Here is a 54,152-nt window from a genome sequence, read left to right as displayed (position 1 = left end):
CTGCACCGACATCGCCTCCCGCTCACGTTTGGCCCCCACCAGCCCGGTCTCGATCATGGACCGGTAGCGCTCCGCGTCCGGGCGGGCCTTCTGATCGCGCTTTTTCACCTCGCGCTCGGCGCCGGAGGCGATGGCTGCGGCCTCGCCCAGCGTCAACACCCCCTCGGCCAATGCCTGGGCCGTGTCGGGCAGGGACCCGGTGTGCAGGCCGGTGGCCAACAGGGCCAGCCGTTTGGCCTCATCGGAGTGGATGCCCCACGCGTGAGTCAGGTAGGTACCCGCGTTTTTCTGGCCGCCCTCTTCGAGCAATTCACCCGAGGCTTCCATCCGCGCGATCGGGGCGAGCATCGCGACCCTCAGCTCGTCGATCTTGGCGTGCACCGCCTCGATACGCTCCAACACCCCAGCAGCCGCACCGAACGGAATCTCACCACCGAAAGAGGCGATGACCTCATCGGCCGCAGCACCCAGCGCGGCAACGGCCGCGTCGGGGGCCGCTCCTGCGCCGGGTGCTGCGGTGTGGTCCGTCATGCTTCCATTCTAAAAGAAGCATCTCTGGAAACGGCACTATCCCCAAGGGTATAAGACCCTTACTTTGATCTACGAAACCGCTTCGCAGCTCCCCGAAGATATTCCCTGAAAATGGGCTTGTGGATAACTCCACCGGCCTGCTTTCCCGCGATAAAATGAGAGGGGGGCCGAACCGCGCGCACGCCGGCTTGCCCTGGCCTCAATGCCGTCACCGGGAGTGCCGGGGCCGGGCTTGTGCCTTACGCAGGAGCGAGCCACCATGCCCACGCCGCAAGCGGTGGTCGCAATGTGGCCACCACAGGGGGTGTGGGAAGTGCGCGTCCACCATTTCTTTGGCAACCGGGCGCCGGGGGTGGAGGGGTTCGTCGATGAGGGTCGGGAAGCCCGGCGTCAAGGGTCGGAGCGCACACCCCGAGGCGCCCCACACCGACCACGCACGACGCCGCCACCATCCCCACCCAGGGGCAGGAGTGTGGGTGGCGCCGAAGCGGGTTGCGCGTAGACCCGGCCGGGCTAAAATCCCGACCCCGACGAACCACGATCCCCGGCACCACAAGAAACCCCACGCCCCCACCCCCGCACACCCGCAGCCGCCCACCCCCGTCTGCTCGGCCTGCTCCGGAACCTGCCCACGTTCCGGAGCGGTGTGCGGGCGCGCTTCGATGACAAGGCCGAGATCGGTGCGGACGGCCCGGGCCACCTGGTGACGGCGGGCACCCGGCGCGTGGTGTGACCGGCCCCGGGGTGGTGAAACACACGGGGCGGGGACCCTCCCGCGGGTGGAAGCATGGATTCCATGGTTGGGGAACTTCTCGTCGCGGCCGGCATGCTCGTGGTGATCACCGTGGCACCCGGCCCGGACATGGCCGTGGTGACCCGGAAGGTCGTCTCCGGCGGCCGCGGTCACGGCTTGCGTACGGCGGCAGGCATCATCGTCGGCCTGTTCATGTGGGGTCTGTTGACGGCGGCCGGCCTGTCCGCACTCCTGGCGGCCTCTCCCACGGCCTTCACCGTGGTGACCTATGCGGGCGCGGCCTACCTCGTGTACCTGGGGATCCGCGCCCTCCGCGACAGCCGCCGCACGGTCGGCGAGGACGTCGAGGCACCCCCGGCCCGGGGTGGAAACCCGTGGGTGATCGGTTTTGTCACCGACGCCCTCAACCCCAAGATCGCGGTCTTCTACATCACCCTGCTCCCCACGCTGGCCCCGTCCGCGCTGCCGACGCAGTGGGGCATGGCGTTGCTGGTCGCGGCGCACTTGGTGCTCACGGCGCTCTGGCTGGGCGGGTACGTGCTGGTCCTGGACGCCGCGAAGCACTTCTTCGCGCGCCCGACGGTGCGCCGCTGGATGGACCGGATCATGGGCAGCGTGCTGGTCGTCTTCGGCCTGCGCGTCGCGGTGAACAGTCCCTGACCGTCGGCCCGACCGCGACCTTCACCGGCCCGACCAGGGGTCCTCTGCTCATACGGTGAAGTCGTCACCACGGCGCGGGCCTTCCGCGTCCGTGCCCGTACACACGCCCCGCCCCGGCGGGAACGAACCGGATCGGATCACCTTGTACCTGAGCCGCATCAGCCTCGACCCCGAGCGCACCACCGGAATGGAGCAGTGGGCGGTGATGGGGCGGGCCGTGCGTAAGGCGGTCGACCCCGACCCCGATTCCGACGCCCGGGCGCTGTGGGCACGCCTGTCCCCGACCATCCTCGTGATCAGCTCCGACACCGCCCCGGCCTGGGGCAAGATCCCCGGCGCGCTCTCGGTCACCTACCTGCCGATGCCCCGGTACGGGGAAGGCGAGACCATCCGCTGGGAACTGATCACCGCGCCCACCGGACAGAAGCAGGTGGAGCCCACCGACGAGAAGCCGCGGTCGCGCGGCAAACGGGTCCCTCTGCCCGAGTCGGAGTTCGACGACTGGCTGGACCACAAGCTGGAGGGCGCGCTCCAGATCGAGAGCGCCACGTGGAAGCGCCTGGGCGGCAGGCCGGCCCGCTACCACTTCACCGGCACAGCCATCGTCAAGGACAGCGACGAGCTCCAGGACCTCTCCCTGGACGGCATCGGCGCGGGGCTCGCGACCGGCGCCGGTCTGCTGCTGACCAGTCCCCTCGATCCCCGGTAGCCGGCGGTCACCGCTCCCGTTCCTCCCCCTCGTGCGGGTCCTCGGCGAGGGCGTCCTCGCGCGCGTCCTCCTCCGCCAGGGCCTGTTTCGCCGCCCGCTGGGCCCGTATGGTGCCGACGACCAGCACGGCGGTTCCCGCACCCAACAACCCCAGCTGTGTCCAGACCTGCGGCCAGAGGCTGTCGAACAGGAACAGCGGCACGATCGAGAGCGCGAAGAACAGCCCGCTTCCGGTGAAGACCGGGGCCGCACGGTCGTGCACCGCGTACCAGTTGCGTGCGCTGTCCATGGTGAAGGCGGTACGGATTCCGGCGAGCGGGTTCGGGTGGAGTGTGCGCCGGGCGCTGAGCACCCCGCACGCCAACAACGCCACGGCCGACGCGGCGATCACGAATGTCAGCCACACCAGGGAACCGCCCTGGATCGCCTCCTCCCCGGCGGCCACGGCCGTAGTGGCCCATGGGAGACCCGGTGGCTTCATGCGTTCGCCTCTTCCGTCGCTCTGATCCGGTTGTGCGGGGTCAAGCCTAGGAAACCGTGCCGGTGGCGAGCCATCCCACGTTCGTGGGGGCGGTGGCCCATGACACGGGTCCTCCGCCCATGACGGCCGTCATGTTCCGCTCACGTGCCCGCGCACGTGAAAGGCGGCTCGGCGACGTGCACGGCCGACAGCATAAGCTGAGCCGTGCACACCGTCTCCCCCGTCTGCGCTGGTAGCCCCGTGACCGGTACACCTGTGACACGTCGATCGCGTCCCCTGCTCGATCCCGCCCGTTGGGATCCCCGCGGCAGGACGGCTCCCCCGGCCGCGCGGATCCTGTTCTGGACCACCCTCGGGCTCATCGTGCTGCTGCGGGGCTTCTTCTCCCACCTGGAGGGGCAGTTCGTCCCCGCCATTTTCGAGGACATCCCGTTCGTTTACCTCGCGGCGTTGGCCTGCCTGGTACCGACCGTGCTCCTGTGGCCCCTGCTTCCCTGGCACAGGCAGCCCTCGGCGCGCGAGACGGCGGCCACGGCGGGCTTCACGCTCGCGTCGCTGGCGGTCTTCTCCGTCATCGAATTCGGCCACTACTTCCTCCTGGCCACGGTCGTCGCTCAGGCCACGAGCGCGTTCGGGCTGCGGGGAGGTGTGCTGTCGTCCGGCCTGTTCGGTGTGGTCAACTTCGCGGTCCAGTACTCCGTCACCGAGTTCACGGCCATGATGTCGGCCTCCAACAGCGCTGCGGTGGCCGTCTCCGGGCTCATCATCTGCTTCGTCGTCGCCGGGCTCGTGGCCGCGGGCCGCCGGGCCCAGCACACCCGCGAGCTCCTCACCGGCCTGGAACGCGCCCATCGCGACTTGGAGGACACCCACCGCAAGCTCCGCCACTACACCGCCCGCACCCGTGAGCTCGCCGTGGCCGAGGAACGTTCCCGCATGGCCCGCGAGATGCACGACAGCACCGGCCACCACCTCACCGCGATCAACGTGTGTCTGGCCAACGCCGAACGCGGCGGCCCCGTGCCCGACCAGGTACGCGAGGACATCGGCGAGGCCCGGCAGTTGGCCAAACAGGCGCTCGAGGAGACCCGCCGGTGGGTGCGCGCCCTCAAACCCCTCGACCTGGAGGGCCGGACCGGGGCTGAGGCCATCGGCACACTGGTCGAGTCCTTCGCCGACACCGGAGCCCGGACCCGGTTCCGGCTGGAGGGGGCCTGGCCCGAGAGCATGGACGGCGAGGCCGAACTGGCCGTCTACCGCGCCACGCAGGAGGGCCTCACCAATGCGCTCCGCCACTCCGGCGCCGGACACATCGACGTGACCTTGCAGGTCACCGACGATGCCGTGGCCGTGGAGATCGCCGACGACGGGGGCGGTGCGGATGAGACGGCCGCCGGTTCCGGGTTCGGGCTCACGGCCCTGCAGGAGCGCCTGGTCGCTCTGGGCGGCTCCCTGAACTGCCGCAACCGTCCCGAGAACGGGTACGTGCTCACCGCCCGCGTGCCCCGTGAAGTCGACCCGAGCCTGGAGAGCGTCTCGTGAGTACACCGCCCGTCCGTGTCCTGGTGGTCGACGACCAGTCCCTCATGCGCCGCGGCCTGGCCCGACTCCTGGCCGCTGAGGACGGGATCGAGGTCATGGGCGAGGCCGGCCACGGCGAGGAGGCGCTCGCCCTGCTCGCCGGGCTCGCCGAGGAGGAAAGACCGCACGTGGCGCTGGTCGACGTACGGATGCCGGTCATGGACGGGATCACCCTGATCCGACGGCTGGGCGAGGACCACCCCGCGGTGGCGACGGTGATCCTGACGACCTTCCAGGAGGACGAGTACCTGTTCGAGGGGCTGCGTGCGGGGGCGCGCGGTTACCTGCTCAAGGACACCGAACCGGACGAGGTCGCCATCGTGCTGCGCCGGGCCGCACGGGGCGAACGGGTCCTGACAGGAGCGGTCGCGGACCGGCTCGTCGGGGCTCTGGATACCGCCCCGGCGCCGGTTGCGAACCCGCCCTCGCCGTCAGCGGGACCGCTGTCGGAACGCGAGACCGAGGTCGCGCAGCTCATCAGCGAGGGTGCCGCCAACCGGGAGATCGCCGGACGCCTCTTCGTCACCGAGGGCACCGTGCGCAACCACGTCACCAACGCGCTGCGCAAGCTCGACCTGCGCGACCGCACCCAGCTCGCGCTCTGGTACTCGCGCGAACGAGGTTGAGGCGGGTACGGGGAGCGCGGGGCCGTCCTCCCCGTACTCCCCGTACCCGAGTCACAGGGCTCAGGCGATGATGGCCAGTCCGAACACCGACGCCCCGGCCAGAACGAGCGAGAACAGCAGCGACAGTACGAACACGGTGATGTGCAGCCACCGCCACCGGGCCGCCTCCACCGGAACCCGCTTCCAATGCCACACCCCCACCGTGACCGCGGCTGCGATCGCGCCGGCCGCGCCGGCCGCGACCGCGTGCGGGGTGAGGGCCCAGCTGCCGAACTTGACCGCGGCCAGCAGCCACGCCACCGCACCCGAGAGGAAGGAGACCAGACGGAGCCGGTCCAGCGGGCGCTGGGTGATGAGCGTGCGGCGGCGGGCCACGAACGTGAGCAGCAACAGGGCCGGCAGCAGCGCCATGAGCACGGTCTGGGTGATCAGGAAAGCCGGGGGCATGAGCGCCGGGAGCGGCTCCGGGTCGTCGGAGAGCAGCTCGAACGCGAGCGCCGGCGCCTCGACCATGAACGAGTTGGCCATGATGACGACCACCTCGTCCTCACCGAGCGCGACCATGGTGCGGGTCCCGTAGGTTCCGCCGCTGTGCCAGCTCACCTCACCGGCGTCGGGGACGTCGAGGACGTGCCAGCCCAGGCCCATGTCGAGGCTGCCGCCGACGCCCTCGGCCTCCTCGGCGTCCTCGGACAGGCCGTCCGCGTCCACGTCCTCGCGTTGGACCTCCAGGGCGCCCATGCCCGGGGCGGTGCCCTCGGCGACGGCGGTCATGAACCGGGTGAGGTCGGCGGTGGTGCTCCACGTGGTGACGCCGGCGGCGGCGTAGTCGGTGTTGTGCCACTCCTCGGACCGGGCCCCGGGTTCCACGTACGGGGGAGCTCCGCCCTCGGGGATGCCCTCGGAGATCACGGTGTCGTCCATGCCGACGGGGTCGAGGACACGCTCGCGCACGAGCTCCTCGTAGGGGGTTGCGCTCTCCTGCGCGAGGGCCTCGGCCAGGACCGTGTAGCCCACGTTCGAGTACATGTAGCTGTCCTGGTTCACCGCGACCGCGTCCGGCAGGTAGTCCATCGGCGGGAGGGCATTGCGGTAGGCGTCGCCGAAGGTGAGGCTGCGCACGAGCGCGTCCGGGGCGCCCGCCGCGCCCTGGCTGAGCCCGGAGTGGTGGTTGGCGACCTGTTCCAGGGTCGCGTCGGCGATCGCGTCATCGGTGAAATCGACGTCGGAGAAGACCTCGCCCAGGGTGCGGTCGAGGGAGGTCTCGCCGTTCTCCACCATGTCGGCGAGCGTCATCGCCGTGAAGGTCTTGAACACCGACGCCGTCTCGAACGGGGTGTCCTCCTCGACCGGGGCCTCGCCATCGGTGGTGCCTGCGAAGGCCCACTCGACCGCGCCGGTGTCGTCGGCGGGGAAGCGGGCGACGGCCATGCCCTGGACGAGGTCGGGGTCGACGGAGGCCTCGAGGTCGCCGACGAGCTCGCCGTCGCCCTCGAACTCCGCAGGCGGCATGGACTCGTGCGGGAACAGGAGCAGGGCCAGGAGCGCGGCGGCCACGCCGGCACCCAGTGCCGCGAGCCACACACGCCCGGGCGCCCGCGCGGCGCGGGGGATCCGGGGGCGCTTCGGACGTTTCGGGCGCTTGGGCGCGGGTTCCGAGGCCTGGTCCTGGGGGAGGTCGTCCGATGTCATGCGCTCAGTTTCCGCCGCAGCTGCCCTCGCGCACCAGTCACCGTTGTCATGGCCGTTTCCATGACAACGGTCATGCGACCGGCCGCCCCGGCCGTGCGTCCGGGACCCGATCCCGCCCGGGACCGCCGTCTCGGATCACCGACCATCCGGTAGGACGGCCGGTGACTCCGCGTCCGCTTCGGGAACGCTGGGGGCGGCCCGGCGGGCGATCACTGCGCACACCAGCAGCTGGATCAGGTGGAAGACCATCAACGGGAGCACGTACATCCCCACCTGTTCTGCCGGAAACAGCAGGATGGCCATGGGGAGCCCGCTCACCTGGCTCTTCTTCGACCCGCAGAACATCAGGACGACCCGGTCGGCCCGTTCCATCCGCAACAGTCGGCCCAGGCCGGTGAACAGGGTGAGGACCACCGCCAGGAGTACGCACGAGACCAGAACGACCATGAGCAGCTGCGTGGGCGGGACGACCTCCCAGAGCCCCTGCGTCACACCGACGCTGAATGCCGTGTACACCACGAGCAGGACCGACCCCTGGTCGACGACCGACACGATCCGGTGGTGTTCCTTCAACCACGGCCCGACCCACCGGTGCAGCACCTGCCCGACGACGAAGGGCACCACCAGCTGCCCGAAGATCCCGAGCAGCGACTCCGGGGTGATCTCCACGGCCGATCCCAACAGGAGCGCAGCGAGCAGCGGGGTGAACACGACCCCCAGCACGTTGGAGATGGAAGCCGAACTCACGGCCAGGGCCACGTTGCCTCGCGCGATCGAGGTGAACGCGATCGAGGACTGCACGGTCGAGGGCAGGATGCACAGGAACAGGAACCCCGTCGCCATCACCGGGCTCAGCACCGACGACGGCAGCGCGACGATCGCCAGCCCGAACATCGGAAAGAGCACGAACGTGCAGCCCAGCACGAGTAGTTGGAACCGCAACCGGGAGAAGCCCCGTCGAGTCTCGGTGGGCGAGAGTTTGGCCCCGTGGAGGAAGAACAGCAGGCAGATCGCCACGATGGTGGAGTGGTCCAGGGCCTCCGCCGCCATCCCACGGGCCGGTAGCACCGTCGCCAGCACGGGCAGCAACAGCAACATGAGCAGGAACGGGTCCAGGAAGAGACGCAGACGGGAAAGCATCAGTCCACTCTGCCGTCCGCTTGCCCATTCGGAAACAGGCATACCGTACTGTCTGTATTCACATAACGTGATGACCATGCGGAACGAGCTCGACCTGGTCCAGGTGCGCACCTTCGTCACGGTGGCCGGCCAACTCAGTTTCTCCGGAGCGGCGCGACAATTGGGCCTCAGCCAGTCCGCGGTGAGTCAACACGTACAGCGCCTGGAATCCAGGGTCGGCCGGGCCCTGCTGGAACGCGACACCCACACCGTGCGCCTGACCGCAGGCGGTGAGGCCTTCCTGGGGTACGCCCAACGCATGCTTGTTCTGAACGACGAGGCGATCGGCGTCGCCGGTGCGTCCGAACCACGCGGGCGCGTGCGGTTCGGTGTCTCCGAAGACTTCGCGCTGACCCGGCTGCCCGACTTCCTGCGCCGCTTCCGCGCACTCCACCCGCGCATCGACCTCGAATTCACGGTCGAACTCAGCGTGATGCTGCACCGCCGTCTGAGGGCCGGAGAACTCGACGCCGTGCTCGCGATGCGGCTGAACGCCACCACGGGCGTGGACGCGTTCCGGCCCCGGACGTTGTTCCACGACCCCCTGGTATGGGTATCGGCCCCCGACGTCGAGGTCGACGCACACGAACCGGTTCCGCTGGTGCTCTATCCCCGACCGAGCCTGACCCGCGACGCCGCACTGGACGCGCTGGTCTCCGCCGGACGCGCGTACCGCGTGGCCTGCACGTCCGGGAGCCTCAGCGGGCTCCGCGCGGCGGCCCTGGCCGGACTCGGAGTCATGCCGTTCGCCCGCTCGCTCATTCCGGACGGGTTGGTCCATCGCGACCACGGTCTGCCCGGGCTCCCCGGGACGACCTTCGCGTTGGTGACCCGATCCGGCACGTACCCGCCCGCCGTGCGGGCACTCGTCGAGGCGCTCCAGGGGGACCACCACGAGCTGCGCGTCGATCCCTGAGTCAGCCTCGGGGGAACCACTCCGAGGGTGGTTTCACTGGCACCTCGTGGTCGACGAAGGCAGGGGGCACGACAGCACGCCCTCCGGCTCCCCGTTCCCCGACCCTCGCACCCGGTGCCCTGGTCATCAGCGGCGAGCGAGAGGGTGAGGAGGGAACGATGGACGAACTGGTCGGCATCGTCCCCTGACCCTTGGAGGGCGCGGCAAACCCCACTCTTCCTAGTACGGCAGCCGTACCAGGTGGTTATCGTTCGTGTCTGGCCCCTGGAGTGCACCCCCGTGGTTTCCTTCCCCGCTCCGTTGGTGAGGGGCCTTCCCCCAGCCGAGCTCGAGGGCAGGGCGCGGGCGGCCACTGGGGGACTCGGACGTGGCCGCCCGCGCGGTCTACCCGCCGGGGACGATGCGCTCGGCGTGGTCCTCGTTGGGGCGGATCTGCCCGGAGAGGATCTCCTCGGCGTAGTGGCAGGCCACCCGGTGCGTGCTACCGGAGTCGGCGTCGCGCAGCGGCCGCAGCTCGGGACGCTCGGTGTCGCAGCGCTCCTCCTGCCGCCACGGGCAGCGGGTGTGGAAGCGGCACCCGGTCGGAGGGTCCGCGGGTGAGGGCAGGTCGCCCGCGAGGAGGATGCGCTCGCGGGTCTCCTCCACCGACGGGTCCGGCACGGGCACCGCGGACATGAGGGTGCGGGTGTAGGGGTGCAACGGGGTGGAGTAGATGTCGTCGCTGGAGGCCTCCTCCACGAGCGCACCCAGGTACATGACACCGACGACGTCGCTGACGTGGCGCACCACCGCGAGGTCGTGCGCGATCACCAGGTAGGTGAGGTCGAGTTCCTCCTGGAGTTCCTCCAGCAGGTTGAGCACCTGCGCCTGGATCGACACGTCCAGGGCGGAGACGGGTTCGTCACAGATGATGAGGTCGGGGCGCAGCACCAGGGCGCGGGCGATACCGATGCGTTGGCGCTGGCCGCCGGAGAATTCGTGCGGGTAGCGCTTGAGGGCCCGGGCGGAGAGGCCGACGCGTTCGAGGGCGGCCACGACCCTGTTGTGGCGGTCCTGCTGCACCTGGCGGCGGTCGTCCCCGTCGCCGATTCCGTGGGTCTGCAACCCCTCCATGAGGATGGAACCGATGTTCTGGCGCGGGTTGAGGCTGCCGAGGGGATCCTGGAAGACCATCTGCAGGTTCTTGCGTTCGCGGCGCATGGTCTCGGCGTCGAGCCCGGCCAGATCGCGCCCGCCGAACCACACCTCGCCCTCCGTGACGGGGTTGAGGCGAAGCACGGAACGCCCGAGGGTGGTCTTGCCACAGCCGGACTCGCCGACGAGGCCGTAGGTCTGGCCGCGTTCGATGCTCAGGCTCACACCGTCGACGGCGCGCACGTGGCCGACGACCCGGTCCACGAGAATGCCCCGTTCGATGGGGAAATGGACCTTGAGGTCCTTGATCTCCAACAGACTCATCGGTCCTCCTCCTCACCCACGGCTGCGGGGCTCTCCAACGTCGTGCGGTCGGCCGCCCCGGCGTGGTCGACCGGGTTGACGCAGCGGTGCACGTGGTCTCGGTCGCCGCGTTCGACCAGGGGCGGCGGGCCCTGGAGGCACTCCATCGTGTAGTGGTCGCAGCGGGGCGCGAAGGCGCACCCGTCGGTCCAGTCGATGTTGTCGTTGACCGATCCGCGCACGGGGGTGAGTGGTTCACCGCGGGGGGCGTCCAGGCGCGGGATCGAGCCGAGCAGGCCGACGGTGTAGGGGTGGGTGGGTTCGGCGAACAGGGGTGCCCGGGGTGCGCGTTCGACGGCGCGCCCGGCGTAGAGCACGTTGATGTCGTCGCACAAGCCGGCGACGACGCCGAGGTCGTGGGTGATCATCAGCAGCGCGGTCCCTTCTTCGGTGACGAGGTCGCGCAGCAGTTCGAGGATCTGCGCCTGGATGGTCACGTCCAGGGCGGTGGTGGGTTCGTCGGCGATCATCAGCTTGGGGCGGCAGGCGACGGCCATGGCGATGAGGGCGCGTTGGCGCATGCCTCCGGAGAGCTGGTGGGGGTATTCGCGCAGGCGGCGGGTGGGATCGGGGATGCCGACGCGGTGGAGCAGGTCGGCGGCCTCCTTGCGGGCGACCTGCCCGCGCATGCCCCGGTGGCGTGCGAGGATCTCGGTGACCTGGCGGCCGATCGGCACCACGGGGTTGAGGGAGCTCAGCGGGTCCTGGAAGATCATCGCCAACTGCGACCCGCGCAGGTCGCGCATGCGTCGTTGGGGCAGGGCGAGCAGGTCCTCGGGGCCCTTGGGCAGTTGCATGACGGCACGGCCGCCGACCTCGACCCCGTGGTCGGGCAGCAGGCCCATCAGGGCGAGGGAGGTGACGCTCTTGCCGCACCCGGACTCTCCGACCAGGCCGGTGACCTTGCCTTCCTCCAGGGAGAAGGACACCCCGTCCACGGCTCGCACGGGGGTGGATCCGCGCCCGCCGAAGGCGACGGACAACTCCTCCACCGCGAGCAGCGGCGTGTTGGAACTCATGGTCACTTCCTCAGCTTCGGGTCGAGCGCCTCGCGCAGGGACTCACCGAGCAGGGTGAAGCCGAGCGCGGTGATGATGATGCCCAGAGCGGGATAGACGGCGAGGGCGGGCGCGGTGGACAGGAAGCGCTGCGCCTCGGCGAGCATGGTCCCCCACTCGGGTGAGGACGCGTCGGGGTTGCCCAGTCCCAGGTAGGACAGGGCGGCGGCGTCGATGATGGCGGTGGCCAGGGTCAGGGTGGACTGCACGATCACCGGCCCCATGGAGTTGGGGAGGATGTGGGTGAGCGCGATCTTGCGCTTGCGCACGCCCAGGGAGCGGGCGGCGAGCACGTACTCGCGGTTGCCCTGGGCGAGCATGGCTCCGCGCAGCAGCCGGGCGAAGATGGGGATCTGCGCGATACCGACGGCGAGCATGACCGTGGTGAGGCTGGGCCCGACGAGGGCGGCGACGGTGACGGCCAGCAGCAGGGTGGGCAGTGCCAGCATCATGTCGATGACCCGCATGACGACGTTGTCGACGCGGCTTCCCCAGCGGCCGCCGAGTACGGCGCAGGAACCGGCGAGCCCGCCCAACAGGGCCCCGAAGGCGAACCCGACGAGGGTGGCGACGACGCCGACCATGAGGGTCTGTCGTGCCCCGATGATGAACCGGGAGTAGAGGTCGCGGCCCAGGTGGTCCAGGCCGAGCCAGTTCTCGGCGCGGGGGCCGACGAACTCGTTGCGGTTGGGGAAGACCTCGCTGCCCCAGGCCTGTGAGGTGGGGCTGTAGGGCGCGAGGAGCGGCGAGAACAGTGCCACGATCACGAAGACGACGACGATGACCGCGCCGGTGATGGCCATGGGGTTGGTGCGCATGCGGCGGAAGGCGTCGATCCAGATCCCGGAGGCCTGGCCCTCGTCGACGCGTGTCCCCATGAGTTCGGCGAGGCGGTCGGCCTTGGCGGCCTTGCGTCGGTGCAGGGGGACCCGTTCGTCCTCGGTCGCGGTGGCCCCGTTCCCGTCGGGGGTTCCGGACTGGTTCGGTGAACTCGGTGTAGTAGGCATCACTGGGCCCGCACTCTCGGGTCGAGGAGGCTGTAGGAGACGTCGACCAGGAGGTTGATCACCACGTACATGGCCGCGATGAGCAGGATGAACCCGGTCAGGACCGGATAGTCGCGCCCGTGGGTGGCCTCGTAGATGAACGATCCGATCCCGGGGAAGGCGAAGACGCTCTCGGTGAGCACGGCGCCGGCGAACAGAGCGCCGGACAGGAGCCCGACGGCGGTGACGACGGGCAGGAGGGCGTTGCGCAGCACGTGGCGGGTGCGCACGGTGGTTCGGTGCAGGCCCTTCGCGTTGGCAGTGCGCACGTAGTCCTCGCTCATCACCTCCAGGACGCTGGCGCGTGTCATCCGGGTGATGACGGCGAGGGGGATGGAGGCCAGCGCGAGTCCCGGCAGGGCCAGATGCAGGAGGGCGTCCCAGACCACGTCCCATTCACGGGTCATGAGGCCGTCGAGGACGAAGAACCCGGTGATGTCGGTGCGGTTGACGGCGGGGGAGAGCCGGAAGGCGGACGGGAACAGACCGAGCTGTTCGGCGAAGACCACCTTGAGGAGGAAGGCCAGGAAGAAGACCGGGGTGCAGATGCCCAGGAGCGATCCGCCCACGGCCGCGAAATCCAGGGCGCCTCCCCGCCTGCGTGCGGCGAGGTAGCCCAGGGGCAGGCCGAGCGCGACGGCGATGGCGATCGCGGTGACGGCGAGTTCGAAGGTGGCCGGAAAACGGGTGAGGAACTCCTCCAGCACGGGGCGTCCGGTGTGGATGGAGGCGCCCAGGTCGCCTTGGAGGATTCGCCCGAGGAACGAGAAGTACTGGACGGTGAAGGGTTCGTCCAGTCCCAGTGACTCCCGCAGCGCCTCCCGTTGTTCGGGGGGCGCGTTGTCGGGCAGGAGGGCGTTCTCCGGACCGCCCGGAAGCCGTTGCAGCCAGACGAACAGCAGGACCGAGAGCCCGAGGAGGGTGGGAATCAGCTGCAGGAGTCGTCTGACGATGAATCGCAGCACGTGCGCCGCCTTTCGCCAGTGGTGTGAGCGGTGCGAGGGCGCGGGCGGGCCGCGGTCGTCCTCGCGCGTCGACGGTGATGGGTTCTCCCTGGGGGCGCGGCGACGACGNCCGTGGTGTGGCCGGCCGGACCCTGGAACCGCTGCTCCGTCAGGGGCGCGGCCCGTTCGGAGAGGTGTGCGGTCTACTTCCAGGAGGCCTCGGCGAAGATCTCCTGCGTCAGGGGACTGACGTTGGGCGGATCGACCTCCGGGGCGAAGGCGATGGAGGGCGGGGAGCTGGAGAGGGGCAGCCCGGGCAGCTCCTCCATGACCTGCTCGTTGAGGTCCTGGTATCCGGCGACGCGCTCGGCCTCGTCGGGATTGCCGCTGACCTCGCTCATCCGGTCGAACAGGTCCTGGTTGTCCATGCCCCACGCGTCGTTGTGGGAGGAGAACCAGGTGCCGATGAAGTTGTAGGCGTCGTTGTAGTCACCGGTCCAGCCGAGCAGGTAGAGGGAGCAGTTCCCGCTCTCGGTCTGGGAGGTGTACTCGGTCCATTCGTAGGAGGTCTCCTGGACGCTGACGCCGGCCTCCTGCAGGTCGTCGACGATCACGTCGAAGATGTCGCGGGGGGCGGGCATGTAGGGGCGGGTGACCTCGGCCGGGTAGCAGAACTCGAGTTCGAGGTCCTCGTGCCCGGCGTCCGCGAGCATCTCGCGGGCCTTGTCGGGGTCGTGGTCGAAGGTGCGCACGTCCTCGGACCAGCCGTCGAGGGTGTCGGGGTGGAACTGGGTGGCCACCTCGCTGCCCTCGGGCAGGATCGTGTCGACGATGCGCTGGCGGTTCACGGCGTGGGAGAGGGCCTCGCGGACCTCGATGTCGTCGAGTGCCTCGTGGCTCTCCTGCTGGTAGGCGAGGTAGAGCACGTTGAACACGTCACGGGTGGGTACCTGGAAGCCGCTGTCCTCCAGCTGGCCGACGTCGGCAGGGGCGACGAGGTCGTATCCGTGGATGTCCCCGGCCTCCAGGGCCTGCAGGCGCGCGTTCTCGTCTGGGATGGCCCGCAGGATCATGGTCTGGAACCCGGCGGGTTCACCGTGGTAGTCGTCGAAGCGTTCCATGGTGACCGAGTTCTGGTCCTGGTCCCAGTCCTCGACGCTGAAGGGGCCCGTGCCCGCGATCACGGAGGCGTCACGGGTGTAGTCGGGCAGCGTGAAGTCGCCGTCGCCGCCGGTGATCTCCTCGCCCTCGATGGTCTCCAGTGTGCTGGGGCTGAGGATGCCGAACGCGGCGAGGCTGAACCCGCCGGGCAGCACGGAGGAGTACTCGGTGACCTCGATGACGGCGGTGGTCTCGTCGACGGCCTCGCAGCCGACGTACCGCGATTCGGGCAGCGAGTCGCTCTCGTTCTCGGCGAAACCGCCGAAGATCGCCTGCCAGTAGTAGGAGTTGTTGGCGTTCTGGAACTCGCCGGTGAGGTTGTGCCAACGATCGTAGTTGGCACACACGGCTTCGGCATCGACCTCGTCACCGTCGTGGAAAACAGCGTCTTCCCGCAGGTGGAAGGTCCATTCCGTCCCGTCCTCGGACTGTTCCCAGTCCTCGGCCAGGCCACCGACGATCTCGGTCCCGCCGGATTCGTGGTCGAGAAGGGGTTCGATGACCTGCCGGGCGTAACGGAAGGTCTCTCCGTCGTTGGTGAGGAAGGGATCGAGCGAGGTGATCTCGCCCGCACCCGCGAAAATGAAGGGTTCGTCCTCGTCCATGCCCGAGGCGTCGCGGTCGCTCTCGGCGCAGGCGCTCGCAACCAGGGCGAGGGAGGCCGCCGCGGCCAAGAGGCCGAGGGGTTTTCGGGAAGGCTTCGTGAACATTGTCCACCTCGATGTGGGGCGGTGGGGGTGAGCCCGTTGACGATGGCAGGACCTTAAACCGGACATCGGCCACGTGGGAAGATAGACGGCTCGGGATTAATACAACCGTTTCATACCTGTGCCGTGATCCATAGAACGGTTTTTCCGTACAGGTGTCCAATTGGAGCCCGGAACCGACCGCACCACTTTCCCGGTGAAGTCGGGGCATCGCAGGCGGTGATCGGAAATCATCCACCCACGATAGAATCATCCCATGAATATCGCCCATACATGAGGTTCGTGACACGAACAGGATGCCTGCCCAAAAATTGCTCTTCTCTTCCCTCGGTTCTCAGAAGAACCACCCACACGACACAGAAAAAACCGGGCCCGACACACTCCGCACCGATCGGCGGTGGGAAGGATGCCGGAACCCGGCCCGGCCCGCACGGGGCGGAGCGGAAAGGGACGAGGAGGAGATCAGGCCTCGCCGTACGGCCGCGGGGGGTCCTCGACGTCGCACCAGGCGATGACACCGGTGCTCCACAGAGCGATGTTGACCATGATCGACAGCAGCGCACCGGCCACGCCCGCACCGAGCAACAGCGTGTCGGCGAGCTGGGCGGCCATGTAGAGCGTGCCCACCGACGCCCCCAGCGCGAGCACCGCGCCCGCCTGGGCGCAGCGCCACAGCGTGTAGACGGCCCGGAGCACCGGCAGGGCCGGTCCGGCCGTGGCCACGGCGGCCAGGGACCCGGCCACCAGCAGCAGCCACAGGTCCACGACCACCATGGACGGGGCACCCTGGTGGAGGAGCAGCCCGGCCCGCACGGCCGCCAGGGCCAGCACGGGCGCCGCCACGAACATGAGGGCACAGGTCTGCCGCACGTCCTGCGGTGGCTGCGCTCCCAGGCGTCGGCCCGCGGTCAGGCTCCGGGCCGGGGGCGGCACGACACTGAAGGGCCTCGGTGCGACCGACGTGGGGGACGAAACGGTATCTTGCATGACGAACAGGGTCGCGCTCCTACGGTCCGGGCGCAAGCGGGACCGAACTCGCGCCCTCAGGGAACCACCGGCCGGATGTGGTCCCGGACATAGGCGAGGGTCCCTCCGTGGAGGGTGGCCAGGTCGGTGCACACGTCGAACTCGCGGCCGGCCTCGTCCGGCTGCAGGCGCTCCAGTGTCTCCAACTGTGACCTCAGCAGCGCAGGAGGCATGAAGTGGTCGGAGCGCGCTTCGAGTCGCCCCCAGATGACCTCGGCAGGACCGTGCATGTGGAGGAAGTGCACACCGGGGGCGCCCTCTCTCAACAACTCCCGGTACTCGCGCTTGAGCGCCGAGCACGCCATGACCGACGACTTCCCGAGGGTGTCGTGCCCGCCGATCCACGAGGCCAGTTCCCGCAGCCAGGGCCAACGGTCCTCGTCGGTGAGGGGTGTGCCGTCGGACATCTTGCGGATATTGGCCTCGGGGTGGAACGTGTCCGCCTCGGCGAAGGGCAGCTCCAGGCGCGCGGCCACGTGCTCGGCCACGGTGGTCTTGCCGCTGCCTGCGACACCCATGAAGACAAAGTGCATGGTTTCTCCGTGTCGGGTGGGGGCGCCGGTCCCAGGCGGCCCGCCCCAATGGTGCTATCGAATAGTGCGATTAGGCTTCAGGCTGGTCCCCGGCGGGAACCGGGCCGGGGCGAAGAGCTGTCGAGCACGGGGAGCACGATGGGCACTGACCACCGCACGCTGCACAATCGGGTGCTGGCGGTGCTCGGCCCCGCGATCGCGGCCGGCGAGTACACGACCGACCACACGTTCACGCTCCAAGGACTGGAGCAGGACTTCGGGGTCTCCCGGACCGTGGCCCGCGAAGCGGTGCGGGTCCTGGAGTCGATGCGTCTGGTGGTCAGCCGTCCCAGGACGGGTATCCGCGTACGGCCCCGCCAGGACTGGAGTGTCTTCGACCCCCAGCTCATCCGCTGGCGCCTGGCGGGCACCGGGCGCATGGAACAGCTGCGCACCCTCAACGAGCTGCGCGAGGCCGTCGAACCCGGAGCAGCGGCCCTGGCGGCCACGCGCGGAGGCCGGGAGGAGCGGGCGCAGTTGGTGGTGCTGGCCGACCGGATGGAGCACACCGGCCGGGCGGGCGACCTGGAGACGTTCCTGGACCTGGACGTGGCCTTCCACCGCAGGATCCTGGAGCTGTCGGACAACGAGATGCTCGTGGGGCTGACCCAGGTCATCACCGAGGTCCTGGTGGGACGCACCTCCTACGACCTCATGCCGCACCACCCCAGACCGGAGGCGCTGCGTCTGCACAGGGCAGTGGCCCGGGCGATCCGTGACGGGTTGCCGGACGTGGCCGAGGCGGCGATGCGTTCGATCGTGACCGAGGTGGTCTCGGCGTTGCAGGAGGACGGCCGCGAGGGCGGCCCGGAGGCCGCCCCCGACGGGCGCTGAGGTCGCTGCGCGACTCGAAGCGCGGTCCACTAGAGGACCAGATGGATGCCGAAGGCGAGGCCGAAACCGATGAAGCCGATGAGGGTCTCCATCACGGTCCAGGTCTTGAGCGTGGTCTTGACGTCCATCTTCAGGAAACGCCCGACCAGCCAGAACCCGGAGTCGTTGACGTGCGAGAGCGCGGTGGCACCGCAGGCGATGGCGATGACGATCAGGGCCAGGTCGAGGCTGCTGAGGCCGTCGGCGACCTGAACGGCCGGGGCGATGAGGCCCGCGGCTGTGGTGATCGCGACGGTGGCCGAACCCTGGGCCACGCGCAGGGCCAGGGCGATGACGAAGGCCGCGAGCATGACCGGCATGCCCGTGTCGTCGAGGGTGTCGGCGAGTGCCTCACCGATACCGCTGCTCTGCAGGACCCCGCCGAACATGCCGCCGGCGCCGGTGATGAGGATGAGGCCGCAGACGGGGCCGAGCGCGCCGCCGACGATCTCCTCCACCCGCTGACGGGTGAAGCGGCCGGCGCTGAGCACGAGCATCGCGTACAGGACGGTGATGAGCAGAGCGATGGGGGCCTCGCCGAGCATCATGAGGAGCTGGGCCCACAGGGCCCCGCCGGACACGGATCCGGTCTCCACGGCGGTACTGACACCGGTGTTGCCGAAGATGAGCAGCATCGGCAGGACCAGGACGCTGAGCACGGTCAGCAGGCGCGGCGGGCTCTCGTGCTTGACCTCGCCGTCGCCCATGATGTCGTCGGGGACGGGGAGTTCCCAGCGCTTGCCGGCCCACAGGCCGAAGAGGTAGCTGGCCAGGTACCAGGTGGGGACAGCCAGCAGCGTTCCCACGAGCAGGGTCATGCCCATGTCCGCACCGATCTCGACGGCGGCGGTGACCGGACCGGGGTGCGGGGGCACGAAGGCGTGCATGACCGCGAAGGCGCCCGCGGTGGGCAGGGCGTACATGAGAAGGGAGCCGCCGACGCGGCGGGCGACGCTGAAGACGATCGGCAGCATCACGATGAGGCCGACGTCGAAGAAGATCGGGAAGCCGAAGATCAGTGAGGCCACGCCCAGCGCGAGGGGTGCCCGTTTCTCACCGAACAACTTGATGAGGGCTCCGGCCAGCACGGCGGCACCGCCGGTGAGCTCGAGCATTCTGCCGATCATCACGCCGAGGCCCACGAGCAGGGCCACGTTGGCGAGGGTCCCGCCGAAGCCGTCGAGGAGGGTGGGCACCACCTGGTCGACCGGGATGCCGGCCGCCAGCGCGGTGATCACGCTGACCATGACCAACGCGATGAACGCGTGGACCTTGAAGCGGATGATCAGGAACAACAGCAGAGCGATCGCGCCGGCGGCGATCCCAAGGAGGGGTCCCGTCCCGTAGACGGGTGCGAAGTTCTCCACGGCGGAGCCTTCCGGGTGGCTGGGTCTGGGAGGAGCTCGGCCTCGACCCCGAGGGGTGGCGGGCATGACCTGCCCTTGAGACGAACTTTGAGAATGGTAATACCATTTGTGAGGTTCTGTGAACGTGTGTGGGTGAACAACCTGAAAGCCGCAAGAGTGACCCTGGTCACATCAGCCATGGACATGTCCGTACGGCCCCAGGACCATGACCTCGGATTGCGGTCCGGACCAATCGCGGCCGACTACATCGAACCGGGCCGCCCACCGAAAGGTCGCCGGGCCACTCGCGAGCGCCACGCCCCCGGTTCCGGACAACCCTTATCGCCCAGATGCCCTTGCTCCAGTTCGGCGCCACCGGATAGATCAGTGCGTACTCCGGGAGCCGCCGACCCCGCCCCCCACTCCCCCACCGGGCCCGCTCGAGGTGCGAGCGCGCACCCGCACCTCGAGCGAGCCCGGTGGCGGCGAATTCCCTCGAGAGCATTGACAGCACACTGTCACAATGACAGCTTTCTGACATGGATGACGAATACCGGGAAACCGTCCACCTCGCCGTCTACGACCAACTCGCCGACTGGCAGATCGGACACGCCACGGCCCACCTGCGCGACGGTGAGTGGCAACCCCGGCCGGGGCGTTTCGAGGTGGTCACCGTGGGCCTGAGCGGCGCACCCGTGACCACGATGGGCGGGCTGACGCTCCTGCCCGACATCACGCTCCACCAGCTCAAACCCTCCAGCAGCTCGATGCTGCTGCTGCCCGGTTCCTCTTGGTGGGACCAGGACCCCGAGCGCATGTCCCCGTTCGGGTCGGCCGCGGGGATCTTCCTCGACGCCGGTGTCCCTGTCGCGGCGATCTGCGGTGCCACGGCCGGACTGGCACGGGAAGGACTGCTGGACCACCGCGACCACACCAGTGCCGCCCCCGAGTACCTCCTGGCCACCGGCTACCAGGGCACCCACCGCTACCGCGACGCCCTCACCGTGGTCGACGACGGGCTCATCACCGCCGGCCCCACCGCGACCCTGGAGTTCGCCCGGGCGATCTTTGCCGAGCTCGACGTGTATCCGCCCCGTGCCCTGGACGCCTGGTACCGGCTGTACACCGAGCACGATCCCGACGCCTACTACGCCCTTCTGGAGGGGGCGTGAGCGTGAGCTGGACCCCCGGGCCGGAGGCGTCGCTGCTCGGCGAGACCTCCCTGGCCGTCTCCCGGCTCCACGGCAGGCTCCTGGCCGCCCAGGACCGCATGGCCCGCACCTCCGGGCTCACCGCGGCACGGTGGCAGATCCTGGAGACCGTCGCCGAACAGCCCCGGACCGTCTCCGAGACCGCCCGCCACCTGGGGACACGGCGCCAGAGCGTCCAGCGCATCGCCGACGCACTCGTGGACACCGAACTCGCCGAGTACCTGCCCAACCCCGCGCACAGCCGGGCCCGCCTGCTCACCCCCACCAAGGAGGGACACGAGGCACTGCGCGGACCCGACCCCGAGCGCACCCGCATGGCCGAGGCGCTGCTGACCGAGCTCGGCGAGGACGAACTCCGGTACACCCTGGCCCGCCTGGACGCCCTCTCCGACGCCGTCGCCCGGTGGGAGCACCGCTGAGCAGGCCGACCGCGGGACCCGCCCGCACAGCGGCCGCCCGGCGCCGCTTATCGTTGACCGGAGCACACGCATCTCTCCCGAGGAACAGGCCCGTGATCGATCTGCGCTCCGACACACTGACCATCCCGACCCCGCGAATGCGCGAGGCCATGGCCGGGGCCGAGGTCGGCGACGACGTGTTCGGCGAGGACCCCACCGTCCGGGCCCTGGAGGAGGCGACCGCTTCCCTGCTGGGGAAAGAGGACGCCGTCTACGTCCCTTCCGGACACATGGCCAACCAGCTGGGCCTGTTCGTGGCCTCCCGCAGCGGCGAGGAGGTCTGGGCGCACGAGAACCACCACCTCATCGGCGACGAGCAGGGCGCGGCCACCGTTCTCTCGCGGGTGCTGCCACGCCTGTACTCGGGGGACCCGTGGCCCTCCGACGCCCTGTTGGAGTCCTGGATCGCGGGCGCGGGCGGGGGCGACGTGCACCGCGCCGAGCCCGCCCTGCTGTGGTTGGAGAACACCTTCAGCGGCCGGGTCGTCCCCCTGGCCGAGCAGGACCGGGTGGTCGCCTTCGGCCGTTCCCGCGGAATGCGCACACACCTGGACGGCGCCCGGCTCTGGAACGCCGCGGTCGGCCTGGGTGTCCCGCCGTCGCGTGTGGCGCAGGGCTTCGACTCGGTGTCGGTCTGTTTCTCCAAGGGCCTCGGCGCCCCGGTGGGGTCGGCTCTGGCCGGCGACGCCGAGACGGTGCGGAGGGCCCGTCGGGGGCGCAAGTTGCTGGGTGGGGGTATGCGCCAGGCGGGAATCGTGGCAGCCGGGGCGCTGTACGCGCTGCGCCACCACCGCGAGCGTCTCTCCGAGGACCACATCCACGCCTCGGACCTGGCCGGACGCATCGACGGGCTGCCGGGGATCCGTGCGGAGGCCCGCACGAACATGGTCCTGATCAGTGTCCCCGAGGGCAGCGGTGTGGCCCACGCGGAGGCCTTCGCGCGCCACGGGGTACGTGCGCTGGGCTCGGGCGCCCGGGTACGGATGGTGCTGCGGCAGGAGATCGGGGCCGAAGAGGTGGCCGACGCGGCGCGGGCCATCGAGAAAGCAAGCGCCGATCTGTGAACGGGTAGTAATCTGGCTCGTGCGACATTGCCGTACAAGAGAGTGACAGCAGCGCAATGCCGGGACGGATCCAGTCCATCGAACGCGCCGCGGCCCTCCTTCGCCTCCTGTCAGGAGCGCCACAAGGTGTGGGCCTCGGCGAGATCTCGCGTTCCTCGGATCTACCGAAGGGCACGACCCTCGGGATCCTGCGCACCCTGCAACACGTGGGGTTCGTGGAACAGGACGCCGAGACCGGCCACTACCGGTTGGGCGGAGGCATGCTCAGCCTCGGCAGCCGCTACCTCGACGGGAACGAACTGCGCGCCCGGGCGCTGAACTGGGCCGACAGTCTGGCCTCCCTCAGCGGGGAGAGCGTACGCATCGGCACCCTCCACAAGAACCGGGTCCTGGTGGTGCACCACGTCTTCCGGCCCGACTCCAGCCGCCAGAGCCTGGACGTGGGCGGGTTGCTGCCCCTGCACGCGACCTCCCTGGGCCAGGTCCTGCTGGCCCACGACCCCCTGGCCCGTCCGGAGGGGGGCGAGGACGAAGAAGGCACGGTCGCGGACCTGCCCGCGTTCACACGCCACACCATCACCTCCCCCGACGCCTTGGCCGTGCGTACGGCCGCTGTCCGCCACGCCGGATGGGCCTGGGAGGCCGAGGAACTGGTCGAGGGCGAGGTGTCGATCTCGGCACCCATCCACGACCGCCGCGGACTCACGGTCGGGGCGATCGGGGTGGGGGGCGCGGTCGAACGTCTGCGCGACGAGGACGGGGAGCCCGACATGCAACAGGTCTCCTACGTGCGCGACGCGGCCCGGGCGGTCTCCCGCGAGCTGGGGGCCATCCGTTTCTGAGCACGACACACCGGCTCCCCACAGTTGGGCCGGCCGGTGGTCGGCGACCGACGATAGTCGTGTGCGGACCTTGTGTGACCCGCGTGACACGACTGCATTACACCGCTTGACATAGGAACTGAACTGGGACGAAACTGACGCCACTCATACGTCAATGCCGTACAACGTTCGAGAACAACCGTTCGGGGACAACTGAAGAGGCGCAGGCGTCCGTACCTTCCATCGTCACATTTTGAAGGCGAGAACCGATGAGTCAGCAGTACATCGCCGCGATCGACCAGGGCACCACGTCGAGCCGCTGCATTCTCTTCGACAGGGACGGGCGCATCGTCTCCGTCGATCAGCGTGAACACAGGCAGATCTTCCCCAAACCCGGGTGGGTCGAGCACGACGCCAAGGAGCTGTGGAGCAACGTCGAGGTCGTGCTCCAGGAAGCGGCCCAGAAGAGCGACATCACCCCCGACCAGGTCGCGGCGATCGGCATCACCAACCAGCGTGAGACGACCGTCATCTGGGACAAGGAGACCGGCGAGCCGGTCTACAACGCGATCGTCTGGCAGGACACCCGCACCGACGACCTCGCGCGCGAGCTCGGTGGCGAGGAGGGCCAGGACCGGTTCCGCGACATCTGCGGCCTGCCGCTGGCCACCTACTTCTCCGGCCCCAAGATCCGGTGGCTCCTGGACAACGTCGAGGGCCTGCGCGAGCGCGCCGAACGCGGCGAGGTGCTGTTCGGCACCATCGACACCTGGGTCATCTGGAACCTCACGGGTCAGCACGTCACCGACGTCACCAACGCCGGCCGCACCATGCTCATGAACCTGCAGACCCTGCAGTGGGACGACACGGTACTCGAGGCGATGGACATCCCCCGGGGGATCCTGCCGGAGATCCGTTCCTCCTCCGAGGTCTACGGTGAGGCCCGCGGATACCTGGCCGGTACCCCGGTCGCCTCGGCCCTGGGGGACCAGCACGCCGCGCTGTTCGGTCAGACCTGCTTCGACCCCGGCGACGTCAAGGGCACCTACGGCACGGGCACGTTCCTGGTGATGAACACCGGCAACGAGCCGATCCACTCCGAGAACGGCCTGCTCACCACCATGGGCTACAAGCTCGGTGACGAGGACGCGGTCTACGCCCTCGAAGGCTCCATCGCCGTCACCGGGTCCCTGGTGCAGTGGCTGCGCGACAACCTCGGCCTCATCTCCACCGCCCCGGAGATCGAGACCCTGGCGCGCACGGTCGACGACAACGGCGGTTCCTACATCGTCCCGGCCTTCTCCGGGCTGTTCGCCCCGCACTGGCGCAGTGACGCACGCGGGGTCCTGGCGGGCCTGACCGGATACGTGAACAAGGGCCACATCGCCCGGGCCGCGCTGGAGGCGACCGCGTGGCAGACCCGCGAGGTCGTCGACGCGATGAACGCGGACTCCGCCATCGACCTGACCACGCTCAAGGTCGACGGGGGCATGACCGCCAACAACCTGCTCATGCAGATCCTGTCGAACGTGCTCGGCGCCGAGGTGGTGCGCCCCATGGTCGCCGAGACCACCTGCCTGGGTGCCGCCTACGCCGCCGGTCTGGCCATCGGCTACTGGCCCGACCTCGAGACGCTGCGGGCCAATTGGCACAAGGCCGCCGAGTGGAACGCCGAGATGGATTCCGCCAAGCGCGAACACGAGTACCACAACTGGAAGAAGGCCGTGGAGCGCACCCTCGACTGGGTCGAGCACTAGGCCTGTTCGGTGGACGCCTTCCGTCTCGAGCGGCGCATCCGGTAGTGCTCTCACCGGCCGAGGCAGGACTCGGCCTGGTTGTGCCCTCGACTGATGAGAACGCCGTGAGAGTGCTGCTGGGGCAGCGCACAACAGAAGGTACTGCGCCGGAGGCGTCCGTCGAAGGCGGGTGGCAGGCGACGGTGCGGGCCGGTGCCCGCCGAACAGGCCCCAGCCCGGGCACCGCCCCCTGCGGTGGCCGGGCCCCTTACCCTCGGAGCGCTCGAGGGTGCTCCAGCCCATCTCACAGCCCCGCACGGGGCGGAGGAACCCAATGGTGTATCTAGCGGAGTTCATCGGAACCGCGATCCTGACGCTGCTCGGCTGTGGTGTCGTCGCCGGCGTCACCCTGGCCAAGTCCAAGGCCAACTCGGCCGGCTGGATCGTGGTCACATTCGGCTGGGGCATGGGTGTGGCGATGGCGGTCTACGTCATCGGCGCCACCAGCGGCGGCCACATCAACCCGGCCGTCACCCTCGGTCTGGCCAGCATCGGCGACTTCGCCTGGTCGCAGGTGCCCGGCTACATCGCCGCGCAGCTGGCGGGCGGTTTCACCGGTGCCGTCCTGGTCTACCTGGCCTACTACGCGCACTGGAAGGTCACCGACGACTCCGAGGGCAAGCTCGGTGTCTTCAGTACCGCGCCGGGCGTGCGCAACCCCGTCGCCAACCTCGTCACCGAGATCATCGGTACCGCGCTGCTGCTGCTGGGCATCCTCGGCATCGGCTCGAACGAGGGTTCGGTCTCGGTCCAGGGCGGAGCCCAACTGGCCGATTTCTTCGCGAACGGCCTCGCTCCGCTCCTGGTCGGCCTGCTGGTCTTCGCCATCGGTCTGTCCCTGGGCGGCCCCACGGGTTACGCCATCAACCCGGCCCGTGACCTGGGCCCGCGTATCGCGCACGCCCTCCTGCCCATCCCGGGCAAGGGCGGCTCGGACTGGAGCTACGCCTGGATCCCGGTCGTGGGCCCGATCATCGGCGGTGTCCTCGGCGCCTGGATCTGGAACGTCACCGGGTTCGGCTCCTGAACCTCCCCCCACACGAAGAACGCCCCCGGCGGGACCGAAGTCCTACCGGGGGCGTTCTGTTCCGCTCATGTTCCCCGCGTGGCGGGGATCAGCGCGTCGTCTCTCAGATACCGACGACGTTGTCCGCCTGCGGGCCACGCGAGCCCTGGACGATGTCGAACTCCACGCGCTGGTTCTCCTCCAGGTTACGGAAACCCGAACCCTGGATCGCGCTGTAGTGAACGAAGGCGTCCGGGCCGCCGTCGTCGGGGGAGATGAAGCCGAAGCCCTTCTCGCCGTTGAACCACTTCACAGTTCCCTGAGCCATGTTCTCTCCTTCAGCTCTTCGGGCGCGGGTGCGTCACTCACACCCGCCAATTGCCGCGAGCCGGCCCGCAAGGAACCGCCCGCCGGTCACAAACTCCGCGGGCGTGTCACCAACTGCGAAATTCAACGACTAACAATCTGCCCAGAATCTATCACAGGCACCAGGACATGGCCCGGATTTCGGTGTGGGGACGGCCACCAACACCCCGGGAATAACCGGGATCCGGCCCCGAACGCCGCTGACCAGCACGGAACCCGGGCAGCTCCGGGCCCGGAGCGAGTGCCGTTCAGCCCTGGTCGGCACCGACGAAGTGCCCCTCCCCGACCTCGACCATGGGTGCGGAGTCCTCACCCTCGACCAGGGTCGGCAACCGCACCGGTTCCGGCTCCCTCGCGGCCAGCTCGGCGTCGACCTCGGCCCAGCTCCGGTGGAGCTGGGGCACACACGAGAGCAGGCGCCGGCTGTAGGGGTGCCGCGGATCGTCGAAGACCTTCCGGGTGGGCCCCATCTCTGCAACGGCGCCCTTGTGCAGGATCACCGTGGTGTCGCTGACGTAGGTGCCCAGGGACAGATCGTGCGTGACGAAGAGGATACCGAGCCCGCGTTCCTTGAGATCGGCGAGCAGGTTGAGCACGTCGATGCGGGTGGAGGCGTCGAGCATGCTGATGACCTCGTCGGCGACCAGCATCCGGATGTCCAACAGCAACGCGCGGGCGATGAGCAGGCGCTGGAGCTGTCCGCCGCTGAGCTGGTGCGGGTACTTGTCGAGAACGTTGTCCGGGTCCAGACGCACCGTGCGCAGCGAGGAGACGACCCGGTCGCGCCAATCGGCGTCGGAGACCTCCGGGAAGTAGGAGGTCCGGATCATCGTCAGGACCCGCTCGGCCTTGAAGATCGGGTTGAAGCAGCTGAAGGGGTCCTGGAAGACCCCCTGCACCCGGCGGTGGTACTCCTTCTCCGCACGGAACCCCCGGATGGTGCTGATATCGGTGCCCTCGAAGGTGATCCGCCCCGAGGTGGGACGGGTCAGGCCCAGGACCATCTTGCCGAGGGTGCTCTTGCCGCTGCCGCTCTCGCCGATGAGCGAGACGACCTCGCCGGGCCGCACCGTCAGGCCGACGTCGCGGACCGCACGCTTGCGGCCGCCGCCGAAGGCACCCACCCGGTAGACCTTGTGCACGTGGCTGAGTTCGAGCACGTCACTCTCCTCCCGTCTTCCAGCACGCCGACCAGTGGCCGGGCGCGGTCTCCACGAGCGGGGGCCGCTCGGCGCACTTGTCGAAGGCCATCGGGCAGCGGGCCCGGAACCGGCACCCGGTGGGCGGGTCGAGCAACCCGGGCGGGGTACCGGGGATGCCCTGCAGGCGTTCGCCGGAGGTCGAGCCCACCTCGGGCAGGGCCGAGAGGAGCATCTGGGTGTAGGGGTGGCGGGGCTCGGAGACGATCGAGTCGGCCGGGCCCTTCTCCGCCACGTGTCCGGCGTACATCACCATGATCGTGTCGGCGATCTGGTACACGAGCGAGACGTCGTGGGTCACGAACACCATGCTGCGCACGTAGCCCCGGTCACGGAACTCCACGAGGGACTCGGCGACCGAACGCTGGGTGGACACGTCCAGCGCGGAGGTGACCTCGTCGGCGATGAGCAGCGAGGGGTCCAACAGGGTCGACAGGACCATGACCACACGCTGTTTCATGCCGCCGGACAGCTCGATGGGGAACCGGCGCAGCACGTCGGGTTCGAGCCCGACCAGTTCGAGGCGGCGCCGGAGCTCGTCGGCCTTGTCCGCGGGGCGTACCCCGCGGGCGCGCAGGAGTTCGTCGATCATCCGGCCGATCCTGCGGATGGGGTTGAGGGCGCTCATCGCGTACTGGGGGATGAGGGAGACCTCGTGGTACCGCAGCGGCACCATTGCGTCGTCGTCGGCGATGGGCACCCCGCGGCCGTCGAGCTCGACGGTTCCGCCGACGTGGCGCATCTGGGAGTCGAGACGGATCAGGCTCTTGCCGAGGGTGGACTTTCCGCAGCCCGACTCCCCCACCAAGCCCATGATCTCGCCGTCCTCGAGGGAGAACGTGACGCCGTCGATGGCGTGCACGTCTCCGCGCAGGGTCCGGTAATGGACCTTCAGATCGTTCACATGCAGGCTCATCACAGCTCCCGCAGCTTGGGGTTGAACACTTCGTCCAACCCGACGTTGAGGATGTACATCGAGCCGACGATGGCGGTGATGGCCAGGCCCGGCGGGACGAACCACCACCACATGCCCAGTTGCAGGGCGCTCCAGGCCACCGCGTTCTCCAGCATCAGCCCGAGGGAGACCCCGTCGGTGGGTCCGAGGCCGATGAAGTCCAGCCCCGCGGCGGTCAGCACCGCGCCGCCGAACAGCAGGATGAAGCTCATGACCAGGTAGGAACTCATGTTCGGGGCGATCTCGGTGGTGATGATGCGCCAGGTTCGGCGTCCGCTGAGGCGGGCCAGGTCGACGTAGTCGCGGGTGGCCAGCGACAGGGTCTGGGCGCGGACCGCGCGGGCCGCCCAGGGCCAGGTCGTGAGCCCGATGAAGACGGCCTGGACGACGAGCCCGCGCGCGTCGAGGTAGGCGACGGCGATGATGAGTACGACCATCGCGGGCAGGACCAGCACCACGTTGGTGAGCATGTTGAGGACCTCGTCGACGATCCCGCCGCGGTATCCGGCGAAGAACCCGATCGCGGTGCCGAGGACGAAGGCGACGCCCCCGCCGAGCACACCGATGAGGAAGGTCGAGCGGACCCCGTACACGAACTGGGCCCACACGTCCTGTCCGAACGTGGTGGTGCCGAGCCAGTACTCGCCGCTGGGCCCCTGGGTCTGCGGTCCCACGTACTGGTTGGGTCCGTGGTCGATGAAGAGCGGCCCGATGAGCCCGAGCAGCAGGAAGCCGACCACGATGGTCAGGCCTATGAGGAGTTTGGGGTTGCGTCGGGCGAAGTGGAAGGTCTCGGAGAACCGGCGTTCCCCGACCGGTCCGGGGGCGGATCCGGGGTCGGCCCCCGGTGTTCCGGCGGCGTTGCTCATGAAGAGCCTCCCGTCATCTGCACCCGGGTCCGCGGGTCGATCAGGACGTAGACGACATCGATGACGAAGTTGGCGATCAGCACCCCGACGACCACGAACAGGAAGATGCCCTGGAGCAGGAAGAAGTCGCGGTTGTTGAGGGAATCGAGGACGAGGGTGCCCAGGCCCGGGTAGTTGAAGACGATCTCGGTCAGCAGCGCGCCGGTGATGATGGTGCCGAGCTGCACGGCCAGGCCGGTGATCTGCGGCAGCATCGCGTTGCGGAACGCGTAGCGGCGCACGAGTCGGCGGGGTGCGCCGAGCGCTCTGAGGTAGGTGGCGTAGTCGTCCTCCAGCTCGTAGATGATCATGTTGCGCATACCGATCGCCCATCCGCCGAGCGCGACGACGAACATGGACAGGAACGGCAGGAACCAGTGGACGATCAGGCTGGAGACGAACTCCCAGTTCGCGCCGGGGGTGAGCGCGAAGCTGTACCCGCCTGCGGTGGGAAAGACTCCGGCGACGATGCCCAGGCTCCAGGCCATGAGCAGGGCCAGCCACATGTACGGGGTGGCGGTGAGGACGTACCCCGCCGGCAGGATGGTGTTGTCGAGGACCTTGCTGCGCGCGGCGAAGGCACCGAAGTGGTTGCCCACGATCCAGCTCAGGACGATGGCCGGCACCAGCAGCGCCAGGGTGTAGGGAACCGCGCGCAGGATGATGTCGACGACGGGTTCGGGGTAGAACATCACGCTGATGCCCAGGTCACCGCGGAACAGCCCGGCCCAGAAGCTCAGGTACTGCTCGTGCAGCGGTGCGTCGAGACCGAAGACCTCGTTGTAGTAGGCGGTCATGCGCTCGAGGGCCTCGGGGTCGCTGACGGACCCCCGGGAGAGCATGCTCCGGACGGGATCTCCGGGCATGAACCGCGGGATCATCCAGTTGATGGTCACCGCGACGACGAAGGTCAGGGCGTAGACGAAGAGTTTGCGCCCCATGTAGCGCCACACACGTACCTCCCGGTGATGGCGTTGGAGGGAAGCTCCGGCCCTCTCGCGGGCCGGAGCGCGGCGGGCTACTGTGCGGCGGGTTCGATCTCTGCAAGGGTCCTGATGGCGCCGAGCTCGAACCATCCGTTCCACATGGTGGCGGGGTGGTGGGGGCCGTCGGCCTCGCTGGGCCAGTTGGTCCAGACCTCGTTGCTGGTCTGCGCCCAGAGGCCGTTGTACCAGAGGGGTATGGCGGGGTTCTCGGCCAGCTGGATCTCCTGGATGGCCGACGTGGCCTCGGCCATGGCCTCGTGGTTCTCGGCAGGCACCTCCGCGAGCTGCTCGACCAGCTCCCAGGCCTCCTCGTTCTCGTACCGCTGGAAGTTCCCGGTGGTCTGCTCCTCGCGCAGCGGGTGCTCGAAGAGGTACTCGTAGTAGGTCCACGGGGTGTTGCTGAGCTGCTGTTCGTTGTTGATGACCAGGTCGAATTCACCGCTGTTGCGGTTCTCGACCAGGAGCTGCTCGTCGGGGAACTCCGCTTCGAGGTCGATGCCGGCGTCCTGGGCGTTGTCGGCGATGACCCGGGCGGCCTCCATCCAGTCGGTCCACCCCGAAGGCACCTCCAGAGTCAAACTGATCGGCTCGCCGCCGGGGGTCTCGACGAACCCGTCGCCGTCCTCGTCGCTGTAACCGGCCTCCTCCAGGCTCTCGGCAGCGGCCTCTGGATCGTAGGAGAAACCCTCCTCGGCGACGAGGTCGTGGTCGATGTAGTCGTCCCATTCGGGCAGCAGCCCCGTGGGGTCGGCCGCTTCGACCAGGTTGGCGTAGGGGCCCTCGATGATCTGTTGGATGTCGATGGCGTGGGCGAGGGCGTCGCGGAACGCGGCGTCACCGAGGGGTTCGCGCTCGTGGTTGGGGATGAGCCAGGCGGTGTTGGCGCTGCGCATGTAGGGCGCATCGTCGTAGTAACTGGTGATGGCGTCGTTGCTGTCGAGGACCTGGTCGATGCCGGGGAGGAAGTTGTTGGACAGGTCGACCTCGTTCTGGTCGAGCATGCCCATCGTGATCTCGTTGGAGGCATTGACGATGTCGACGACGTAGCGCGGCTGCATCTCCAGGCCGAGGGCTTCGGTGCCCCACCAGCCGTCGTTGCGTTCCCAGACCATGCGGTCGTCGGTGTTGGACTCGGCGGCGTAGGGGCCGGTGCCGACGGGCTCCTCGTTGGGGCTGTCGGTGACCGCCTCCTCGTCCATGTCCGCCCAGATGTGCTCGGGCACGATGGCCTCGCTGTAGGCCCAGTTCATCCACTCCTGGGGCCGGTTGTCCTCGAAGGTGACGGTGACTTCGTGCTCACCGGTGGCCTCGATCGACTCCACCATGTTGTAGACGTTGCTGTAGTGGACGGCGCTGTAGGCCCCGAGTTCGAGTGAGGCAACCACGTCCTCGGCGGTGAACGGTTCCCCGTCGGTCCACTCCACGCCCTCGCGCAGAGTGATGACGTGCACGTCCTCCCCCGTCCACTCGTCGCTCTCGGCGAGCCAGGGCTCGTACTCGTTCGCCTCGGAGTCGTAGTGGAAGAGCGGTTCGTAGACCATGCCCTTGGTTCCGACGGCGAAGTTGCCGGGCATGAGGGGGTTCCAGTTGACGGGGGGACCCCAGGCGGTGCCTGTGGTGTAGAGGGTCTCCTCACGGGGGTAACCGCCGCCCGCCCCTTCGCTGTCGGAGCAGGCGGTGGCGACAAGGGCCACGGCCACCAGCGCGGCCGGAAGCCGCAGGGATCTCATCTCGAATCCTCCTTCCACCCGGCGGCCCTCGGGGGGTGGGTCCTCGGAGCGCCACCTGGAATGGGAGCGCTCCCAGAGCGGGGGCGAGGGGACCTTGCTGAACCGGGTAAGTGACGTCAACGACAACACGGGGGCTCGAAGGGCGTCAATCCCCGACCTCTGCCTGTTACGCGCTTGTGACGCGGGACACCGTTCCGGGACACACGGGCGGGCGGGCCGGTCAGTCCTCCGCGAGCGGTCCCGTGCTGTCGCGCGGCACCAGATCACCGCGTGTGGCCTCCGTGGCGTGCACCCGCTCCCCCGCCACCAGCCGGGTGAGCATCCGGGCGATCTGTGCGCCGCTGCCCTCCACATCCCGGGACACGGCCGTGAGCGAGGGGCGCACGAGGCGGCACAGGACCGAGTCGTCCCAGGCCACGATGGACAGCTCACCGGGCACGGAGATCCCCATCTCCGCGGCCACACCGAGCCCGGCCACAGCCATCAGGTCGTTGTCGTAGACCAGTGCCGTGGGGCGGTCCCGGTGCGCGAGCAGGCGCCGGGTCGCCCGAGCACCCCCGTCACCGGTGTAGTCGGCGTGGGCCGTGGCGGCGCTCTTCAGACCGGCGTCGCGGGCCGCCTCGGCGAAGGCCGCCGCGCGCACCCCCGTGTGCCGGAAGTACTCCGGCCCGGCCACCTGCACCGCGTTCCGGTGGCCGAGCGCGGCGAGGTAGTGCACGACCTCGTGCATCGCGGCGCCGTCGTCGGCCCACAGGCACGGCAACCCGTCGGCGCCCTCGGGCCCGCCCAGGACCACCGTGGGCAGTGGTAGCTCGCGTACCAGGTCCGTACGGTGGTCGTTCTCGCGCAGATCGACGACCACGACCCCGTCGACACGGCGCTCGGCGGCCCAGCGCCGGTAAGCGGCGGCCTCGGCCTCCACGTCCGCGGTGACCTGGAGGAGCAGATCCACGCCGGAGCCGCTCAGTTCGGTCTCGATCCCCGAGACCAGGCGGGTGAAGAACGGTTCGGCGCCCAGCTCGCTGGCAGGGCGGTCGACGACCATGCCGACCGCGCCGACGAGGCCGCCGGGGGCCAGCGCGCGGGCCGGCCCGTTGGGGACCCAGCCCAGGTCGCGCGCGATGGTGAGGATGCGCTCACGGGTCCGGTCGGAGACCCCCGGGCGACCGTTGAGTGCGTAGGAGACGGCACCCTTGGACACACCGGCGGCCTTGGCGATGTCGACGATCGTCGGCCGCCGCATGAGAGCTCCCACCATCCTCACCTCCTGAACCGGTTCAGTTCACGGCTGGGAATTCTACACAGCCCTCTCGGGCAGGTCCTGCTCGACAGGGGTCAGCGTGCGGGCTGGCACCCCGGGCACCAGTAGAGAGTGCGGCCGGCCAGTTCGGTGGCCGCGACCGGCGAGGAGCAGACCCGGCAGGGGTCACCGGTGCGGTAACACACGTACAGGGTGTCGGGCCTGGGTACGGGGAGAGCAGCGGGATCGGGACGGTCCTCGGGACGGGTGGTGATGATGTACCCGTCGCGGACACCGTCGCGCAGGAGGCCGCACAGGTCCTGCCACAGCTGGTCCCACTGCTCGCGGGCCAGTTCGCGGCCGGGGGTCATGGGATCGATGCCGGCTCGGAACAGCGACTCGGCGCGGTAGATGTTGCCGATCCCGGCAACGATGTCCTGGCGCATGAGCAGGGCCGCCACGGTGGTACGCGACCGGCTCACACGCTCCCAGGCCCGGTCGGGCTCGGCATCGCTACGCAGGGGATCGGGGCCGAGCTTGTCCTGCACGGCCGACTTCTCCCCCTCGGTGACGACCTCACAGGCCGAGGGGCCGCGCAGGTCGGCCCACCCGGAGGAGTTGACCATGCGGGCCCGGACGGCGCCCACGGGGGCGGGCGGTACGACGAAACCGTCGGGGTCGCGGGTCAGGTCGAGATGCGAGGCGCCCTTGGCCCGGGGCGCGCCCAGGTGGCGTTCTCCGTCGGCGTCACCGAAGGTCCAGGCTCCGTACAGCCCCAGGTGCACCCGCAGCCATGCGCCGGAGTCGAAACCGAGGAAGAGGTGTTTGCCGTGTGCCTCGCTCTCGGTCAGCACACGCCCGTCGACGAGCGCGGCGCCGTCGGTGAAGCGGCCCTGGGGGCTGGAAACCCGCACTGCTCCCCCGCCGAAGGTCTTGTCGAAGTGCGCCGCGAGTCGGTGCAGCGTGTGGCCCTCAGGCACCCGTTCTCCTCTCGTTCCGTCCCGGGACGGCCACCGAAGGGCCGCATACCGGGGACGTCCAGGGTAGACGGGGCGCCGGGGCCGAACACCACACCTAGTGGGCGGAGAGGATCTCCGAGACCAGGGCCCTGCGGTCGGCGAGGCAGCGCCAGGCAGGCACGACCACCACGGGGTCGCCGCTGGTGCGGTTGAGGTGCTCGCCGCGGGCCATGAGGTGGCGCAGGGCGGGGCCGTCCGGTTCGCGGTCCAGCAGCAGGCACAGGCGGCGGGCCCCGAACCGGACGACGAGGTCGGCGCACCAGTCATCGGACTCGTGGCGCAGGCTGACGCGGGTCCCGGCGGCGCGCAGCGCATCGGCGAGCACCGTCACGGCGGTGTCGGGCACGACCGGGGTGCCGCTGCCGTCGGCTGCGAGTTCGCTCAGGGGCCCGTCCCCGCCGGCCCAGTGGTGGCGGTCGCCCACGACGACCAGTCGGCGGCGGGTACGGGTGAACACGGCCGACCACATGTGGGACATGCGCCGCACGCGGCGCTCGGCGGTGGCGGGGGCGGCGCCGGCCAGGACCGGGGAGAGCACCGTGACGTCCGCCTCGTGTTCGGTGAGCAGTGCGGGCCCGCCCACCCGGATCTCCCGGCAGGCCGGGCGGCGCAGCAGCAGACGCCGCAACAGGACGGTCTGCGGCTGGGTGGGGGCCACGACGGTGATGCCTTCGCCGGGTGGGAGTTCGGCGTCGAGCTCACTGACCACGACCGCGACCCGGTAGGCCTCCTCACGGTTGACGTAGGAGGCACCGGGAGCCGTTTCGCAGGTGCCGGGGGCCTCACGCCACTCGTAGGAGGGGCCTCGGGCGGGGTCGGGGGCGGTACGCGCGGACAGGCGTCCGCCGTAACAGTGGCGGGAGGCGATCCGCGCCAGGCGGGGCGGCGCGCCCCGGTGCTCGGTCAACCACACGGGCTGCGGGGCGGCCTTGGCGGCGGCGGTCAGGGCCGAACCCTCGCCGTAGCGCAGGCCGTGTTCGTCGAGCTCGTCGCCGGAGACGCCGGCCACGGTGAGGGCGCGGCGTTCCTCCTCCGGTTCCAGCGCGGTGTGCGGGCCGGGGTGTGCGGGATCGCCGAGCACGACTGCGCGGGTGGCGCGGTAGAGCGCGGGGACGACCTCGACCACCCGGGTGCGTTCGGCGCCCAGGACCACGACCAGGTCGAAGAGTCCGGCGCGCAGCGGCAGGGAACGCACGTGGTCGGTACGGCAGGCCCAGGCGGGCAGGGTGTCCATGAGGGCGGACAGGCTCGGCCGGCCGTCGCCCCGGTGCCAGTTGAGGGTCTCCAGGCGGTTCTCCACGACGCTGCGCCCCCGTCGGAGCCGGGCCTCGGCAACGGTGGTCAGGCAGTCCTGGCCGGCACGGCGGTGCTGGTCGACGGCCTCGGCGAGGTCGGCGGAGAGTTCGCCCAGGGGGGCACAACGGGTGCGCCGGTCGACGGCGGCGCGCCAGCGGCTCTCCAGGAGGGCGACCTCGCGCAGCCGGGCAAGGGACTCGGGGTCGGTCCGGACGCCGAGCTCGCTCCGGATCAGGCTGCGGTGGCGGCGGGAGAGGAGCCCGCCGGCCTGGGCTCGCCGGGTGCGGTCGAGCCAGTGGTCGGGGCCGCCGCGTTCGGGGGTGAAGAGGGCCTCGGGGTCCCAGCCGCGTTCGACGTGGCGGGCACGTTCCTCCGCCAACTGGGCGAGTTCGTGGCCGCCGGAGGCCATGGTGTCCATGGCGTGCCAGGCGCGGCGGACCCGTTCCCACTGGGTGGTGAGCGTGCCCCAACGGGTGGTGGCTTCCCCTCGGGCGGGGGCGGAGCGGACACCGCGGTGTTCGGTGAGCAGCCGGGTGAGCAGTCGTGCCTCGGCTCCGCGGTGGGCGCCTTGTCCGACCCGGACGACAGGGTGGGCGGTGTCGGTGTCCGCGCGGCGCAGGAGTCGGTCGAGCTCGGTGTCGGTGCGGGCGCAGACCAGGACCCGTTGGCCGTGGGCGACGGCCGTGCGGACGAGGGCGTCCACGGCGGTGCCGTCACCGGTCCCGGGCGGGGTGAGGGCGACGGTGAGCTGCTCGCGCATGGCCGAGCGCACGAGGCCGTACTGGTCCTGGCGGAGCGGGACGGCGCTGACGGGCACGGCGTCGCCGCCGACGGTCTCGCCGCCCTCGGTGGCCGGAGGGCCGACGAGGGATTCCAGGGCGGTGCCGCCGACCCGGTCGGGGTCGAGGCCGTGTTCGGTGGTGTGGTCGAGGTCCTCGAGCAGGCCGGCGGTGCCGCCGGGGCCGCAGTCGTGGCCGGCGGGGTGTTCCTCGGGTCCGGCTCGGAAGAGGACGGCGACGTTGTGCGCCCCGGTGGCCGACCCCCGGGGACCGCCGCGGGTGGCCGCGGGGTCGATGTCGTCGACGCGTTCGATCTCCAGGCAGGCCAACAGGGCACGGACCTTGGCCGCCAGGTCTCCGACGGCGGCGGGGCGGCAGACGTCCATGGGTCCCCCACCGCGCAAGCGCGCGCGGAGTTCGAAGAGGTCCTCGGGGTCGGTGAGGCCGAGCCGGACCAGGAGGGCGGTGTTGAGGTCGGGCGGTCCGACGGCGCGGACCCGCGCACCGGGTGCGGCGGAACGGACGGCGGTCCCGGTCTCGTCGACGATCTGCACGTCCACGGTGAACAGCGGCAGGGCGGCCCGGTCGGCGCCCTCGCCGGTGAGGACGAGCGGGTAACCGTAACGCAGGGACTGCCCGTACTGCTGGGCGCGGCGGGCCACCCGGCCGGTGTCCGGGTCGGTGGCCACGGAGTCCTCGGCCCCGCTGAAGAGGGGTTCGGGGCCCGCGGGCAGGCAGGCACACACGTCGGTACCGAGATGGTCCTCTCGCACGGGGTGGTGGTGGACGGCCTCGCGGCGCACACAGGTCCGCAGGTAGGCCAGGAGCGAGCAGACCCCGGTCCGGTCCACGGAGGGTTTCCAGCGCAGCGAGGCAGTGCCCACCCCGGAGCGTTCGGCCGGAGCCGGCGCCGCCCCCGGCCCGGTGACGGTGCCTGCCGCCGTGGTCTCCTCGTCGTCCTGCAGTGACCGCACAGTCGCCCCCACCCCGATCGGGTAACCAAGTGATCACCCCGAGTCCTGATCCGGTCCATTCTCCTCGAAGGTGCGGCCGTGGACCCGGGGAACGGGAAAACCGGGGCGGATCTTTTCGGACCCGGACCGGTGCGTGGAAACCGGGGCCGGCGGTCGCCGTACAGGGCAGGGCCGACGGGTCCGCGCCTTCCGGAGGGACCGAATGTGAACCGGACCATCACGCCGTCGACGGGGCGGTTCTGGCCAAGGCCGGGGCTGCGCGTGAGACTGGGACCATGTCGGAACTTCTCTCCCGCCACCGCGCGGTCCTGCCCTCCTGGATGCCCCTGTACTACGAGTCGCCGCTGGAGATCACCGGCGGCAAGGGTTCCCACGTCACCGACGCCGACGGGCGCTCCTACCTGGACTTCTTCACCGGGATCGCGACCAACATCCTCGGTTACGACGTCGACGAGGTACGTGAGGCGGTCGAGGCCCAGGTGGCCACGGGGGTGGCCCACACCTCCACGCTCTACCTGATCCGCCACCAGGTCGAACTGGCCGAGCAGATCGCCGGGCTGTCGGGGATCCCCGACGCGAAGGTCTTCTTCACCAACTCCGGCACCGAGGCCAACGAGACCGCTCTGCTTCTGGCCACACACGCACGCGGCAGTGACGAGGTCCTGGCCCTGCGCGGCAGTTACCACGGCCGTTCTTTCGGCACCGTGGCCGTGACCGGGAACAGTGTGTGGAAGAACTCCTCCCTGTCGCCGTTGAACGTGCACTACCTGCACGGCACCGACCACGCCGCCCCCGCTTTCCGGCACATGACCGAGCGCGAGTACATCGACGCGTGCGTGGCCGACCTGCGCGACGTGCTGGACACCACGGCACCGAACGTGGCGTGCATGATCGCCGAACCCGTGCAGGGCGTGAACGGGTTCGCGATGCCGCCGGACGGCCTCTTGGGCGCCTACAAGGAGGTCATGGACGAGTACGGGATCCTGATGGTCTCGGACGAGGTCCAGACGGGCTGGGGCCGCACCGGCACGTCGTTCTTCGGTATCGGCAACCACGGCGTGACCCCGGACGCGATGACCTTCGCCAAGGGGCTGGGCAACGGGTTCGCGATCGGCGGTGTGGTCGCGCGCGGCGACCTCATGGACGCTCTGCCCGCCATGGGTGTGGCCACCTTCGGCGGCAACCCGGTCTCCACGGCCGCGGCCCGCGCGACCCTGGAGTACGTGCTCGACCACGATCTGCAGGCGAACGCGCTGCGCCAGGGCAGCACGATCCTGGACGGGCTCCTGGTCCTGCGTGAGCTGCCCACGGTGAAGGACGTGCGCGGCAAGGGGCTGATGTTCGCTGTGGAGATGGCCGACCCGAAGACGGGCGCGCCCTCCCCCGCTTTGGCCGGGCAGGTTCTGGAGGCCGCCCGCGAGCGGGGACTGCTGGTGGGCAAGGGTGGGATTAAGGGCAACGTGCTGCGCATGGCCCCCGCGATGACGCTGTCGGACGCCGACGCGGCAGAGGGCCGGGACATCCTCCTGGACGCCGTTCGGGCCGTCGACGCCGGCACCGCGTCCTGATGCCGGCGAGACACCTGGAACGAGATCGCCCGAGCACGGGCGGACACACCACGCGCTGGATCGGCGGGGCGCTGCGGGAGAGCGCTGACGAGCTCGTGGCTCGTGTCCGTGGGCTCTCCCAACTGTGTATGGGCCTCGGGGGTGATTCGCACGCGCACGGCACGGAGGGTGTGCACTTCTGCACCGGGACCGAGGCGGTCACGGCCCGGCGGGCGGATCCGGCCGCGCGCCCCTCGGACGGCTCGGACCCGGAGTTTCCGGCCAACGGCTGAGCCCTGCTCAGGAAAAGTGGGCCGAATCTCTCTCACTGTGGGTCTGTGGTGGGCAACACGCAGTATCGTTGTCCCCGAACGCCCGCCACCAAGGGTGTGCGGCACACAGACCATCCCGGAAAGACACGCTCATTTCCCCTCCTCCCCATGGAAGCGAGCGTGTCGGTGGACGCGTCCCGGGCCCTGGCTCCCCCGGGGCCCGGGACGCGACCGCCTCTCAGTCCTGGTGCGGGTCGGGCTTCACGCCGGTGTCAACGTGCGGCGGTGAGCGCCGCGCTCACGCGCGAGCGCGGCGCCAGCCCCATGAGCTCGGCGCATTCGCCGCAGCCCAGGACCCTGCCCCCGTCCGGCAACGCACCCAGGATCGTCCGGGGCCGCGGCCACTGCGCGTGGCAGACGGCGCAGGCATCCCCCATGCACTGCGTCGCGCTCAGCGTCTCCGGGTCGTAGATGTAGAGGTCGGATGTACCGCCGGACCTCGTGTCCGGTTCGCACATCGTGCTCGTTCCGCGCAATGTCCCTGCTCCCCCCGTGGTTTAGGACAGTCTGGCGGGCCGATATTCACCGGCTCATTTTCGTTCAGGCGCGTTGGACACCTGGAAGGGTGTGGACCGATCCAAATCACTCCGTGCGTGGAAAGCATAACCCTTAGTAATGAACCCTGGGAAGCCCCCGAGGGGCAGGGAAAAGACGCGCGTTTTGCCTGACTTATCGCCTGCCGCACTACCCCGAGAGGCCCCGCCCTACTCGCTCGGAGTGACGGAAAATCGGCGCAGCGACAGAGCAGGGTTGGTGACCCGAACCTCGTCGACCCTGCTGGCCGAAATCCGCGCTGTGCTCACCGCGAGGCCCTCCTCGCCCAGAGCCGAGACCGGGGTGCCCATCGGGTCGATGACCATGCTGTTACCTGCTCCCCTCGGCGCCGACTGGCCGGCCGCGGCCACGTAGATCGTGTTCTCGATCGCACGCGACCGGGCCAGGGTGCGCCAGTGGTCCTCCTTGAGGGGGCCGGGAACCCACTGCGCGGCCAGCAGCAACACGTGCACGCCCGCGTCCGCGATGCGCCGGGTCACCTCGGGGAAGCGCAGGTCGTAGCAGGTCTGCAGACCGAAGACGACGTCGCCGACGGCGAAGGTCTCCGGCTCCTCGATCGGGCCGGGTGCGACCACCTCGGACTCACGCACCCCGAAGGCATCGTAGAGGTGGATCTTGCGGTAGAGCGCGACCCGCTCCCCTCGCGGGGAGAGCGCCACGAGGGTGTTGGTGAAACGGGTGGCGTCCCCGCCTTCACCGGCNGTCCGGCCCCCCGCCGACACGAAGGGGCCGTCCAAGGGTTCGGCGGCCTCGACGTAGCGGTGGTCCGTACGCGGAGCGGTGAACATCGCGTACTCGGGCAGAAGTACCACCTCGGCACCCTCGGCCGCGGCACGCGCGGCCAAGCGGGCCACCGAGCGCGCGTTCTCCTCCTTGTCCTGGCCGGGGGCGAACTGCGCGACCGCTACCTGCGTCATCGGTGCCTCTCCTCGTCGGCGTCGGGGCGCCCGGGGGCGCCGTCTCCCGAGTGTACGAACGCTCCTGCGCGTCCCCCTTGCCAGGCCTCTGAACGTATGTTTAATATCCTGAACAGGAGTTCAAGACATGCTGGCCGGGGGAGCACCTATCGACAAGAACAAGGACCTCACGACACGCGCGCGCATCAGAGACGCCGCGGTGGAGTGCTTCGGCCGACACGGCTTCGGCGTGACGATCCGCAGGATCGCAGAGCACGCAGGCGTTTCCCCCGGGCTGGTCATCCACCACTTCGGGTCGAAACAAAAACTTCACGCCGCCTGCGACGACCACGTGCGCGACGTCGTCGCAGAGGCCAAGAAGCAGACTCTGAACTCGCGCGACAGAGCGACGTTCCTCGAACAGATGGCACACGCCGACGAGTACTCGGGACTCCTTGCGTACATCATCCGTTCCGTACAGGCCGGGGGTGAGCTCGGCCGGCACTTCTTCGACCAGATGGTGGCCGATGCGGAGCAATACCTGGCCCTCGGGGTCGAAGCCGGAACCATCAGGCCCAGCCGTGCCCCCTCCGCGCGGGCCCGCTGGTTGGCCGCAAGCAGCTTGGGATCGTTCCTTCTGATGCACGTCATCGGCAGGACCGAGCCCGGCGGGGAGTTCCCGCGGAACTGGCAGGAGGAGTACGCGCTCCCGGCCCTCGAGGTCTACACCGAGGGCCTGCTCACCGACCGCACGATGCTCGACTCCTACTTGCTGTACATGAGCGACCCGGAGCCCTGACCCACCGATCCGGAAGAACCGGCCGTCCCCGAACCACCGACGAAGGGCCATCGTGTCGACAGCCATTTCCACACCCGCCATCGACGTCCAAGGGCTCGACAAGTACTTCGGCCGATTCCAGGCGCTCGACCGTCTCGATCTGACCGTCGAACCCGGTCGGGTCACCGGGTTCCTGGGACCCAACGGCTCGGGAAAGTCCACCACCATCCGAGTCCTGCTGGGTCTGCTCAAGCCATCCGCCGGCCGCGTACGCATGCTCGGCGGCGATCCCTGGCGCGAGGCGGTCCCGCTGCACCGCCGACTGGCCTACGTGCCCGGCGACGTGTCTCTGTGGCCGAACCTCACCGGCGGGCAGGCCATCGATCTGCTGGGCCGGCTGCGGGGCGACATCGACCCCGCACGCAAGAAAGCGTTCCTGGAGCGTTTCGAACTCGACCCCACCAAGAAGGCCCGTACCTACTCCAAGGGCAACCGGCAGAAGGTCGCTCTTGTCGCGGCGCTGGCTTCCCGGGCCGAACTGCTGATCCTGGACGAACCCACTTCCGGCCTCGACCCGCTCATGGAAGCGGCCTTCACCGAGTGTGTGCTGGAGGCCAAGGCGGAAGGGCGCACGGTCCTGTTGTCCAGCCACATCCTGTCGGAGGTGGAGAAGCTGTGCGACACCGTGACCATCATCAGGCAGGGCCGCACCGTGGAATCCGGCACACTCGACGACCTACGGCACCTGACCCGGTCGTCGATCCACGCCACCGTCGACGGCGATCCGGGATCGATGGACGGACTGCCCGGCGTCCACAACCTCTCCGTCGACGGAACCCGCGTGAGGCTCGACGCCGACAACAACAGAATCGACGAGATCGTACGCCATCTCTCCGGGCTCGGGGTGCGCTCCCTGGTGAGTAACCCGCCCTCCTTGGAGGAACTCTTCATGCGCCACTACGGCGATGAGGACGACGCGGACCAGGGGAACGGAGGTACCCAGCGATGAGCGCGTTCACCGGTACGGGCGTGCTCGCCCGCTTCGCCCTGCGCCGCGACCGGGTGCGCCTGTCGGTCTGGGTCCTCGCACTGGCCGGCAGCGTGGCCGCGTCGATCCCCACCCTGGACGACATGTTCCAGACCGACACCGAACGTCAGGGCCGGGCCGCCCTGATGGACACCCCGACCGGAATCGTCTTCGGCGGGCCCGGATACGGACTGGACGACTACCAACTCGGGCCGATGCTGGTCAACGAGTTGACCATGAGTCTGTTCGTAGCTTTGGCGGTCCTCAATATCTTGCACGTGGTCCGGCACACCCGGGCCGAGGAGGAGACCGGCCGGGCCGAACTGCTGCGCTCCACACCGCTGGGGCCGGCCGCGCAGATGACCGCCGCGCTCTCGACCGCAGCCGCCCTCAACCTGCTCGTCTCCGGGCTGATCGCCGTGAGCATGGTCGGGTTCGGTCTCACGGCCGCCGACTCGGTCGCCTATGCGCTCGGGCTCGCCCTGGGCGGGATCTCCTTCGCCGCAGTGGCCGCGGTCTGTGTGCAGTTGTCCGAACACGGCCGGGCCGCCGCCGGGTTGTCCTTCATGGTCCTGGGCCTTCTTTTCATGGCGCGCGTGATCGGTGACATCTCCGAGGAGGGCGGGAACGCCCTGTCGTGGTCGTCCCCCTTCGCCTGGGCGCAACAGACCCGGCCCTTCGACGATCTGCGGTGGTGGCCACTGGCGCTCTACGCGGTCTTCATCGCCGTCGCGTTCGTCGCCGCCCGCTTGTTGGCCGATCGGCGCGACGTCGGGGCGGGTCTGATGACCGCGCGCCCGGGTCCTGCCGGATCGGGTCCCCTTCTGCGCGGCGTCTTCAGCCTCCATCTTCACCAGCAGCGCGGTTCCATCGCCGTCTGGTCGGTGGCCGTGTTCGTCCTCGCCGTCTCCTTCGGAAGTCTGGCGGTGGAGGTCGAGGACATGATCGCCACCAACCCCGATCTCGCGGTGATGCTGGGTACGGGCACCGACGATCTCGTCGGTGGTTTCCTCAGCGCCATCACCGCGTACGTGCTCATGGGAGCGAGCGCGTTCGGAGCCCTGTCGGTGCTGCGCGCCTGGAACGAGGAGAACTCCGGCCGAGCAGAGCTGGTACTGGCCACAGCCGTGGGCAGGGTGCGCTGGATGGGTACGGCCCTGGTCGTCGCGGCCTCGGCGACGGTGTCGGTCACGCTCCTGGGCGGGCTGGGGCTGGGGCTGGGCGCCGCTGCGGTATTGGAGGACGCCCACTGGACGTGGACCATGGTCGAAGCCGCCCTGGCTCAGCTCCCCGTCGCGATCACGTTCGGAGCATTGGTGGCCCTGCTCATGGGGGTACTCCCCCGTCTGCTTCCGCTCGTTTGGCTGTGGCTCGGCTACAGCGTGCTGGTGGCCATGCTCGGCGCCCTGTTGGGCATGCCGGACTGGGCGATGAACCTCGGCGCGTTCGAGATCCTGCCCGCACTGCCCACGGACGACTTCGAGGTGCTGCCCTTCCTCNCGCCGGGTTCGGCCGCCGCGACCTGGCCACCGGCTGAGCTCGCGGGGGCCGGGTGGTACCCGGCCCCCGCAACGAGGGCGCGCTGGCGCGGGAGGGCGGGCCCTTACCGTGGCGGGAGGGCCGACGGCGCAGGAGAGGAGAACCCCATGCATTCCCCCGAACCCTCCGGCCCCCGACGTCGCACACGCACCGGCCTGGTCCTCGCCGCCGTGGCCGGCGGTGCGGCGGTCCTCCTGGGCGCTCTGGTCTGGGGCGGCCAGCGCTCCGTGATCTACCTGCCCAGCGGGGGCGAACCGCCGCCGGCCGGCGAGGTGGTCCGGGGCGCCGAGGACGTCGTGCTCCGCCCCGACGACGGCCCCGAACTGGGCGGGTGGTACGTGCCTGCCGCCGGCACCGACCGGGACGCCGCCGTCCTGGTCACCAACGGCAACGCGGGTAACCGGGAGAGCCGCGCTCCCCTGGCACAGGCGCTGGCGCAGGAGGGGTTCTCCGTACTCGTCTTCGACTACCGCGGTTACGGCGGCAACGACGGTGAGCCCACCGAGCCCGGGCTGACCGCCGACGCACGCGCCGGGCTCGAGGTCCTGCGTGAACGGGGCCACGAGAGCGACCGGATCCTGTACTGGGGCGAGAGCCTGGGTGCGGCCGTGGCCGTCGACCTGGCCGTGCAGGAACCGCCCGCGGGCCTGTTCCTGCGGTCACCGTTCAGTTCCCTGGCGGACATGGCCGGGACCCATTACCCGGTCGTTCCGGAAGCGATGCTGCGCGATGACTACCCCGTGCGCAGGACCGTGGCCGATCTGCACCTGCCGGTCAGTGTCGCGATCGGGGAGACCGACACGGTGGTCCCTGCCGAACAGAGCCACGCGGTCGCGGAGGCCGCTCCCGGTCTCGTCGAGGAGTTCGTCATGCCCGACACCGGCCACAACGACCTGGCGATGATCCACGGCCCGGAGGTCGTCGACGCGTTCGTGCGCCTGGCCGACGAGGTGCTCTAGCCCGGCAACACCGCTTCATGCGCACTGCCCCCTTCCCCGAAGCTGCGCCCGCTGTCATAAACAGATCAATCGGTCTATTAATAAGCGAACCTCGGGAAGGCCCATGAACAGAACCGACGGCACGGCGGGACGCGGCAGCGGGAACCGTGCGGACAAGAGGACACGGCGGCGGTTCTTGCGGGGGCTCATGATCCTGGGCGGCCTCGGGTTGCTCACCGGTACCGGAGGTGTGGGCCACTACCTCGCCACCCTGTACCGTCCGCGTGCGGAACCGCAGCGGGGACACCTCGCCCTGGCCGGCGCCACGGTCCTCACCGGGCAAGAGCTGGAACCGCGCGAGCGTACGACGGTCCTGGTCTCCGACGGTGTCATCACCGAAGTGGCCGGCGACGACGACGTGGACCCACCGGAGGGCACGGAGTTCGTGGATCTGCGCGGTCACACACTCCTGCCGGGGCTCATCGATCTCCACGTGCACCTGGGGTTCCCGCAGCAGGATCCCGATGACGGGTTGGGGCCGACCGACATGCCGGGCGTGGTCTACGAGATGATGCGCTACGCCCCTCGGCCCGGCGTGCCCTGCTCGAACACGGGGTGACGACGGTGCGCGGTCTGGGCGACGAGCACACCTGGATCATGGAGATGCGCCGAATGCTGCGCGAGGGTGAGTTGGAGGAGCCAGGAGCCGCGCCTGTATACGTCCGGCCCCCTGTTCACTACGCCGGGAGGCCACCCGATCGTCACCTTCGGGGTAGGGGCCGATTCCGACACCGTCCGCCTGCCCTCCACCGCCGAGGAGGCCCGGGAGGCCGTACGTGAGCTCGCCACCGGAGACGACCCGGTGGACCTCGTCAAGGTGGTGCAGGAACGGGGCGACCCCGAACACCTGGAGATGGACCCTCTCCCCGAGGAGGTTCTCGAGGCCGTCGTGGCCGAAGCCCACGGACACGGCCTCTTCGTCACCGCGCACTGCGGCTCGCAAGCGGACCTGGCCGATGCCCTCGCCGCCACCGAGGTCGGCACCGACCCGGCCCTGCACCGTCGGCTCAGGGAACGGTTGGCGGAACTGCACGGCGCCGGCGGGTGGGTCCTGGCCGGGAGCGACGCCGCCGTGCCCGGAGTCCCCTTCGGTGGCGGCCTGCACCGGGAACTGGAACTACTGTCCGGCAGCGGGATGGGGCCGCACGCGGCGCTGCGGGCGGCGACCGTCGAGGCCGCCCGGGTCCTGGGGACCGGCCGGATCGGCACGATCGCCGCGGGACGCGCGGCCGACCTGCTGGCCGTGGCCGGTGATCCGCTGTCCGACATCACCGCGGTCCGTGAGGTCTCGGCGGTCTACCGCGACGGCCGCCCGGTGGTAAAAAGGTGAACCGTGCGTAAGGTCGACCCAGCCCGGTACCGGGCCAAACGCCGCAGCATCATGGACGCGGCTGCGCCCTTGTTCGCCACCCACGGCCCGGACGGGACCTCGACCGCCGCGATCCGCCGGGCCGCCGGGGTCAGTTCCGGTGCGCTGTTCCACTACTTCCCCAGCAAACGTGCGGTCTTCGTCGCTCTCCTGACCGATGAGGAGGGCGACAACGCGGACCGGATCACCGCGGCACGCACCCACGAGGACCCTTGGCAAGCTCTCCTGGACCTGGTGGAGCACCTGGCGGCGCCGGCGGGGAGCCCCGTGGCCGCGGGGTTGGTGATGGAGGGACTGCGGCAGGCCCAGCGGGACCCGGAGCTGGCCGAAGCGCTGGAGACCGACAGTGACACCGAGCTCGAAGCCCTGACCCACCTGGTCACCCGAGCGGCCCGGGAACACCGGACGGAGCCGGTCCTGGGCCCACGGGCGACCGCCGGCTGGATCCAGACGCTGATCGGCGCGCTCTTCCTGCGCGCAGCCACCGAACCGGGGTTCGACGCGGCCGCACACGTCCGCGACCTGCGAGCGCTGCTGTCCCGGTTGCTGGGATGCACCACCGGTTGAGGCCCAGGCACACCGGGCTCAGGCGGGCAGCACCGACAGGGTCCAGGCGGGGGCGAAGACCACCACGAGGAACCGGGCGGTGCGGGTCAGGAAGGTGATGGCGCAGAACCAGAACGGACCGATCCGCACCACCCCGGCCAGCACCGAGACCACCATGAACGGCGGCACGCTCAACAGGGAACTCACGCCCAGCAGCCCCATCCCCCACAGCGGGCGTTCCTCCGCTCGCACACGCCACACCTCGGCGCGTGCGGCCCACTTGCCCGGCGTGCGGGCCCGCCGCTGGAACCACGGCAGTGAGAGCGAGCCCCGGCCCACGTAGTAGTAAGGCAGTTTGCCCAGGGTCTGCCCCGCACCTGCGGCGACCGCCATCGCGGTGAGGGCACCGTCGTCCGTCGCGGCGACGGCCCCCACCAGGTACAGCTCGATGTTGATGAACGGGACCAGACCGGACACCGTGGCGACGAGGAGGGCCAGTCCGGTCTCGACCACGGAAGGATCAGTCCTCGGCCGCGGCGAGCTGGCCGCAGGCGCCGTCGATCTCCTGTCCGCGGGTGTCGCGGATGGTGACCGAGACCCCGTGCGACTTCAGGCGCCGCACGAACTCCGCCTCGTCCTCGGGCCGGGAGGCCGTCCACTTCGACCCCGGGGTGGGGTTGAGCGGGATGAGGTTGACGTGCACCAGATGACCCTTGAGGAGCTCGCCGAGCATGTCGGCGCGCCAGGCCTGGTCGTTGATGTCCTTGATGAGCGCGTACTCGATGGAGACCCGGCGGCCGGTGGTACCCGCGTAACGCCATGCGGCGTCCAGGACCTCGCCGACCTTCCAGCGGGTGTTGACCGGTACCAGCTCGTCGCGCAGTTCGTCGTCGGGAGCGTGCAGGGAGATCGCCAGGCGCACCTGCATGTTCTCGTCGATGAGCTTGTTGATCGCCGGGACCAGGCCGACCGTGGAGACGGTCACGCCGCGCTGGGAGATGCCCATGCCCTCGGGGACCGGGTCGGTCATCCGGCGCACGGTCTGCAGCACACGCTTGTAGTTGGCCATGGGCTCACCCATGCCCATGAACACGATGTTGCTGATCCGGCCGGGTCCGCCGGCGACGTCTCCGCGGTCCAGGTCCCGGGCACTGGCGACGACCTGCTCGACGATCTCTCCCGTGGAGAGGTTGCGGGTCAGACCGGCTTGGCCGGTGGCGCAGAAGGGGCAGTTCATCCCGCACCCGGCCTGTGAGGAGATGCACAGGGTGACACGGTCGGGATAACGCATGAGCACCGACTCGAACATCACCCCGTCGAACGCCTTCCACAGGGTCTTTCGGGTCATGCCGTTGTCGGTGGTGACGTGCCGGACCGGCGTGAGCAGGGTGGGCAGCAGGGACTCGCCCAACGCCTCGCGCGATCCGGCCGGCAGGTCGGTCATCTGCTCGGTGTCGGACTCGAACCCACCGAAGTAGTGCTTGGCGAGCTGTTTGGCGCGGAAGGGCTTCTCGCCCAGGTCATGGACGATCTCGGCCCGCTCTTCGGGGCTGAGGTCGGCCAGGTGCCGGGGCGGTTTGGCGCGGCGAGGGGCGACGAAGTTGAGCTCGGCGGGCATAGGAATCCGTAGAGAGGGAGACGATGGTCGGGGCCCGGCGCGAAGCAGTGGCGGTCCTGGTCGTTATACGACCTATACGCGGTCGCAGTGTGGCTCCGCCTGTCAGGGCACTACCGTCGATTCTACGCACTGCGCGGACGACACCCGCCGGGTTTCGGCGCCGTCGGTCGGACAACACGGGAGCGGCACGTGGGAGGGCCGGTGACAGGGATCGACGTCCTTCTCGACGAGGTCAGCCCTTACCAGAGCCGCAGGGTCGTCGTGGAGTGCGATTCCCACACCACTGCCGCCTACCTCCTGGACGCGCGCGGGCGCATCCGCGTGCCCGTGTGGCTGGCCAACCACGAGTTGGCGCCCGCGGTCGACGAGGCCGGCGGCCTCTTCGAGGGCCGGGCGCCGCTCATGCCCGAGGCACACACCAAACACCCGCCGGGCCGCCCCCGCTTCGACCCCTCGTGCCTGCGCGCGGTGTGGTTCGAGGAGGGCGACGGGGTGGCGCTGGTCGACGAGGAGGGACTGCTCGCGGTCATCCCCGGTTGGGCCGAGGCCGACAGCGGACTCCCCGGCTACGCACGTGAGGCGATCGGCCGCAGCCCGTACGCGTGGGAGCTGGACTCGGTGCGCGAGCAGTTGTGGCCCCGGGTGGTGCACGCCGAGGCCTACTGGGACTGGCGCCGGGCCTCGGGTGCGTGGCGCAGTGTTCAGCGCACCGTGCTGAGCCACCTCAATCGGTACGTGGGCGAACCCGGGCACTACTGGGACGTCTCGGACGGACATCCCCCGCTGCTGCGTGTGTCCGAACGGCCGGCCACGGCCGAGCGCCCGTACACGATCCTGTCCACGGTGGGCATGTGCGGACAGCGCATGCCCACGCTGGACCGGTACATGGCCGACACCTCCGAGTACGCGCGTGTGGAGCTGGCCCTGGCCACGACGATGCCCGCCCACCAGGCCGCACGGATCTTCCGGTGGATCGGTGCGTTCCCGTGGCGCGCGGTGACGTGGTTCGGGCACGGGCACACCGTGAAGTGGCTGGACAACGCCGAGGACCGTGCGATGCGCGGCGGTGCCGGCGCGGTCCTGTTGGTGTCCGACCCGGCCCCGCTGACGGGTGGTCCTCCCCCGCCGGACCTGTCGGGGCTGGGCTTCCAGGGCGACCCGGTGCACTGGCTGTGGGCGGTGCCCATCACCCGCCCCGAGCACCTGTTCGCCAAGGAACACGACAGTGCCACCCTCGTGGAGAAGCTCGCCGCCGAGGGCCGCAGCTGGATCCTCGGCTGACCCCGCTGGGAGGCAGGTCCGCTCAGCCGCGCGAAGGGGCGGCCCCAGCCCCTCGTGCAGTCGGGCAGGTCCGGCCTGCCGGGAGAGGCCGTCCGCGACGGTCAGCCGAGGATGTCTCGGTGATCGCGGACCTGGCCGATGAGGCGTTGGAACCGGAGCATGTCCTCGTCGCTGAAGCGTTCCACGAAACTGCGCAAGGTGGATCCGGGGTCGGGGCCGGTGTTGAGCACCTCGTCCATGACGCGGGCGGTGTACTCGGCGTGGCTCTCGCGGGCCCAGTACAGCCAGGCCCGGCCGGCCTTCTCACGGTCGAGCAGGCCCTTGTGGTAAAGGATGTTGGCGACCGTCATCACGGTCGTGTAGGCGATGTCGCGGTCGTAGACCATGGCTTCGCGGACCTGGCGTACGGACATCGCCCCCTCGGCCTGCCAGAGCGCGTCCATGATGGCTGCTTCGAGTTCCCCCAGCCCCCGCATGGTCCTCCCACCCGCTTACACGTACGGCATCCGTACGGTGATCGTAGGCAGGGCGGCGGCTCCGGCGTGGGCAAACGCAAGAGGGCACACAGATCCACGCGAATTCGGCACGTACGGCCGGTGTTTCGCCGGTGTGGGGCGCTCGTGCCTTCGGTTGGCGCGGAAGAGCACAGGGTGTGACCCTGTTCCCCTGGTGACCGATCATGGACAGGATCTTCACACGAGTTCACACCCCAGAAAACCGACAAAAGGTCCAAATAACACCGCAGCGTACGCGATCGAATCCACTGCGTGCATGTTCGTGTGAAAGATTGTTAGCTATCTCCTAGTTTTGCCAACCAGTGCGTTCCCGCTCAGGAGGTAGGTACAAGTAGCCTGGTACGTGACGAGTGCTGGCGAGGTCGGATGTCTCCCCGCCCGAGCGGGGACAACCCTGCGTGATCCGAAGCCCGGCCCGCCGGACAGCCACCCGTCTTCATTCACATTCACAAGCGAGCTGCGGAAGTGGGCGATCTCCGCCGTGTCGTCTCAGGCGTCTCAACCCCTGACAGATTTCGGGCCTAACGAGTGGTTGGTCGAGGAGCTTTATCAGAAGTACCTCAACGACCGGAACTCCGTTGACAAGGCCTGGTGGAACTTCTTCGCGGACTACAAGCCCGCGGAGTCGGCCGGCTCGAAGAGTGGGGGTGCTGCGAAGACGCAGAACGAGAAGAAGACCCCCGCCGATCAGGCCGCACCGAAGAAGGACAGCAAGGACACCAAGAGCAAGCAGGCTCCGGCCCCCTCGGACGACGAGGACGACGTGAAGCGCGAGCGCCTGCGCGGCGCTCCGGCGCGCACGGCCACCAACATGGAGTCCAGTCTCGAGCTGCCGACCGCGACCAGTGTGCGCGCGGTGCCGGTCAAGCTTCTGTTCGACAACCGCATCGTCATCAACAACCACCTCCGGCGTGCCCGTGGCGGGAAGATCTCCTTCACCCACATCATCGGCTACGCCATGGTCAAGGCCCTGGCGGCCATGCCGGAGATGAACCACTCCTACGTCGAGGTCGACGGCAAGCCGGGAGTGGCCAAGCCCGAGCACGTCAACTTCGGTCTGGCGATCGACCTCCAGAAGAAGGACGGCTCCCGGCAGCTGGTCGTGCCCTCCATCAAGGCCGCCGAGAACATGGACTTCGCGGAGTTCTGGGGCGGTTACGAGGACCTCGTCCGCAAGGCCCGCAACAACAAGCTGGGCGTTCCGGAATTCCAGGGCACCACGATCAGCCTCACCAACCCCGGCGGCATCGGCACCGTGCACTCCGTGCCGCGCCTGATGCCCGGGCAGGGCACCATCCTCGGTGTCGGGGCCATGGAGTACCCCGCCGAGTTCCAGGGCGCCTCCCAGGACACCCTGAGCGAGCTCGGCATCAGCAAGGTCATGACGCTGACCTCCACCTACGACCACCGCATCATCCAGGGTGCGCAGTCGGGTGAGTTCCTGCGCCGCATCCACCAGCTCCTGCTGGGTGAGGACGGCTTCTACGACGAGATCTTCAACGCTCTGCGGATCCCGTACGAGCCGGTCCGCTGGGTACAGGACATCCACGTCAACCCGGCGACCCAGCTCGACAAGACCACCAGGGTCCAGGAGCTGATCCACGCCTACCGTGTGCGCGGCCACCTCATGGCCGACACCAACCCGCTGGAACACGAGCAGCGCAAGCACCCCGACCTCGACGTCCTCGAGCACGGGCTGACGCTGTGGGACCTCGACCGCGAGTTCCCCACCGGTGGCTTCGGCGGCAAGCAGGTCATGAAGCTCCGGGACGTCCTGGGCGTGCTGCGCGACACCTACTGCCGCACGGTGGGTATCGAGTACATGCACATCCAGAGCCCGGAGGAGCGCGAGTGGATCCAGTCCCACGTCGAGCGTGAGCACGAGAAGGTCGACCGCGACGAGCAGCTGCGCATCCTGCGCCGGCTCAACAACGCCGAGGCGTTCGAGACCTTCCTGCAGACCAAGTACGTGGGTCAGAAGCGCTTCTCCCTCGAGGGCGGGGAGTCCCTGATCCCGCTGCTGGACGGTGTGCTCACCAGGGCGGCCAAGGCCGGTCTGGACGAGACCGTCATCGGCATGGCCCACCGTGGCCGCCTCAACGTGCTCGGCAACATCTGCGGCAAGTCCTACGGGCAGATCTTCGGCGAGTTCGAGGGCAACCTCGACCCGCGCAGTTCCCACGGCTCCGGTGACGTCAAGTACCACCTGGGCACGGAGGGCGTCTTCGAGACCTACGACGGCGACAAGATCGACATCCATCTCGCCGCCAACCCCTCCCACCTGGAGACGGTCAACCCGGTCCTGGAGGGCATCGTCCGCGGCAAGCAGGACGTGCTCGACAAGGGCCCGCACGGGTTCACCGTGCTCCCGCTGCTCATCCACGGTGACGCGGCCTTCGCCGGGCAGGGTGTGGTCGCCGAGACCCTCAACCTGTCGCAGCTGCGCGGTTACCGCACCGGCGGCACGGTGCACGTCGTCCTGAACAACCAGGTCGGCTTCACCACCTCGCCCGACGACAGCCGTTCCAGCGTCTACGCCACCGACGTGGCGCGGATGGTCCAGGCACCGATCTTCCACGTCAACGGGGACGACCCCGAGGCCGTGGTCCGGGTCGCCGAGCTGGCCTTCGCCTACCGCCAGGCGTTCAACAAGGACGTCGTCATCGACCTGGTGTGCTACCGCCGCCGCGGCCACAACGAGGGCGACAACCCCGCCTTCACCCAGCCGCTGATGTACGACGTGATCGACAGCAAGCGCTCCACGCGCAAGCTGTACACCGAGGCCCTGGTCGGCCGCGGGGACATCACCATGGAGGAGGCCGAACAGGCCCTTCGCGACTTCCAGAACGAACTGGAGCGCGCCTTCAAGGAGACCCGCGAGGTCGAGAAGAAGCCGATCGAGCCCGGTTCCGTCGTGCGCCCCGAGGTCTTCACCGAGTCGCACCTGGACCACACCAAGGTCGAGAGCGCGATCAGCGACGAGACCGTCAAGCGGGTCATCGACACCCAGGTGAGCCTGCCCGAGGGCTTCACGGCGCACCCGCGGCTGGCTCCGCAGCTCACACGCCGCGCGCAGATGGTCGAGAAGGACACCATCGACTGGGCCACCGGTGAGCTGCTGGCCTTCGGTTCGCTGCTGCTGGACGAACACTCGGTGCGCCTGATCGGCCAGGACAGCCGACGCGGCACGTTCACCCAGCGCCACGCCACGATCATGGACCGCGAGAGCGGCGAGGAACACACGCCGCTCAAGCAGTTCGACAAGGGCACCACGAAGTTCCACGTGCACGACTCGCTGCTGAGCGAGTACGCGGCGCTGGGCTTCGAGTACGGCTACTCCCTGACCCGCCCCGAGACGCTGGTCATGTGGGAGGCGCAGTTCGGTGACTTCGTCAACGGCGCGCAGACCATCATCGACGAGTACATCAGCTCCGGTGAGCAGAAGTGGGGCCAGCGCTCCAGCGTGACCCTGCTGCTGCCGCACGGCTACGAGGGCCAGGGCCCCGACCACTCGTCGGCCCGCATCGAGCGGTTCCTGCAGCAGTGCGCTCAGGAGAACATGACGGTCGCCAACCCGAGCACCCCGGCGAGCTACTTCCACCTTCTGCGCTGGCAGGCCAAGTCGCCGCAGGAGCGCCCGCTCGTGGTGTTCACGCCCAAGTCGCTGCTGCGCAACAAGGCCGCCGTCTCGGCCGCCGCGGACTTCACCAGTGGCTACTTCGAGCCGCTGATCGTCGACGACTCGGTCGAGCCGGACCAGGTCCGCCGCGTGGTGCTGTGCTCGGGCAAGATCTACTACGACCTGGACGCCGCCCGGAAGGCCGTCGGGGACAAGCACACGGCGATCATTCGCACCGAGCGCCTCTACCCGCTGCCGATCGAGGAGATCCGCGAGCAGCTCAAGGCCTTCCCGAACGCGGGCGAGGTCCTGTGGGTCCAGGAGGAGCCGGCGAACATGGGCCCGTGGCCCTTCGTCGCGCTGGT

At 69.5% G+C, this 54,152-nt stretch carries 46 protein-coding genes and 1 pseudogene (1 of these 47 only partly in view); 21 read left to right on the top strand and 26 right to left on the bottom strand.

All coding sequences use genetic code 11. The features are described from left to right. Positions 1 to 531 (bottom strand): annotated as a pseudogene (locus D473_RS0107325) (DUF222 domain-containing protein); the annotation flags it as partial. A gap of 796 nt (positions 532 to 1,327) precedes the next feature. Between D473_RS0107325 and D473_RS0107315 the strand changes: the two are divergent. Together D473_RS0107315 and D473_RS0107310 are read left to right on the top strand one after the other, a co-directional pair. Next, positions 1,328 to 1,945, top strand: coding sequence for a LysE family translocator (locus tag D473_RS0107315; protein ID WP_026126697.1), 618 nt, complete (start codon positions 1,328 to 1,330; stop codon positions 1,943 to 1,945). A 142-nt stretch (positions 1,946 to 2,087) separates the two neighbouring features. Then, positions 2,088 to 2,654, top strand: coding sequence for a type I-E CRISPR-associated protein Cas6/Cse3/CasE (locus D473_RS0107310; RefSeq protein ID WP_026126696.1), 567 nt, complete (start codon positions 2,088 to 2,090; stop codon positions 2,652 to 2,654). Positions 2,655 to 2,661: 7 nt separating this feature from the next. Here D473_RS0107310 and D473_RS0107305 read toward each other — a convergent pair whose 3' ends face one another. Continuing rightward, a complete protein-coding gene (locus D473_RS0107305; protein WP_241474723.1) occupies positions 2,662 to 3,135 on the bottom strand; it encodes an SdpI family protein in 474 nt (157 codons plus the stop codon). A 240-nt stretch (positions 3,136 to 3,375) separates the two neighbouring features. Between D473_RS0107305 and D473_RS0107300 the strand changes: the two genes are divergently transcribed. Together D473_RS0107300 and D473_RS0107295 are read left to right on the top strand one after the other, a co-directional pair. Continuing rightward, complete coding sequence (locus D473_RS0107300; protein ID WP_241474722.1) at positions 3,376 to 4,677, top strand: sensor histidine kinase; 1,302 nt, start codon at positions 3,376 to 3,378, stop codon at positions 4,675 to 4,677. After that, the gene (locus D473_RS0107295) at positions 4,674 to 5,342 is read left to right on the top strand and encodes a response regulator (protein ID WP_017608425.1); all 669 of its coding nucleotides are present in this window, start codon (positions 4,674 to 4,676) and stop codon (positions 5,340 to 5,342) included. The genes D473_RS0107300 and D473_RS0107295 overlap by 4 nt, the downstream gene beginning before the upstream one ends. A 60-nt stretch (positions 5,343 to 5,402) precedes the next feature. Here D473_RS0107295 and D473_RS0107290 read toward each other — a convergent pair whose 3' ends face one another. Both D473_RS0107290 and D473_RS0107285 read right to left on the bottom strand, forming a co-directional pair. Beyond that, a complete protein-coding gene (locus tag D473_RS0107290) occupies positions 5,403 to 7,034 on the bottom strand; it encodes a serine hydrolase domain-containing protein (RefSeq protein WP_017608424.1) in 1,632 nt (543 codons plus the stop codon). Positions 7,035 to 7,169: 135 nt separating this feature from the next. Then, complete coding sequence (locus tag D473_RS0107285; RefSeq protein WP_017608423.1) at positions 7,170 to 8,174, bottom strand: bile acid:sodium symporter family protein; 1,005 nt, start codon at positions 8,172 to 8,174, stop codon at positions 7,170 to 7,172. Positions 8,175 to 8,244: 70 nt separating this feature from the next. On the opposite strand from D473_RS0107285, the gene D473_RS0107280 reads away from it, so the two are divergent. Continuing rightward, positions 8,245 to 9,129, top strand: coding sequence for a LysR substrate-binding domain-containing protein (locus tag D473_RS0107280; protein WP_017608422.1), 885 nt, complete (start codon positions 8,245 to 8,247; stop codon positions 9,127 to 9,129). 384 nt (positions 9,130 to 9,513) lie between these two features. On the opposite strand, the gene D473_RS0107275 is transcribed toward D473_RS0107280, so the two are convergent. The 7 genes from D473_RS0107275 to D473_RS0107245 form a co-directional block, all read right to left on the bottom strand. Further along, positions 9,514 to 10,587 carry an ABC transporter ATP-binding protein gene (locus D473_RS0107275; protein ID WP_017608421.1) on the bottom strand — a complete coding sequence of 358 codons (1,074 nt, stop codon included), beginning with the start codon at positions 10,585 to 10,587 and terminating at the stop codon, positions 9,514 to 9,516. Then, complete coding sequence (locus D473_RS0107270; RefSeq protein WP_026126694.1) at positions 10,584 to 11,645, bottom strand: ABC transporter ATP-binding protein; 1,062 nt, start codon at positions 11,643 to 11,645, stop codon at positions 10,584 to 10,586. The genes D473_RS0107275 and D473_RS0107270 overlap by 4 nt, the downstream gene beginning before the upstream one ends. A 2-nt stretch (positions 11,646 to 11,647) precedes the next feature. Further along, positions 11,648 to 12,691, bottom strand: coding sequence for an ABC transporter permease (locus tag D473_RS0107265; RefSeq protein ID WP_017608419.1), 1,044 nt, complete (start codon positions 12,689 to 12,691; stop codon positions 11,648 to 11,650). Beyond that, positions 12,691 to 13,695, bottom strand: coding sequence for an ABC transporter permease (locus tag D473_RS0107260; RefSeq protein ID WP_017608418.1), 1,005 nt, complete (start codon positions 13,693 to 13,695; stop codon positions 12,691 to 12,693). Before D473_RS0107260 ends, D473_RS0107265 begins: the two co-directional genes overlap by 1 nt. 182 nt (positions 13,696 to 13,877) lie before the next feature. Continuing rightward, complete coding sequence (locus tag D473_RS0107255; RefSeq protein ID WP_026126693.1) at positions 13,878 to 15,545, bottom strand: ABC transporter substrate-binding protein; 1,668 nt, start codon at positions 15,543 to 15,545, stop codon at positions 13,878 to 13,880. 459 nt (positions 15,546 to 16,004) lie between these two features. After that, positions 16,005 to 16,529 carry a hypothetical protein gene (locus D473_RS24340; RefSeq protein ID WP_026126692.1) on the bottom strand — a complete coding sequence of 175 codons (525 nt, stop codon included), beginning with the start codon at positions 16,527 to 16,529 and terminating at the stop codon, positions 16,005 to 16,007. 56 nt (positions 16,530 to 16,585) lie between these two features. Beyond that, positions 16,586 to 17,101: a gluconokinase gene (locus D473_RS0107245; protein ID WP_017608415.1), complete on the bottom strand. Its 516-nt coding sequence runs from the start codon at positions 17,099 to 17,101 to the stop codon at positions 16,586 to 16,588. Between the two features lie 138 nt (positions 17,102 to 17,239). Here D473_RS0107245 and D473_RS0107240 point away from each other — a divergent pair, with 138 nt between their 5' ends. Further along, positions 17,240 to 17,974 (top strand): FadR/GntR family transcriptional regulator, encoded by a 735-nt coding sequence (locus D473_RS0107240; protein ID WP_017608414.1) that lies wholly within the window; start codon positions 17,240 to 17,242, stop codon positions 17,972 to 17,974. A 29-nt stretch (positions 17,975 to 18,003) separates the two neighbouring features. Here D473_RS0107240 and D473_RS0107235 read toward each other — a convergent pair whose 3' ends face one another. Beyond that, entirely contained in the window at positions 18,004 to 19,380 is a 1,377-nt protein-coding gene (locus D473_RS0107235; protein WP_017608413.1) for a GntP family permease, read from the bottom strand. A 518-nt stretch (positions 19,381 to 19,898) separates the two neighbouring features. On the opposite strand from D473_RS0107235, the gene D473_RS0107230 reads away from it, so the two are divergent. The 6 genes from D473_RS0107230 to D473_RS0107205 all read left to right on the top strand — a co-directional run bounded on the left by D473_RS0107230 (position 19,899) and on the right by D473_RS0107205 (position 25,736). Next, a complete protein-coding gene (locus tag D473_RS0107230; protein ID WP_017608412.1) occupies positions 19,899 to 20,531 on the top strand; it encodes a DJ-1/PfpI family protein in 633 nt (210 codons plus the stop codon). Next, positions 20,528 to 20,989 carry a MarR family winged helix-turn-helix transcriptional regulator gene (locus tag D473_RS0107225; RefSeq protein WP_017608411.1) on the top strand — a complete coding sequence of 154 codons (462 nt, stop codon included), beginning with the start codon at positions 20,528 to 20,530 and terminating at the stop codon, positions 20,987 to 20,989. The genes D473_RS0107230 and D473_RS0107225 overlap by 4 nt, the downstream gene beginning before the upstream one ends. Before the next feature lie 92 nt (positions 20,990 to 21,081). Further along, positions 21,082 to 22,092, top strand: coding sequence for a threonine aldolase family protein (locus tag D473_RS0107220; protein ID WP_017608410.1), 1,011 nt, complete (start codon positions 21,082 to 21,084; stop codon positions 22,090 to 22,092). A gap of 56 nt (positions 22,093 to 22,148) precedes the next feature. Continuing rightward, positions 22,149 to 22,934: an IclR family transcriptional regulator gene (locus D473_RS0107215; protein WP_026126691.1), complete on the top strand. Its 786-nt coding sequence runs from the start codon at positions 22,149 to 22,151 to the stop codon at positions 22,932 to 22,934. Positions 22,935 to 23,182: 248 nt separating this feature from the next. Then, positions 23,183 to 24,670 carry a glycerol kinase GlpK gene (gene glpK / locus D473_RS0107210; protein ID WP_017608408.1) on the top strand — a complete coding sequence of 496 codons (1,488 nt, stop codon included), beginning with the start codon at positions 23,183 to 23,185 and terminating at the stop codon, positions 24,668 to 24,670. A 313-nt stretch (positions 24,671 to 24,983) separates the two neighbouring features. Beyond that, positions 24,984 to 25,736, top strand: coding sequence for an MIP/aquaporin family protein (locus D473_RS0107205; protein ID WP_017608407.1), 753 nt, complete (start codon positions 24,984 to 24,986; stop codon positions 25,734 to 25,736). Positions 25,737 to 25,839: 103 nt separating this feature from the next. On the opposite strand, the gene D473_RS0107200 is transcribed toward D473_RS0107205, so the two are convergent. The 9 genes from D473_RS0107200 to D473_RS0107160 form a co-directional block, all read right to left on the bottom strand. After that, the gene (locus D473_RS0107200; protein WP_017608406.1) at positions 25,840 to 26,043 is read right to left on the bottom strand and encodes a cold-shock protein; all 204 of its coding nucleotides are present in this window, start codon (positions 26,041 to 26,043) and stop codon (positions 25,840 to 25,842) included. Positions 26,044 to 26,329: 286 nt separating this feature from the next. After that, positions 26,330 to 27,241 carry an ABC transporter ATP-binding protein gene (locus D473_RS0107195; protein WP_017608405.1) on the bottom strand — a complete coding sequence of 304 codons (912 nt, stop codon included), beginning with the start codon at positions 27,239 to 27,241 and terminating at the stop codon, positions 26,330 to 26,332. Position 27,242: 1 nt separating this feature from the next. Next, on the bottom strand, positions 27,243 to 28,196 hold the full coding sequence (locus D473_RS0107190; protein ID WP_017608404.1) for an ABC transporter ATP-binding protein: 954 nt from the start codon (positions 28,194 to 28,196) through the stop codon (positions 27,243 to 27,245). Beyond that, the gene (locus D473_RS0107185) at positions 28,196 to 29,104 is read right to left on the bottom strand and encodes an ABC transporter permease (protein WP_017608403.1); all 909 of its coding nucleotides are present in this window, start codon (positions 29,102 to 29,104) and stop codon (positions 28,196 to 28,198) included. Before D473_RS0107185 ends, D473_RS0107190 begins: the two co-directional genes overlap by 1 nt. Continuing rightward, the gene (locus D473_RS0107180) at positions 29,101 to 30,096 is read right to left on the bottom strand and encodes an ABC transporter permease (protein ID WP_017608402.1); all 996 of its coding nucleotides are present in this window, start codon (positions 30,094 to 30,096) and stop codon (positions 29,101 to 29,103) included. The genes D473_RS0107185 and D473_RS0107180 overlap by 4 nt, the downstream gene beginning before the upstream one ends. A 65-nt stretch (positions 30,097 to 30,161) precedes the next feature. Beyond that, positions 30,162 to 31,859, bottom strand: coding sequence for an ABC transporter substrate-binding protein (locus D473_RS0107175; protein ID WP_017608401.1), 1,698 nt, complete (start codon positions 31,857 to 31,859; stop codon positions 30,162 to 30,164). A 220-nt stretch (positions 31,860 to 32,079) separates the two neighbouring features. After that, entirely contained in the window at positions 32,080 to 33,102 is a 1,023-nt protein-coding gene (locus D473_RS0107170; protein WP_017608400.1) for a LacI family DNA-binding transcriptional regulator, read from the bottom strand. Between the two features lie 92 nt (positions 33,103 to 33,194). After that, positions 33,195 to 34,079, bottom strand: coding sequence for an Fpg/Nei family DNA glycosylase (locus D473_RS0107165; protein ID WP_017608399.1), 885 nt, complete (start codon positions 34,077 to 34,079; stop codon positions 33,195 to 33,197). A gap of 94 nt (positions 34,080 to 34,173) precedes the next feature. Then, positions 34,174 to 37,167: a DEAD/DEAH box helicase family protein gene (locus D473_RS0107160; protein ID WP_017608398.1), complete on the bottom strand. Its 2,994-nt coding sequence runs from the start codon at positions 37,165 to 37,167 to the stop codon at positions 34,174 to 34,176. A gap of 275 nt (positions 37,168 to 37,442) precedes the next feature. Here D473_RS0107160 and D473_RS0107155 point away from each other — a divergent pair, with 275 nt between their 5' ends. Continuing rightward, on the top strand, positions 37,443 to 38,735 hold the full coding sequence (locus tag D473_RS0107155; protein ID WP_017608397.1) for an aspartate aminotransferase family protein: 1,293 nt from the start codon (positions 37,443 to 37,445) through the stop codon (positions 38,733 to 38,735). A 523-nt stretch (positions 38,736 to 39,258) separates the two neighbouring features. Here the strand turns inward: D473_RS0107155 and D473_RS0107145 are convergent. Further along, positions 39,259 to 39,504 (bottom strand): hypothetical protein, encoded by a 246-nt coding sequence (locus D473_RS0107145; RefSeq protein ID WP_017608395.1) that lies wholly within the window; start codon positions 39,502 to 39,504, stop codon positions 39,259 to 39,261. A 246-nt stretch (positions 39,505 to 39,750) separates the two neighbouring features. Next, positions 39,751 to 40,518, bottom strand: a complete 768-nt coding sequence (locus D473_RS0107140) for a carbon-nitrogen hydrolase family protein (RefSeq protein WP_017608394.1) — start codon at positions 40,516 to 40,518, stop codon at positions 39,751 to 39,753. Positions 40,519 to 40,645: 127 nt separating this feature from the next. Here D473_RS0107140 and D473_RS0107135 point away from each other — a divergent pair, with 127 nt between their 5' ends. The 6 genes from D473_RS0107135 (at position 40,646) to D473_RS0107115 (ending at position 46,775) form a co-directional block, all read left to right on the top strand. Further along, on the top strand, positions 40,646 to 41,296 hold the full coding sequence (locus D473_RS0107135) for a TetR/AcrR family transcriptional regulator (RefSeq protein ID WP_017608393.1): 651 nt from the start codon (positions 40,646 to 40,648) through the stop codon (positions 41,294 to 41,296). Between the two features lie 64 nt (positions 41,297 to 41,360). Then, positions 41,361 to 42,284: an ABC transporter ATP-binding protein gene (locus tag D473_RS0107130; protein WP_026126689.1), complete on the top strand. Its 924-nt coding sequence runs from the start codon at positions 41,361 to 41,363 to the stop codon at positions 42,282 to 42,284. Continuing rightward, positions 42,281 to 44,800 (top strand): alpha/beta fold hydrolase, encoded by a 2,520-nt coding sequence (locus tag D473_RS28525; RefSeq protein WP_017608391.1) that lies wholly within the window; start codon positions 42,281 to 42,283, stop codon positions 44,798 to 44,800. Before D473_RS0107130 ends, D473_RS28525 begins: the two co-directional genes overlap by 4 nt. A 103-nt stretch (positions 44,801 to 44,903) precedes the next feature. Then, complete coding sequence (locus tag D473_RS26910; RefSeq protein ID WP_017608390.1) at positions 44,904 to 45,398, top strand: amidohydrolase family protein; 495 nt, start codon at positions 44,904 to 44,906, stop codon at positions 45,396 to 45,398. 66 nt (positions 45,399 to 45,464) lie between these two features. After that, positions 45,465 to 46,169, top strand: coding sequence for an amidohydrolase family protein (locus tag D473_RS26905; RefSeq protein WP_017608389.1), 705 nt, complete (start codon positions 45,465 to 45,467; stop codon positions 46,167 to 46,169). A 3-nt stretch (positions 46,170 to 46,172) separates the two neighbouring features. Beyond that, complete coding sequence (locus D473_RS0107115; protein WP_017608388.1) at positions 46,173 to 46,775, top strand: TetR/AcrR family transcriptional regulator; 603 nt, start codon at positions 46,173 to 46,175, stop codon at positions 46,773 to 46,775. An 18-nt stretch (positions 46,776 to 46,793) separates the two neighbouring features. Here D473_RS0107115 and D473_RS0107110 read toward each other — a convergent pair whose 3' ends face one another. Continuing rightward, complete coding sequence (locus tag D473_RS0107110; protein ID WP_017608387.1) at positions 46,794 to 47,267, bottom strand: membrane protein; 474 nt, start codon at positions 47,265 to 47,267, stop codon at positions 46,794 to 46,796. A 7-nt stretch (positions 47,268 to 47,274) separates the two neighbouring features. Continuing rightward, entirely contained in the window at positions 47,275 to 48,372 is a 1,098-nt protein-coding gene (rlmN, locus tag D473_RS0107105) for a 23S rRNA (adenine(2503)-C(2))-methyltransferase RlmN (RefSeq protein ID WP_017608386.1), read from the bottom strand. 201 nt (positions 48,373 to 48,573) lie between these two features. Between rlmN and D473_RS0107100 the strand changes: the two genes are divergently transcribed. Continuing rightward, positions 48,574 to 49,653, top strand: coding sequence for a suppressor of fused domain protein (locus D473_RS0107100; protein ID WP_017608385.1), 1,080 nt, complete (start codon positions 48,574 to 48,576; stop codon positions 49,651 to 49,653). A 101-nt stretch (positions 49,654 to 49,754) separates the two neighbouring features. On the opposite strand, the gene D473_RS0107095 is transcribed toward D473_RS0107100, so the two are convergent. Continuing rightward, a complete protein-coding gene (locus D473_RS0107095) occupies positions 49,755 to 50,129 on the bottom strand; it encodes a BlaI/MecI/CopY family transcriptional regulator (RefSeq protein ID WP_017608384.1) in 375 nt (124 codons plus the stop codon). A 520-nt stretch (positions 50,130 to 50,649) separates the two neighbouring features. Here D473_RS0107095 and D473_RS0107090 point away from each other — a divergent pair. Next, positions 50,650 to 54,152, top strand: partial view of a multifunctional oxoglutarate decarboxylase/oxoglutarate dehydrogenase thiamine pyrophosphate-binding subunit/dihydrolipoyllysine-residue succinyltransferase subunit gene (locus D473_RS0107090; RefSeq protein ID WP_033352889.1) — the 5' portion only. Its footprint extends 136 nt past the window's final position; 3,503 of the gene's 3,639 nt are visible here — the first part of the coding sequence; the start codon lies at positions 50,650 to 50,652; its stop codon lies beyond the right edge, outside the window.

Origin of the sequence: Nocardiopsis xinjiangensis YIM 90004, from assembly GCF_000341145.1 — a bacterium.
Classification (GTDB): domain Bacteria; phylum Actinomycetota; class Actinomycetes; order Streptosporangiales; family Streptosporangiaceae; genus Nocardiopsis; species Nocardiopsis xinjiangensis.
This window is presented reverse-complemented; position numbering and strand designations above follow the sequence as displayed.

Excerpts from the sequence above, each read along its gene's own strand:
- D473_RS0107280 (WP_017608422.1), top strand. The coding sequence starts at position 8,245 with ATGACCATGCGGAACGAGCTCGACCTGGTCCAGGTGCGCACCTTCGTC.
- D473_RS0107205 (WP_017608407.1), top strand. The coding sequence starts at position 24,984 with ATGGTGTATCTAGCGGAGTTCATCGGAACCGCGATCCTGACGCTGCTC.
- D473_RS0107240 (WP_017608414.1), top strand. The coding sequence starts at position 17,240 with ATGGGCACTGACCACCGCACGCTGCACAATCGGGTGCTGGCGGTGCTC.
- D473_RS24340 (WP_026126692.1), bottom strand. The coding sequence starts at position 16,529 with ATGCAAGATACCGTTTCGTCCCCCACGTCGGTCGCACCGAGGCCCTTC.
- rlmN (WP_017608386.1), bottom strand. The coding sequence starts at position 48,372 with ATGCCCGCCGAGCTCAACTTCGTCGCCCCTCGCCGCGCCAAACCGCCC.
- D473_RS26910 (WP_017608390.1), top strand. The coding sequence starts at position 44,904 with ATGAACAGAACCGACGGCACGGCGGGACGCGGCAGCGGGAACCGTGCG.
- D473_RS0107245 (WP_017608415.1), bottom strand. The coding sequence starts at position 17,101 with ATGCACTTTGTCTTCATGGGTGTCGCAGGCAGCGGCAAGACCACCGTG.
- D473_RS0107200 (WP_017608406.1), bottom strand. The coding sequence starts at position 26,043 with ATGGCTCAGGGAACTGTGAAGTGGTTCAACGGCGAGAAGGGCTTCGGC.
- D473_RS0107230 (WP_017608412.1), top strand. The coding sequence starts at position 19,899 with ATGGATGACGAATACCGGGAAACCGTCCACCTCGCCGTCTACGACCAA.
- D473_RS0107175 (WP_017608401.1), bottom strand. The coding sequence starts at position 31,859 with ATGAGATCCCTGCGGCTTCCGGCCGCGCTGGTGGCCGTGGCCCTTGTC.
- D473_RS0107315 (WP_026126697.1), top strand. The coding sequence starts at position 1,328 with ATGGTTGGGGAACTTCTCGTCGCGGCCGGCATGCTCGTGGTGATCACC.
- D473_RS0107185 (WP_017608403.1), bottom strand. The coding sequence starts at position 29,104 with ATGAGCAACGCCGCCGGAACACCGGGGGCCGACCCCGGATCCGCCCCC.
- D473_RS0107190 (WP_017608404.1), bottom strand. The coding sequence starts at position 28,196 with ATGAGCCTGCATGTGAACGATCTGAAGGTCCATTACCGGACCCTGCGC.
- D473_RS0107170 (WP_017608400.1), bottom strand. The coding sequence starts at position 33,102 with ATGCGGCGGCCGACGATCGTCGACATCGCCAAGGCCGCCGGTGTGTCC.
- D473_RS0107255 (WP_026126693.1), bottom strand. The coding sequence starts at position 15,545 with ATGTTCACGAAGCCTTCCCGAAAACCCCTCGGCCTCTTGGCCGCGGCG.
- D473_RS0107305 (WP_241474723.1), bottom strand. The coding sequence starts at position 3,135 with ATGAAGCCACCGGGTCTCCCATGGGCCACTACGGCCGTGGCCGCCGGG.
- glpK (WP_017608408.1), top strand. The coding sequence starts at position 23,183 with ATGAGTCAGCAGTACATCGCCGCGATCGACCAGGGCACCACGTCGAGC.
- D473_RS0107145 (WP_017608395.1), bottom strand. The coding sequence starts at position 39,504 with ATGTGCGAACCGGACACGAGGTCCGGCGGTACATCCGACCTCTACATC.
- D473_RS0107270 (WP_026126694.1), bottom strand. The coding sequence starts at position 11,645 with ATGAGTTCCAACACGCCGCTGCTCGCGGTGGAGGAGTTGTCCGTCGCC.
- D473_RS0107095 (WP_017608384.1), bottom strand. The coding sequence starts at position 50,129 with ATGCGGGGGCTGGGGGAACTCGAAGCAGCCATCATGGACGCGCTCTGG.
- D473_RS0107275 (WP_017608421.1), bottom strand. The coding sequence starts at position 10,587 with ATGAGTCTGTTGGAGATCAAGGACCTCAAGGTCCATTTCCCCATCGAA.
- D473_RS0107265 (WP_017608419.1), bottom strand. The coding sequence starts at position 12,691 with ATGCCTACTACACCGAGTTCACCGAACCAGTCCGGAACCCCCGACGGG.
- D473_RS0107285 (WP_017608423.1), bottom strand. The coding sequence starts at position 8,174 with ATGCTTTCCCGTCTGCGTCTCTTCCTGGACCCGTTCCTGCTCATGTTG.
- D473_RS0107155 (WP_017608397.1), top strand. The coding sequence starts at position 37,443 with ATGTCGGAACTTCTCTCCCGCCACCGCGCGGTCCTGCCCTCCTGGATG.
- D473_RS0107135 (WP_017608393.1), top strand. The coding sequence starts at position 40,646 with ATGCTGGCCGGGGGAGCACCTATCGACAAGAACAAGGACCTCACGACA.
- D473_RS0107290 (WP_017608424.1), bottom strand. The coding sequence starts at position 7,034 with ATGACATCGGACGACCTCCCCCAGGACCAGGCCTCGGAACCCGCGCCC.
- D473_RS0107215 (WP_026126691.1), top strand. The coding sequence starts at position 22,149 with ATGCCGGGACGGATCCAGTCCATCGAACGCGCCGCGGCCCTCCTTCGC.